The sequence below is a fragment of the Gilliamella sp. X-23 genome, from assembly GCF_057063545.1.
This window is the reverse complement of the sequence record NZ_JBXSQG010000012.1, coordinates 1-57671: the sequence shown is the minus strand read 5'-3', so window position 1 is coordinate 57671 and position 57671 is coordinate 1. Positions and strand designations below refer to the sequence as shown.

Below are 57671 nucleotides of genomic sequence, written 5' to 3'. Positions count from 1 at the left end.
ACCATGGTTGATTACTTTTCCTTTAGGAATTTCTATTGCCATGGAAGAACAAAATGCGACAGATAGTAATTTTGATAAAAGCTCTATTAATGACGTCAAAATAGCGTTAATGGGACCATTAAGTGGTTTAGGTGATTCATTTTTCTGGGGAACACTACGTGTCATAGCGACCGGAATAGGTACTTCTTTAGCACTTGAAGGTAATATTTTAGGTCCTCTTTTGTTTTTATTAATTTTCAATATTCCTGCAATGTTAACACGTTATTTTGGTTTATTAATCGGATATAACATTGGTGCATCGTTTATTGAAAAAGTTCAAAAGACTGGATTAATGGATAAATTATCCTATGGTGCATCAGTTTTGGGACTTTGTGTAGTTGGGGCTATGGTTGCTACCATGGTGACATTAAATATGCCATTAAAATTAGGTTCGGGAATTAATGCTTCATCTTTACAAGATATTTTTGATGGTGTTATACCGCAAATCTTACCTTTACTTTTTACACTATTTATCTTTGTGTTAGTCAAAAAAGGGATTAAAGCCCATTGGATTCTCTTATTTATTGCTGCTATTGGTATTTTGGGAGCTTGGAGTGGGTTATTAGGCTAGTAAGGAGAAAAAAATGAAAAGTATCGCAGATTATGTCGCATTAGAACCTGAATATTATCAAAATATTTTAGATAACTATCAAACATTATTTGGCAATACCATTGATTTAAGTAAAGTTAAACAACTTAACGCAATTGTTATATTTGCAACAGGTTCAAGTGCTAATGCCGCTTATGGTGCAAGGCCTTTAATGAGTAAATTATTAAAGGTGCCCGTCTATATTGAAGATCCATCAATGGCTGCTAACTATTTGTACTATAATGATCCCAATACCTTGTATTTTGCTATTTCACAAGGAGGAGAAAGTTATTCAACCATTTATTTGGTTGAACAGTTTGTTAATAATAATCAAACTATTTACACTCTTACTAGCAATCCGAAAAGTCCATTATATAAGGTAAGCAGCCATGTGTTATCTATGGGTATGCCTGTTGAAGAAATGCCTTATGTCAGTGTTGGTTATAGTGTGACTATCCTTGATTTAATGTTAATTACACTTGTAATTGGCACAAAAACAGAGCGTATAAACCAGAAACAGTTTGACGATTTGTTTGAACAAATGCGCAAAATTACACAATTGCTTCCACAAATTATTAAACAATCACAAGATTGGGTTAATAGATATCAAGATCTTTTTTATCATGCCCAAAGAGTCATTCTCATTGGTTATGGTGCAACTTATGGTGTAGCTAGGGAAGGCGAAACTAAATTTACAGAAACAGTACGAAATACGGCTTTTGGTAAAGAGCTGGAAGAGTATATGCATGGTCCATACCTAGGTCTACATACTGATGACTGTATTATTTTTATCGAACCACATGGGCGATTAGTACAAAGAGCGGAATCTTTAAAAGAATTTTTGAATCAATATGTTCCAAATGTTTTAACTATTTACGCTCAAAGTACAAGTAGCTTAAAAACAACAGATTTTTGCCTAAATATTGAATGTGATGAATTGTTAACTTCATTATTTATGACAGTGCCCATTCACTTGTTAAGTTATCAGGTATCACAGTTAAAAGGTCATAATCTTGAGAAATCAACATACCCAGAATTTGACCAAATAACTAAATCTAAAATTAAGAGGATTATAAAATGAGAAAATTTGATGAACAAAAAGAACTAGACAGCATGAATGGCGCATTAGCTCTACGTCCAAAAATCAATCAATTCATTGATCAAATCCACAAACGTGGTTATAGCAATGTTTGCTGGTTGGGTATTGGTGGTACTTATGCATCTTCAATGCAAGCAGTTGTACACATGAAAGAAAAATCAGCTATTGAAACCTTTATTCAACATGCTGCTGAATATCTAGTAACTGGTAATAAGAGAATTAATAAAGATACATTGGTTATTATTTCATCTGTTACGGGCTCAACCCAAGAGGTAGTTCAAGCTATCGATAAGATTCAAAAAGAAGTCGGTGCTACAGTTTTTGCTTTTTTAGATAAAGCTGATTCTCCATTAGGTAAAATGGCTGATCATGTTATCTCTTACCCAATGAATGAACAATTAAAATTCTTTATGGCTGCTGATCGTTTAATGTTTTTAGCTAATGAGTTTCCTGATTATGACGATTTTTATCAACAAATGGATCAAAATTTTGCAAAAAATATCGTCGCAGTGGCAAAAAAAGCTGATAAATTTGGACAAGAAGTTGCTGAAAAACATCATAATGATGCGATGCATTATTTTGTGGGAGCAGGGAATCAATGGGGGGCGACTTATTCACATGCAATGTGTTATTGGGAAGAACAACACTGGTTACGCTCAAAATCCATTGAATCAGCTGAATTTTTCCATGGTACATTAGAAGTTATCGATCGAGATACTGCAGTTACAGTTTATGTCGGCGAAGATACTCAGCGCCCGTTAAGCGAAAGGGTTGCGAAGTTTCTTCCTCAGATTTGTGGTAATTACACTATCATTGATACTAAAGATTACGAATTGCCAGGTATATCAGACAAATATCGTGGAAACCTTTCTCCATTTGTTTTTCGTGCTATTAATAATCGTATTGATGCATATGTTGAGCATTTAAATCGTCATCCAATGACAATTCGTCGCTACTATCGCTGTTTAGATTATTAATATGGAGAAGGGTGAATGATTTCGGTATTGGTGAGTACTCATGGGTTAACCGCTAAAAGTTTAATTGAAACAACAGAAATGATTTGTGGGAAACAAGCTCAATGTGAGGCAGTGCCTTTTCTAATGGGGCAATCTTTAGATGATTTTCAACAGCAGATTGAGCAGAAGTTAGAAAAGTTAACCCGTGACAGCTCTGATGTTTTATGTTTTGTTGATTTAAAAGGAGGGACACCGTTTAATACGTTGGTTAATTTGGTTTCTAAATATCCTCGATTAGAAGTCATAGCGGGTGTTAATATTCCAATGTTATTGACAACTTTTACATTAAGAACTGATGACGGAAATAAATTGAATGATTTGCTATCAGAAGTAATTGATGTATCGGTAAAAAGTATTGAACGATATAACATTGTTTCAATAATGGATAATAAAAGTCAGGATGAGGATTTCTGATTTCATCCTATATTTTGTGTATTTTCTATTTACAGGTGACAGTTAATTCTGTCACCAAATTCTATAATATGCCCTATAAATAATTTAACTATTAATAATGTTTACATCTTTGTCATATATCCATATGCGCTAAGTTAACAATCATTTGAATTTTATGATTAAGTTATTTATTTGAGTTCTTTTCAAGTTTTTTTATTCTTTTTCTTTCTTGTTTTTTTATTGCTCTTCTGTGTTTTTTATTATGTTCTTTATTATTTAATCGTTTTGTATTTTGTTCATCGTCACAATTATACATTTGATAATTTTCAATAATCATAGAAAATAAAATAATACTGACAAAACCTAAACCCAATAATAGGACGAGTGAAAATCCCGGGAGCTCACCTAATGTCTCTTTAAAAAAAGGAAGTACTATTTTGTATGATAAATAAAAGGGAATAAAACATCCGGCAAAACATATAAAATAGACAACTTTTTTACTTTGTTTGTGCCAACACGCACGAAGAAGTATTCCAACTAAGAAAAGTGTTAGAGACATATAAGCTGTTATAAATAAGTCGGCTAATAACCTGATCATTTGAAAAAATGAAATAGATAAAATTAATCAACATTTTAACATAATAAATAAAATTATTCAGAAAAAGTATTTGGTACAGATGATGATTTGTTTTTTGTTTGTTATTGTCGTTGTTTTGTCTTTCAATATATAACACCACGTTATTATTTACTTTTATGTAAAAATAATTCTTATCTTACTTGTTTTATGGTGATATTTTGTTTTAATAGATAAAAATATTGCTTTATATAACCTCTACTTATTGGAAATAAATTATGAAAAATGTTGGTTTTGTCGGTTGGCGTGGAATGGTGGGCTCTGTGCTTATGCAACGTATGGTTGAAGAGCATGATTTTGATTATATCAATCCTATTTTCTTTTCTACCTCTCAAGCAGGTCAAGCAGCTCCTACTTTTGGCAGTAAAACAGGCACATTACAAAGTGCAGATAATATTGATGCATTAAAAGCTTTAGATATTATTGTTACTTGCCAAGGTGGGGATTATACCTCCGAGATTTATTCAAAACTACGTGCAACGGGCTGGAAAGGTTATTGGATTGATGCGGCATCAACATTACGTATGGAAGATGATGCAATCATTGTGCTCGATCCTGTGAACAAAGCTAACATTCATGCTGCTTTAGATAAAGGTATTAAAACTTTTGTTGGTGGTAACTGTACTGTGAGCTTAATGTTAATGTCTCTTGGTGGTTTATTTGCTGAAAACCTTGTTGATTGGGTTTCGGTTTCAACTTATCAAGCTGCTTCAGGTGGTGGTGCGCGCCATATGCGTGAACTGCTTACTCAAATGGGGATGCTAAATGCTGAGGTTGCCAAAGAGTTACAAAATCCGCATTCTTCTATTTTAGATATTGAGAGAAAAGTGACCCAAAAAATGCGTGATGGTAGCTTACCAACCGATAATTTTGGTGTACCGTTAGCAGGAAGTTTAATTCCTTGGATCGATAAGGCGCTTGATAATGGTCAAAGTAAAGAAGAGTGGAAAGGACAAGCCGAAACCAATAAAATTTTGGGAACAAGTCAGATTATTCCTGTTGATGGACTTTGTGTCCGTATTGGAGCTTTGCGTTGTCATAGTCAATCGTTTACGATTAAATTGAAAAAAGATATTGGTGTGCCAGAAATTGAAAAGCTTCTTGCTGCGCACAATGATTGGGTAAAAGTCGTTCCTAATGATCGCGAAATTTCAATGCGAGAATTAACTCCAGCAGCGGTTACAGGTACGTTAACTACACCTGTTGGGCGTTTACGTAAATTGAATATGGGTAAAGATTATCTTTCTGCTTTTACAGTGGGTGACCAATTATTATGGGGTGCGGCTGAACCATTACGAAGAATGTTACGCATTTTAGCATAAATTTAGCAATAAAATAGCAAAGTCCGATTGATTGGTCGGGCTTTATTTTTTATCACAATAGATTACTGTTGTGTATCATCTAACAATGTCATTAATAATGATCCATTAAATAAAGCTTGCTGTACTAGTGCAAAGGCTCCAATTGCCGATCTATCATTAAGTGATGAACAAGTAATGGTCAGATTTTTTCGTAAACCTTTTAAGCTTTGAGCATTTAATGCACTATTGACTGCATTTAATAGTATTTCTGGTGACTTAGTGATTTCACCTGCTAATACGATTCGTTGTGGATTGAAGATATTAACCATAATTGCAACTGCCCTGCCAAGGTTTTCACCAGCATCTTTGACTAGTTTTATAGCTAGCTCGTCTCCTTGATTAGCATATTGACAGATATGGTTAATATCACAGTGATCTGTTGTTAATTTTGACCTATAGCCTTGCTCAATCATCTGTTTCGCTCGGTTTTCAATGGCTTTATTGACTACGCGGTTTTCTAAACAACCAAAGTTACCACAATGGCAGCGTTCTCCTAATGCATCAACTTGGATGTGTCCAACTTCGCAAGCGCTTTGATTATGATTTGTCAGCAGTTGTTGATTAACAATAACGCCAGATCCTACACCACGGTGTACACGGATTAAAATGGAGTCATCAACATGTTGTGTTGACCCAAAATAACTTTCGGCTAATGCTAAACTTTGAATATCATTGCCTAAGAAAATAGATACATTGAATTGTTCTTGTAAGACTTTGGCTAAAGCCCACTCTTTCACTTGAATGTGTGGCGTATAACGAATAATGCCATTGACAGAATCAATTAAGCCAGGGAGCACAACGGATATTGCAACTAAATTTTTTATTTTTTTTCTATTTTCCTCAATGAATTCTTTAATCAATGTAATTAAATATTCTTGTACTTTTCGTTCGGTAAAATTGGTAAGTGAATATGTTTTTGACACGAGACATTTAGCCCCTAAGTCAAAAAGCTCAGTAGTTACATGAGAACGGCTTAATTGCACAGCAATGGCTTGGTAGTGTCCAAATTTAGCTTCAATTGAAACTGCAGGTCGTCCTCCCGTTGATTGCTGGGCATCGACTTCTTTAATTAATTTTTTTTTAAGAAGTTGGCGAGTTATTTTGGTAATACTTGCAGGCGCTAATTGACTAATTTCGGCCAATTGAATACGAGAAACCGGCGCTTGCTGAACAATCAAACGATAAATCATTGCATAATTTAGCTGTTTGATTAATTCAGCATTGCCAACTAAATTCAGATAATTAAATGTCATATATTACTCAATATTTTTCATTAATTATCTGATATTCTAGCGATTCATTTCTCCATTAACAACCGTTTTAACTACTGTAAAGTCGCGATTAAAGATAACAAGGTTTGCAATTTTACTTTCACTAATACTACCAAGATGTTTATCTACACCAATTGCTTTGGCAGGGTAAAGTGTCGCCATTCTTAACGCTTCATCTAACGCAATGCCTACATATTCAACAGCATTTTTTACTGCATCAATCATAGTTAATGCTGAACCACCAAGTGTGCCTTTTTCGTCCACACAGCGACCATTTTTATAATAAATGGTTTTACCTGCAAATATGCCAGATTCTAAATTAGAGCCAGCAAGCAGCATTGCATCGGTAATTAAGATTAAATGATCTTGTTTAATTTTGTGACTATTGCGAATATTTGCCCAGCTGACATGTTGACCATCAGCAATAATGCCCACATACACTTCAGGTTCATCATAAATTGCACCAACTACACCCGGTTCGCGTCCAGAAATATAAGGCATGGCATTAAATAGGTGCGTTCCTAAACGAATACCATCGTTAAATCCACGGCGACAGTCATCATAATGACCATTGGAATGACCAACTGATACATGAATCCCAGCATTAACCAGCTGTTTGATAAAATGACTGTCGACTCTTTCAGGGGCTAACGTGATAATTTTTATTACATCTGCATTTTCGCAAAGAAAATCAATCATCTCTTGTGAAGGCTGACGAATAATATTTTCGTCATGGATGCCTTTCTTTTCTGGACTAATATAGGGTCCCTCAAGATGCAAACCAAGTGCTTGATTGGTATGCGTGGCTAAATATTCACGCATCACTTTAACCGCCTTGATCATAAATTCATCAGTTGATGTAATTAAAGTTGGTAAATAACTCGTACATCCATAAGTTAGATTTGTTGCTTGCATTGCTTCTAATGTTTCAACACTTAGAGCATCAAGCGTTTCATTAAATTGCACCCCACCACAGCCATTGACTTGAATATCAATAAAGCCAGGTGCGACTATTGCACCTTGTAAATTTTCAATTTTGATATCTGGGGTTAATTCGTCTTGTTTACAGATTTTAGCAATTTTGCCGCCGTTGATAATAATGGCTTGATTTTCAAGAATTTCATAACCTGTATAAATACGACAATTTGTTAATGCGTACATTGATTTATCCTTTATAAAACGGTCACTTTAAGATTATCAGCTTCCATTTGTTTAAAATATTTTAGCGTTTTCACTTTAAGATCATCAGTACTTGGTTCATCACAAACAATGATTGAAGCTGGATGCATTTGTAGTGCGGACACTGTCCAAAGATGATTAACACTACCTTCAACACCAGCTTGTAACGCTAAGCTTTTGTTATGACCACAAACTAATAAAATGACTTCCTGAGCATCCATTAAAGTGGCAACACCTATAGTTAGCGCATGTTTTGGTACTTGATTAACATCATTATCAAAAAAGCGAGAATTGGCAATGCGTGTATCTTCAGTTAATGTTTTGATACGAGTACGAGAGCAAAGAGAAGATCCTGGTTCATTAAATGCAATATGTCCATCTTGACCAACACCACCTACAAAAATGTTGATTTTGCCATAAGCTTTGATCTTCGCTTCATATTGACGACATTCTTCATCAATATCAGGTGCGTTACCATTTAATATATGGATGTTGTTTTTATCAATATCAATATGATTAAAGAAATTTTCGTACATAAATGTGTGATAGCTTTGAGGGTGATCTTCAGGAAGGCCTACATATTCATCCATATTAAAAGTCACGACATTTTTAAAGCTAACATGGCCTGCTTTATACTGCTTAATCAGTTGTTGATACATAACTAACGGCGAGCTTCCTGTTGGTAAGCCTAGTAAAAATGGACGGTCTGCGGTTGGCTTAAATTGATTAATTTTATTAACAATACGTTGTGCTACCCAAGCGCCGACTTCTTGTGCATTTTCTAAAGGAATAAGTCTCATGTAATACCACCTCTTCTGATATAATTAAAATAGTTTCTTTTTTTTTTAAGTAAAATATGTTGACTATATTTTACTATATTAAAGGAATTAATCCAAAAAAATAGTGATAAAAATCACAAAAAATAAACAATTAATTTGCAAAGTAAAATAATATGATATGAAATATGAATAAAGTAGTTACTGGTACCTAAAAGTGTTTTTTATACTTTCTAGGTATAGTTTAATAATATATGAGGTTAACTTATGGGAATTTTAGCTTATTTGCAACGCATTGGGCGCTCACTGATGGTACCTGTGGCGGTATTGCCGGCTGCCGCAATACTTCTAGGGATTGGTCAGTGGGTTAGCCATATAGAGTGGGTTAGTCATGTAAACTTGTTTGGACTTATGGAATGGGATGCTAGTATTGTTGCTAAATTTTTAGTGACATCAGGTAGTGCTATTCTAAGTAATATGCCAATACTTTTTGCTATTGGTGTGGCTTATGGTATGTCTAAAGATAAAGATGGTGCAGCTGCACTTTCTGGTTTAGTGGGCTTTTTAATTATCACTACCTTATTATCACCTGAATCTATTGCATTTTTCCATGGAATAGATATAAAAACTGTTAAAGATTGGCAAAAACTAGTACCGCCAGCATTTAATAGTATCAACAATCAATTTATTGGCATTTTAGTTGGGATTATTTCAGCAGAGTTATACAATCGATTTAGTTCCATTGAGTTACATAAAGCATTAGCCTTTTTCAGCGGTAAACGCTTTGTCCCTATTATTGTCTCAGTTGTGATGTTACTTGTTTCAGTGCTTTTCTATTTTATTTGGCCTGTTGTTTATAGTGGCTTAGAATATTTTGGTCAACTAATCCAAGGATTAGGTTCTGTTGGCGCAGGTATTTATGGATTCTTCAATCGTTTACTTATTCCGGTTGGTTTACACCATGCTTTAAACTCAGTATTCTGGTTTGACGTGGCTGGTATCAACGATATTCCTTATTTCTTGGGCGGACAAAGCTCTATTGATACTGGTAAAGCTGTTGTAGGTATTACCGGTCGGTACCAAGCTGGATTCTTCCCTGTTATGATGTTTGGCCTGCCTGGTGCAGCATTAGCCATGTACCATACGGCTAAAAAAGGCAATAAAGAGAAAACTGCATCAATTATGTTTGCAGCCTCTATTGCTGCATTCTTTACTGGTATTACTGAGCCACTAGAATTTGCTTTTATGTTTGTAGCGCCGGTGCTTTATTTTATCCATGCGGTTTTAACAGGTATCTCATTATTTATTGCTGTGACTATGCAATGGATATGTGGATTTGGTTTTAGCGCAGGCCTAATAGATATGTTGCTTCAGTCAGGAAATCCACTAGCAGTACATTGGTCTATGCTAATTCTTCAGGGCTTAGTATTCTTTGTGGTCTACTATGTGGTATTTCGTTTTGTTATTGTTAAATTTAACCTTAAAACACCAGGTCGTGAAGATGAAGATACCACAGTTTCATCAACTCAACGTACTAATCAAAAACAAACAATTGGTGATATATCTAAACTTGCTGAACAATATTTAGCAGTTGTAGGTGGTAAAGAGAATCTAACCAACATTGACTCTTGTATTACACGATTACGTTTAGGTGTAAATGATTCAGAGTTGGTCAATGAACAAGACGCTAAAGCACTAGGTGCGATGGCAGTCATTAAATTAGGTAAAACTGGTGTGCAAATTATTGTTGGTACTCAGGCCGAAAAAATTGCCGATCAAATGAAGAAATTATTCTAGTTTAATAAAATAAAAACTAAATTAAATGAATTATAATCCACTTTATTTAAGCATAATAAAAATAGAGTGGATTATTTATTGGCTTTAAACTTACGAAATTCCATTAGTCTATCTATCAATGCGAAAATACATCTTTTACGAAAAATTGGTTATTTTTTTAAAAAACAAAAAATAAAAAATCAATAAAATCAATATGTTTTCTGAATTTTTTTTGTTTAAAAATCAAATCTATTGTTGTAGTGTAAGATTTGGTATTTCAATATAAAATTAAAATCGTAATATTACATCTTGAATGGTTAATAATTGAGTTAATAACTGATTATTAGTTAGTTTACTAGGGATATTACGAGGTAGCTGCATTAGGTTTCTTGATTTAAGTGAAGATTCACATATATACACATCATCAATATCATAAAGCTCAAGCATATTGAAAGTTGCAATATAATCGCGCATTAAAATTTGATCTGGTTGTTGATTAGGTAACAAATGAAATACGCCATCATCAACAAAAAAAACAGAAATATGGTTAATAGCTGAGGTGGCTAATGCGATATCAAGTGCTTCGCGACCTTTGGCAGTTCCATGAGGTGGTGAGCTAATAATAATTGCTAATTTTTTCATTTCAGTGATTTAATTCTAAAATTGAATGGTTCGATCTGTTGTCGCAATTGATTCGCTAAGCTCGCCAAGGCCTGTTAATTGAAAATGATCTGCAAGATTTTTTTTGATAACACCGCGTCGCTGTGCTGCTGCAACACAAACAGTTAAACTTAAGGAGTATGTTTTTGCTAATTTCTGCCATGCAGACACTAAATCAAACTCATCGCTGGCTGGATCGGTATAGCTGTTACCATTATAAACTCCATCTGAATAAAAAAAGATGTTTTTAATCGTATGGGGAGTGTTAGACAGTAAAACCTGTGCAAATTGATATGCACAATAAGCAGATTGGGTCCCATAAACAGGACCCATAACAATAAGCGTATAGCTTAATGAATCAAACAAGTGAGTCTGTTGATTATTATTCTGATTGCTCAGGTTTTGACTCTGACGTTGGTTCTTCATTTGTATCATTTTTATTATTATCAATACCAAGTAATTCAACTTCAAAGACTAATGTTGATGCTGGTTGGATTCCTGCCTTACCTTCTTGACCAGGAATGTTTTGATCGCCATAAGCTAGATCTGGTGGTACAACAAGTTTAATTTTACCACCAACACCAACTAGTTGGATGCCTTCAATCCAGCCTTTTATCACACCATTAAGAGGAAATTTAGCTGGTTCACTACGATCATAAGAACTGTCAAATTTACGTCCATCAGTTAAGGTACCTGTATAATGAACGATAACGGTATCATCGGCAGTCGGATGATGGTCTGAACCATTTTCCAAAATTTGATAAAGCAATCCAGATTTAGTTTTTTTAACACCATCTTTTTTAGCAAATTCTTCACGGAATTTGTCACCGGCAGCTGTATTTTCGGTTTTTTGTTTTTCAAAACGCGCTTGGCTTTCTTCTTGAATTCGTTTACCAAACGCTTCTAAGATAGTTTTAACTTCATCTTTACTTAGTTGTGATGCACCACTGAATGTTTCATTAAAACCACCAATTAAATACTTTTGATCTGGTTTAATTTCATTTTGTTCTAAATTTGTTTTCATGTATGTTGCAAATGATGAACCTAATGCATATGCTTCTTTCTGTGCATCTGTTGAAATTGTTATTTTATCTGTTTTTTTATCACAGCCAGCTAATGCCAATACAATTGCGCTACTTACTAAGGTCATTTTAATCAATGATTTCATTCTACTTCTCCAAGTTAGAAATTCTTTTAGATTGTTAATTCGACTATTATATATTATTTAACAAAAGATAATATAGTGTTTACCAATCATTTATTTAATAATTTATATTCTGTGCTGATAATAAAATTGGATAAGTAATATTTTGTACTTTAAATCATCCTTGAGTGAAAGAGGCTTCATCAGTTATAATGTATAAAATTTATAGCAAATAATGTATAAGGATAGCTATTTTGACTACCGAACTTAATGCCCTTGATATTGAAGAAATTATCAGTTTATTACCTCATCGTTATCCATTTTTAATGGTTGATCGCGTACTTAGTTACGAAAAAGGTAAAACATTAAAAGCGATAAAAAATGTTACTGTAAATGAACCATTCTTTCAGGGACACTTCCCTAATAAACCGATTTTCCCTGGTGTATTAATTTTAGAAGCTATGGCACAAGCTACAGGAATTTTGGCATTTAAAAGCATTGAAGAGTTATCTCCAGGGCAACTTTATTACTTCGCTTCAATTGACAAAGCACGTTTTAAACGTCCTGTTGTACCAGGTGATCAACTTGTGTTGGATGTTGAATATATTAAAGAGCGTCGTGGCATTGCGCTATTCCATGGTGTTGCAACCGTTGATGGCAAGTTAGTTTGCGAAGCTGAAATGATGTGTGCTCGTAAATAACATTTGGTATTTTACATATTCCAAATTGTTTTAAGGAAATACTATGGCAACAGAAATACACCCAAGTTCAGTCATTGAAAAAGGTGCTAAAATCGGCGATAACGTCAAAATTGGGCCTTTTTGTTTTATTGGTGCAAATGTTGAAATTGGTGACGGAACATTTTTAAAATCACACGTTGTCGTCAATGGTCACACTAAAATTGGTAAAGATAACCAAATTTATCAATTTGTCTCAATTGGTGAAGTAAACCAAGATTTAAAATATCGTGGAGAGCCAACGCGTACCGAAATTGGCGATCGCAATATGATTCGCGAAAGCGTTACTATTCACCGTGGTACGGTTCAAGGTGGTGAGTTAACTCGTGTCGGTAGTGATAATTTATTGATGATTAATGCCCACGTTGCGCACGATTGTTATATTGGTAATCACTGTATTTTAGCAAATAACGCCACCTTAGGTGGACATGTTCAATTAGACGATTATGTCATTGTTGGTGGCATGACAGCTGTTCATCAATTTTGTGTGATTGGATCGCATGTTATGATTGGCGGTTGTTCTGGCGTTGCGCAAGACGTTCCTCCTTATGTTATTGCCCAAGGTAATCATGCAACTCCTCATGGCGTAAATTATGAAGGCTTAAAGCGCAGAGGCTTTAGCAAAGATGCCTTACAGGCGATTCGCAATAGCTACAAAGTCCTTTATCGAAATGGCTTAACGTTGGACGAAGCTAAATCTGAAATTGCAACCATTGCCGAACAATATCCTGAAGCCCAACTCTTTGTTGACTTTTTTGCCCGTTCAACGCGTGGCATTATCCGTTAATGACCAACAAACCATTAACCATTGCCTTAGTCGCTGGAGAAACTTCTGGTGATATTCTTGGCTCGGGATTGATTCGTGCGCTAAAAAATCATCATCCCAACATTGAATTTGTTGGTATAGCAGGTCCTAAAATGCAAGCTGAAGGTTGTAAGGCTTGGTATGAAATGGATGAATTATCGGTTATGGGCATTGTTGAAGTATTGGGGCGATTACGTCGTATTTTATCTATTCGCCGAGATATCAATAAACGTCTTATTGAACTTAATCCCGATATATTTATTGGTATTGACGCACCTGATTTCAATCTTTCCCTAGAAGGTAAATTAAAACAAGCCGGTATTAAAACGATTCATTACGTTAGCCCCTCCGTTTGGGCTTGGAAGCAAAAACGAGTTTTCAAAATTAAACGTAATACCAATCTTATTTTGGCTTTTTTACCGTTTGAAAAAACTTTTTATGATAAATTTGATGTACCTTGCCGCTTTATTGGTCATAAGATGGCTGATGATATTCCAGTTAATCCAGATAAAATGGCTATTCGTCAACAATTAGATGTGCCACTAAATTGCCGTTGTTTAGCTTTATTACCCGGTAGTCGCCATGCAGAAGTGACATTATTATCGACTCCTTTTTTAGAAGCTGCGCAATTATTACGTCAACGTTATCCTGACTTACATATTGTTGTACCATTAGTGAATGAAAAAAGACGAAAAGAGTTTGAACAGATTAAAGCCGAAGTTGCACCAAAACTAGACATACAATTATTAGATGGCCATGCCCGTGAAGCAATGATTGCTAGCGATGCGGCAATTTTAGCCTCTGGTACTGTGGCTCTAGAATGTATGTTAGCCAAATGTCCTATGGTTGTTGGTTATAAAATGAAACCTTTCACATTTTGGCTCGCTAAAAAATTAATTAAAACTCCTTATGTCTCTTTACCTAACATTTTAGCTGGTAAAGCCCTGGTTCCAGAGTTATTACAGCAAGATTGCACTCCTGAAAATATCGCGAATCACATTATTCCTTTGTTAGAGGGGGATAATACTGAGCTAAAACAGACATTTTTATCTTTGCATAAACAAATCCGTTGTAATGCCGATGAGCAAGCGGCTAAAGCAGTGCTTGATGTATTAGAGGATGCACATTGTTGTTAGAATTTACCTATCCTGATGCCACATTAATTGCTGGTGTCGATGAAGTCGGACGCGGTCCACTTTGTGGTGATGTTGTTACTGCTGCCGTCATTTTAGATCCAAACAAGCCAATTAAAGGCTTAACTGACTCTAAAAAATTGACTGAAAAAAAGCGCGAACAACTGTTTGACATAATCCAACAAGATGCTTTAGCGTGGAATATTGCCCGAGCTTCAGTGGATGAAATCGATAAATTAAATATATTACATGCCACTATGCTAGCAATGCAGCGTGCTGTATCTGGATTAACTATTAAACCTAATTTTGTATTAGTTGATGGTAATCGTTGTCCTGATTTTGGTATTCAAACTCAAGCAGTCATTAAGGGAGATTTATTGGTAGCAGAGATTAGTGCTGCTTCAATTTTGGCTAAAGTTACACGTGATCGTGAGATGGTTGAGCTTGATAAGTTGTATCCACAATATGGCCTTGCTAAGCATAAAGGTTATCCAACTAAAGCGCATTTAGCGGCAATAAAAGAACATGGTATTAATCATTTATATCGTAAAAGTTTTTCACCAGTTAAGAGTTTAGCATTATTTTAATTCACCATTGTTTGTCAACCGTTATCAGCAAGGGGGAATTAAAAATAGAAACTGGTGAAATAACCGTTTCTTGATAAGGAATTTTGTTTCCATAACGTTCTTTTAGTTTTTGCTTCACGGCAGGTGATGAAAGATTAAAATCTTTGATAGTTTGTAATTGACCAATTTTCAATTTAAGTGCTTTATCATAAATTTTCCAGATTAACTCAGAACAATAGATATAATTATTGTCCCAACCAAACCAGATATCATAAGGTTTGCCTTCAAAACTACTTGCGACTCGCTTTAATTTAGCAATTTCGTTATTGGATAAATCGTGATTTTTTAAACGTTTTATGATGTATTTTTTATTTTTACCACGCGCAATCCAACTATTTAGCGGGGTATAAATTACTTTATTAGCAGCTTCAAAAACATATGGTTTGCCATTTTTAATGAAAATAATTCCCATATGACTGTATGGAGAGTTTGTAGCTTGTTCAACTGCCAAGCTTTGTCTTGATTGTGAGGATTGAAAAATAATATCACCATCTTGAGGTTTATAACTAGCAATACTAATAAAGCTAACTAAAGACAGCATAAACAATATAATAAAACGCATTAAATTTACCTTTGCCTGTAAATAATGCTATAAATTATAAAATAAAATAGCTACTTATAAAATAGTGTTTTGTAAGTAGCTATCTAAATGGGAAATTAGTCTTGATGAGTAAAGATAGAAGCAAATTTATTTTTATACATCTCTTTACTAGCTTTAACAAATCGAATTGTTTTGAAAATACCTAATAAGCTTGCTTGATGCATACGATACAACAGGCGATGAATAGTTAAAGCAAAAAATCCTTTAACATTCATTTCTCGTTTGCCTGCAATTTTAACCACACCTTGTGCTGTATCATGTAGAGAAATAATCGTTCCATTATCAGTATAATTAAACGATTTCAATGATTTATTATTCAATATGTTAACAATATTTTCATAACAGATTTTTGCCATCTGATGTGCAGCTTGCGCCGTAGCAGGAGCGGCTCGTCCGCTGTCTTGCATTGCGTAAGCACAATCACCAATAACAAAAATATCATCATCGCGCGTTGTTTGTAGTGTCGGTTTAACTACAAGTTGATTAGAACGGCTTGATTCTAAACCAGCAATGTCTTTTAGATAGTCAGGCGCTTTTACACCCGCAGTCCAGATCATAATATCAGCGTTGATGGTATCGCCTTCTTTTGGATAAAAGCCATCACTTTCCGCTTTAGTTATCATGGTTTTTGTTAACACATTAATACCACGTTTTTGTAATGTTTCGGTAATATCTAATGCTGTTTTTTCAGGTAACGCAGGTAAAATACGATCAGTTGCTTCAATAACCGATACATCTAGCAAATCAGAACACATTTTATTGCGTCCACAAGCACCAAATGTTTCAACCATATGAGGTAATTCTGAGGCTAATTCAACACCAGTTGCGCCACCACCAACAATAGCGATACGAATTTTATCTTCAGTTGTTGCTTCATCTTCATCAATAATAGAACAAAAACTAGAGAATTTTGCAATAAGTGTTTCACGTAAACGAATAGCGGCATTTTGATCATCTAAAAAGATACAATGTTCTTTAACACCTGGCGTACCAAAATCGTTTGAAGTACTGCCTATTGCCATAACTAAAATATCATATGGAATAGAAACAGATTCGTGATTTAAATTTTCAATAATAATTTGTTTTTCTTCACGATTAAGATTAGTAAACGTACCTTGATTAAATTGGAAATTGTGTTGTTGCCCTTGTTTTGCATAGTCAATTCTATCAGCTTGTTCGTTCAAAATACCAGTGGCAACTTCATGTAATAAAGGTTTCCATAGGTGATAACTATTTTTATCAATCAGTGTAATTTCAGCTTGGTTGCCTTTTCCTAGTTTATCGCCAAGGTCTGTAGCTAGTTCTAAACCCCCAGCTCCACCACCAATAATTATTATTTTTTTCATAAATTTCAAACCTTATCGTAATCAACTAAAAATATCATACTAAATAAGTAGGTTTTTATCTATTTCTTTTAACGAATATCATTTATAAACAAAACCTATTAAATTGATGTTTTGTTATTATTAAAATATATTTAAAACTCAAATGGAGTATAGTTGTATTTATTATTGATCGTGTTGATATATTCTTTTTTTTTAATAAAAATTTTTCTTTATTCATTAAAATAAAGCACTTTTCGTATAATTTGTAATACAGTAATCGTTACAATTTATAAATGTGAGATCTATAATGCATACCATCATCCTAATTGTTTAGGCCATATCTAATCATTATCACTCCATGCAAAATTTATGAATAAAAAAATTTTTATTATTATTGTGTTAATTGTTATTTTAATTTCAATGACAATTCTAATTCGATCACATAATAGCCAGCTTATATTACAAGGCGAGGTTGATGCACCTAATGTTAGTATTTCGTCAAAAGCGAAAGGGCGTGTGCAGGTAATACACGTCAATCGCGGTGATGATGTAAAACCAAGCGATATATTAATAACGCTTGATAGTCCAGAGCTATTAGCACAAGTCAAAGCGGCACAAGCGGCTTGCGACCAAGCACGAGCTCAAGTTGCACTTTCTGAACATGGAACACGTGAAGAAAGCATTCGCTATTATGAAGCGTTACTTCAACAAGCTAAAGTTGCTTATGATAATGCATCCAAAGAATATGATCGTAACAAAGTGATTTCGGCCAAAGGTTATGTTTCTCAATCGATTTTAGATAATGCATTAAAAACGCGTGATGCAGCCTTTCAACAAGTTCAGTCAGCACAAGCGAATTTAGATCAAGCCAAAAATGGTGATCGTATTGAACAACGTGAAATTTATGATGCTAAATTAAAAGAGGCTGAAGAGCAGCTTAAACAATTACAAATTCAATACGATGATTTACAAGTAAAAGCCCCTGTTGACGGTGAGGTTGGTTCAATACCAGCCGAAGTTGGCGAGTTATTTAATGCCAATAGTCCATTATTGACTGTAATTCAACTACCAAAAGCGTACTTTATATTTAATCTTCGTGAAAATATTATGCCTAATATTCATAAAGGCGATCATGTTAAGCTTGAAGTCCCAGCTCTTGGTAATAAAGAAGTTGAGGCTGAAGTTCGTTATATTGCACCCATGGGTGATTATGCAACAAAACGTGCAACACGAGCCACTGGTGATTTTGATTTAAAAACCTTTGAAGTTAGACTTTATCCAACAACTCCTATTGCCGGTTTACGTGCAGGTATGAGCACACTATGGAAATTAGACAACTAGTTTGGGATTTTTGGCACCGCTTCAAAGAAGCGTTTAACGCTGAAATACCTGCGATATTTAAGCGGTTTACTTTCCATTGGTTAATGTGGATCTTACCGCTAATTATTTTTATATTAATCAGTAGTATCTTTTATCGTGGTGTACTTTTTGATCTACCTGTTGGCTATATCGATAATGATAAAAGTGTTTTATCGCGTGAAATCGTGCGCGATCTTAATGCTGGAGCACATGCCAATCTGGTCAATTATGATAGCCAGCTTGCTGAGGCTGAACGTGATTTGCAAAAAGCAAAAATTTATGCCATTTTTTATATTCCACCGAATTTTGAAGCAGATGTATTAGCCGGTCGGCAGCCAACCCCAATGCTATATTATAACGCGTTATATTATAGTGCTGGGCTATATTCTATTATGGATTATTCTGGCCTAATTGCGGCATTAAATACCCAATACCGTAGCACAATGGCAACTAGTATTGGGATACCAGTACCTAAGCTTGCAAAAGTAAACTTTAATTATGATGGATTGTTTAATGCCAGTGGTAATTCAATGTACTTTCAACAATTTTCGGCTGTCGTGCATCTACTACAACTGTTTGTTGTCACAACAACGATTCATCTATTAGCACAATTACCAAAGCGGACTCGCCCTAATTATCCATTTGTTTTAGGGAAATTAGCGCCTTATACCATTTGGTTTACTATGTTGCTTATTTTCGAAATTGCGATGCTTGTTCTGTTTTCTCATGCTCGTGTATCCGGTTCGCCTTTTGCCATGGTGACGGTGGTATTTTTCTATGTGATTGCCGCTCAAAGTATTGGTATTTTTCTATACACTTTTACTAAAACCCCTATTGATGCTTATACTTATATAGGTATTTTAGTTGGACTTGCGTTAACTTATTCTGGTGTTGTTGTACCTGAATTATCTATGCCTTGGATTGCAAGGTTTATTTCATCACTAGAACCATTAACTTATGCTCTTAATAAGCTGTTCGATCTGTTTTTACGTCACTCTAGTTATCTTTCAGTGTTAAAAACCTGTGTTATTTTAATGGTCTACCCAATAATTATTACCGTGTTAGTGAGAAAACGTCTAGTAAGACGACTACATTCACAGTAAGAGGAAACACCAAGATGCTTAAAATATTTTGGTCTTCATTTATAAAAATATTTTTGCTTTTATTAGTTAGACCAATGTGGTTGTTGCTACTATTGTCTGTCTCATTGATGAGTTTAGTTTATAGTAATGGCACTATTACCAGTTTGCCGGTTGCGATAATCGATCAAGATCATACGCCAACCAGCCGAAGTTTAATTCGTTCTTTAAATACCAGTTCAAAAATAGAGACCATTATATATGAGAGCTCTCTGCAAGCTTATGATGATATTAATAATCACCGACTTTTTGCGGTATTTACGATTCCAAGAGATTTTGAAAAACGGTTATTAAATGGCGAAGAAGTGACAATACCTGCATATGGCGATGCTTCAAGTCGTTTAGCTAATGGTTTAATACAAGTCGATATAAAAGGGATCTATCAACAGATATTAACTCAATATAATACTCGAATAATGCGTAATAGTGGGTTTTCAGATAAACAGATCAATATTATTTTATCGCCAATAAATGGTCAAACAGAACCACTTTATAATCCAGGTGTCAGTTTTGCCGCTATTACCTTTCCGGGTTTATTAGTAATGTTATTGCAACATTCATTTTTAATTGCCTCAACACGTACTAATATTACATTAAACTCGTTACCGCAAGGTAAACCACCAAAAATTGTCATATTGGGTAGCTTGTGTGGTCTTATACCGGTATGGTTATTTTTATCCATTGTACTGTTTGGTTTGTGGCCTTGGGTACTTGGTTATCGACAGCTTGCAAATATACCTGAAATTCTAATTATGACATTCCCATTGTTACTTGGTGTTTTAGGATTAAGTAAATTACTGACAGAATGTTTACGTAAAACTGAAATGATTTATCTCACACTTGCATTTTTGACAACACCAGTATTTTATTTATCAGGTACAATTTGGCCACTTGATGCCATGCCATTTGGGGTACAAATTGTTTCCAAAATGTTACCATCAACTTGGGCAACCAATATGATTGCAGGTGTAAACCAAATGGGCTTAGGCTTACTTGATAATTTATTCAATGTTTTTATGATTTTATTGTTGGGGATCATATATGGTTCACTTGGTTTTTTTATTGCAGCATTGAGGGAAGGTCGAGTAAGACGATTCTTAAAGAGCTATCGAACGTAAAACTAGAAAAGTAACATAATAAGTAAAACATGATTAACGTTTAAAATGCAAAAATAATATAGTGTCTTATATGTGAAGACTTAATTTTGCCAATCAACTTTATGGCTATATTTGGAAAGTGGTTTATTTATACCAACATTACCACTATTTAACAAACATATTGATTCGGTTTTACAATTTAATTAACACAAAGACGGGATACTTTTTTATTACTATGGTCAAACTTGCTTTATTGACTAATTTACTTTATTGTTTGAGTATTATTTTGAGCTAGCTCACGTTTATTTAAATTTAATATCGTTTTACTCAATGTTAGCGTTATACTAAATTTAATTAAAAATGACAGCAAAAGGAGAGTAGGTGATGGAGTTTGATACTTCAATTCTTTGCGATTATTACCCTGAAGATGTTAACGTAGTTGAACCAATATTTAGTAATTTTGGTGGTGTGACATCATTTTCAGGTCAAGCTGTAACAGTTAAGTGTTTTGAAGATAACGGGTTACTATACGAAATTTTACAATCAGATGGCTCAGGTAAAATTTTAGTGATTGATGGTGGAGGTTCTGTTCGTCGTGCATTAATTGATGCTGAACTGATTGATATCGCAATTCAAAATCAATGGGCAGGCATTATTGTTTATGGTGCAGTTCGCCAAGTTGATTATTTGGCAGAAGCTGACATTGGCATTCAAGCACTTGCAGCCATCCCAGTTGGAGCCGAAGATCAAGGTGTTGGTGAAATCGATATTCGTGTGAATTTTGGTGGGGTGACCTTCTTTTCTGGCGATTTTATCTATGCTGACAACACAGGTATTATCTTATCTGAAATTGCACTTGAAATTGAAGATAAATAAAAATAGGCATACCGCCGATAAGTATCGGCGGATTCTATTGATAAATAAATTATTTTCTAAAATTTTTAACAAAATAAGTCTATTTTTAAAGCGTTCGATTACGAATATAACCACCAGTCACCGTTTTAATTAACCCTTTTAATTCCATATCTAATAATTTGGTCGTCACTTCTGAAATTGACATATTGATTTGCTGAGCAATCATATCAATCGGAATAGGTTGATGATGAATCACTGCAAAAATTTCAGGATATAAAATAGAATTATTTTGTTCTTCTTTTAGTTGATTATACGAGTTATTGGCAACTGATAAATAACTACAATAATGCTCTAAAATATCAGCCGGTTTAGAAACTAAATAGGCGCCTTGTTTAATTAAATAGTGTGTTCCACTACAGTTTTCATTATTAATGTCACCCGGTAAAGCAAATACATCGCGATTTTGCTCAAGTGCATAGCGCGCAGTAATTAACGAGCCGCTTTTTTCTGAAGCTTCAACCACAAAGGTACCTAAACTTAATCCACTAATAATTCGATTTCGACGAGGGAAATAGACTGATCTAGCCTTTTCAAATGGCAAAAATTCGGACACAATTGCACCATTTTGCGCCAAAATATCATTTGCTAAGTTTAAATTTGATCTTGGTGCAATCTTTGCTAAACCACTACCTAACACCGCAATTGTATGACCCGACACCTCAAGTGCACCACGATGACAAATTGCATCTAACCCCAGCGCCAAACCACTGGTTATGGTTAAACCATTAATAGCCAATTCACCTGCGAAATATCGCCCCCATTGAGCTCCATATTCACTAAATTCACGGCTTCCAACCATAGCCAGTTGAGGAGAATGTAATAACTGTCGATTACCTAAAACAAACAGTAACAAAGGCGGAGAGCAGATTTGTTTGAGTAACAACGGATAATCACTATCACAATAGGCAATAAGATGTTTTTGTGAGCTGGGAGAATCTAACCATTCAAGTATTGGTTCAAAATGAAGATATGAAGTTTCATAAAAACGCGCTAATTGAACATCTAATAAGCCCAGCTTATCTAACAAAAAAGGCACATTTTGTATTTTATCAGGTAAATCATTTGCAAAAAGTTGTCCAATTTTTTTAAAAATAGCTTGTTTGCCATGTCCAAGCATTGAAATTCGTAATAAGAACTCATATTTACTCATCATAACTTTTTGCACTCATTTTAAATAATTTAACTATCTTGAATTGATAAGATAAATACTAGCAATAGCCAACAAGGACTATTCATCAGTATGATAAATGTTTACAATGAGCAATTGATTGAATAAACCCGAAATTTGAGGAGTAGATCGAATAATTTATGGCTATTTTACCGGTATTACGTTTTCCTGATGAGCGGCTTCGCAAAGTTGCTAAACCTGTTACCCAGTTCACCCCTGAGTTACAAACGATCATTGATAATATGATCGAAACCATGTACGACGAAAACGGTATTGGGCTTGCTGCAACCCAAGTGGATGTGCATGAGCAAATTATTGTGATTGATGTATCAGAAGATAAAAGTCAAGTTTATGTGATTATCAATCCAGAAGTCATTAGTCAAGAAGGTGAAACCGGTATAGAAGAAGGTTGCCTATCAGTACCTGATTGTCGAGGTTTTGTACCGAGGGCTGAAAAAATCAAAATCAAAGCGCTTGATCGTCATGGTAATCCTTATGAAATTGACGCCGACGAGCTATTAGCTATCTGTATTCAGCACGAAATGGATCACTTAAAAGGTAAACTCTTTGTTGATTATCTTTCACCATTAAAACGTCAACGAATCGAGCAAAAAATGAAAAAGCTTACCCGCGAAGAGCAACGGAATAAATAAACTTAACCGCCAAAGTGGTTGGCGGTTACCTGATTTAAACTAAATTATTTAGCAACAATGACCATCGCAGGACGAATTAAACGACCATTTAAGGTATAACCTTTTTGAATCGTATTAACAATTTGGCCTGATTGATGTTCTGGTGATTCAACCATGCTTATCGCTTGATGTACATCGGGATTTAATTGTGAATCTTCGGTATTAATCACTTCAATACCAAATTTTTTGACCGTATCTAAGAATGATTTTAATGTCAATTCTAACCCTTCAACAGTGGCTTTATGTTCAGGATTAGCTTTGTCTGTTGATTCTAAAGCGCGTTCTAGATTATCGATAACCGGTAATAATTCATTAGAGAATTTTTCTAGTGCAAATTTTCGTGCTTTATCAACATCTTGCTCAACACGTTTACGAACATTATCAATTTCAGCCCGTGCACGAATCATAGCTTCGCTTTCATTTTTTTTCGCCAATTGTAAGGCTTGCTCAAGCTCTGCAATGCGTGCATCTTTTGCGCTTAATTGTTCTTCAAGATTTGGCTGTGACGCTACTTCTTGTTCGATGGTATCTTCTGCTGGTGTGTCAATGCTAGTTTCATTTTCTGACGTATTTTTATCTTGTTCTGTCATAAGGTACTCCAAATAATGTAGTCGAAAACTTAGTGAATAACGGTTATTATGGGGACAATTTTTATGATTACAAGCTTATCAGTACATTGATATGTAATTTTTTGACCTGTCACGAAAAAATACATAGTGTTTATATAACAAATTACAAGGATATTTTATGCAAACACCATTTAAATGCATTGGTCTAATTGGACTTCCGCGTAAGTTAGAAGCAATTGAAACCCATCAAGTGCTTTATGATTGGCTTGTTAATCTTGGTATTCGTGTGTTAGTGGAAGATCGCTTGGCGGAGCACATCCAATTCCCCGTTAGCCATTACGCCTCGTTAGAAACAATTGGCCAGCAAGCTGACCTAGCCATTGTTGTAGGCGGGGATGGCAATATGTTACGTTCCGCGCGTTATTTATCACCATATAAAATCAAAGTGATCGGTGTTAATCGTGGCAATTTAGGTTTTTTAACCGACATATCACACGAACAAGTGATTGAACAATTAAGCCCTGTGATTGCCGGCAAATATGACGATGACCCTCGTTTTTTACTCGAAGTTTCTATTTATGACAAAGGCAATTTAATTAATTCGAGTTTTGCCGTAAACGAAATTGTTGTGACCCCAAATACGGTTGCCCACATGATTGACTATGATGTGTACATTAATGAACGCAATGCGTTTTCACAGCGAGCTGATGGGCTGATTATTGCAACACCGACAGGCTCTACCGCTTATTCACTATCGGCGGGTGGGCCAATTTTAGCACCTCATTTAGACGCATTAATTATTACACCAATGTTTCCGCATTCATTAGCTGTCAGACCATTGGTCATCAAGGGCGATGTGCCTATTCATCTTAAATTTCCAACGACAGCACTTGATTTAAATATCGCTTGTGATAGCCAAATTATTTTACCGGTCAAACCAACACAAGATGTGATTATTCGTCGATCTTCGTATGAATTTAATTTGATTCATACCAAAGATTATGATTACTTTAATAATCTTTCAACCAAATTAGGTTGGTCACAAAAGATGTTTTAGTTTTTTGTCGAAACTTTCAGGAAAGTATTCGTTTTAGTATAAAATTTCATTTTAAATAATCAATGTTGTGGCATAAACGGTGAATGATGAAAAGATAGCTGCAATCACATCATCTACCATAATGCCAAATCCACCGGGTACACGTTTATCAAACCAGCGAATTGGCCAAGGTTTTGCCATGTCAAACACTCTAAATGCCACGAAAGCTATGGCAACCCAACTAACTGAAAGTTGCGGAATAAAAAATAGGGTGATCCACATGCCGACAAATTCATCCCAAACGATATGCCCTGAATCGTGAGTATGTGTATCATCCGAGGTTTTTTGACAAATAAAACAACCAAAAATAAAAGTCACTAAAATAAATATCCAGTATAAAGCTGGCTGTAAACCATAAAACAAAAGCCATAAGGGGATAGCCATTAATGAACCCATGGTACCCGGCATAATCGGTGACATGCCGCTACCTAATCCAACTGCTAAAAAATGAATGGGATTAGTCAGTTTTAGGTATTTTTTAAAATCTGTATTGCGCTCTTGTTTGGTCATGATTCAATATTCTTTTAGATAAAATTATGCCGACATTACGTCGGCAAAAAGAAAGGTGCTTATTTTAACAAAACACCTTTGTATTGATTATGACAATATTATTCGTCTTTGGTTAATGTTGCAACCATTACCGCTTTAATGGTATGTAACCTGTTTTCAGCTTCGTCAAATACAATACTATGCTCAGACTCAAATACGCTATCTGTTACCTCAAGCCCATTGGTTAAGCCATATTGTGCTGCCATTTGTTTACCCATTGTCGTATTCATATCATGAAAAGCTGGCAAGCAGTGCATAAATTTGACATTTGGATTATTGGTAAGTTTGATTACATTGTCATTCACTTGATAAGGCGTTAATAATTTAACTCGCTCATCCCAAACTTCCTTAGGCTCACCCATTGATACCCATACATCAGTATATAAAAAGTCGACGTCTTTAACGCCCAAAATCACATCTTCAGTTAAGATAATTTTTGCACCTGTTATTTTGGCAATATCTTGGCACTTTTGCACAAGTTCGGCTTCCGGCTGACAAGCTTTTGGTGCAACTAATCGAATTTCCATCCCCATTAAAGCTGCACCTTCCATTAATGAATTTCCCATATTATTCCGAGCATCGCCTAAATAGGCAAATTTAATTCTGCTTAATGGGCGATCTCCTATATGCTCTTTCATTGTCATAAAATCGGCTAATATTTGGGTTGGATGTGCTTCGGTCGTTAAGCCATTCCAGACTGGCACACCTGCATATTTTGCTAACGTTTCAACAATTTCTTGACCATAACCACGATATTCAATTCCATCATACATTCGACCTAGCACGCGCGCGGTATCTGCAATTGATTCTTTATGTCCAATTTGGCTACCACTAGGTCCTAAATAAGTGACATTCGCACCTTGATCAAATGCACCAACCTCGAAAGCACAACGAGTACGGGTAGAGTCTTTCTCAAAAATTAACGCGATATTTTTACCTATCAAATGTTGTTGTTCTTGCCCTTGTTGTTTGGCTTGTTTTAATTCAATGGCAAGATTAATTAATTGATTGATTTCGGTAGGGGTAAAATCGAGTAATCGTAAAAAATGGCGCTGATAAAAACCGTGCATAATATTGCTCCTAATAACCGTAATTATTCAAAAGATTCTATTTGAATAATTATGCAAATTCAAGCTAAACATTATAATAATCCCAATATTTTAGCTTATGTTGAGAAATGTCTAAAAAATTAGACTTGTTTATTAAGATAATTTTTATAATATTGCTTCTTTTGTACAAAAAAGTGTAATAAAATGACCAATTATTGTATCCTTACAGATAAGTAAATTTGAATTTATATTCAAAAATAACGACAATTTATTCAAAAGGTCTTTTTTATCATGCAAACTTATGCCCTCCTTATGTTACAAGATGGTTCGCAATTTATCGGAAAATCGATTGGTGCTGATGGACACACTGTTGGGGAAGTAGTATTTAACACCTCCATGACCGGCTATCAAGAAATCCTTACTGATCCTTCTTACTGTGAACAATTGGTTACATTGACTTACCCTCATATTGGTAATGTCGGGACAAATGATGATGATGCCGAATCCAGCCAAGTTTATGCAAAAGGGTTGATTATTCGTGATTTGCCATTATTAGCCAGTAACTATCGAAGCGAACTCGATCTTTCCAGCTATTTAAAAAAGCATAATGTTATTGCCATTGCCGATATTGATACGCGGCGCTTAACGCGTATCTTGCGTGAAAAAGGATCCCAGCATGGTGTTATAATAACATCAACGGATAAAAAGACTTTACTTGAAAAAGCCGAAATAGCCAAACAACAGGCAATAAATTTTAAAGGATTAAGTGGGCTTGATTTAGCTAAAGAAGTGACGTGTTCAACAAGTTATATTTGGACTCAAGGCATATGGACAAGACTGCCGTCTAATCCAATGCCAGAAAACCAATTACCATACCATGTTGTTGCTTATGATTTTGGCGTAAAACGCAATATCCTGCGCATGTTAGTTGAGCGTGGTTGTAAATTAACTGTCGTACCAGCCAAAACGACAGCAGAAGCAGTCCTTGCATTAAAGCCCGATGGCATATTCTTATCTAATGGCCCAGGTGATCCAGCTCCTTGCCGTTATGCAATTGAGGCTATTAAGCAGTTTTTAAATACTGACATTCCTATCTTTGGCATCTGCTTAGGCCATCAACTTTTAGCGCTGGCATGTGGGGCAAAAACAATTAAAATGAAGTTTGGTCATCATGGCGGAAATCACCCCGTTAAAGATCTTGAAAATAATCGGGTGATGATCACCGCCCAAAATCATGGTTTTGCGGTAGATGAAACAAGTTTACCTGCTTATCTAAGAGCCACTCATAAATCACTATTTGATGGTTCACTGCAAGGTATTCATCACAATTACAAACCAGCTTTTAGTTTCCAAGGTCACCCAGAAGCCAGTCCAGGGCCACATGATGCCGCACCTCTTTTTGATCACTTTATTGAGTTAATTAAAATTTATAAGCAGGAGCAATAATTATGGCTAAGCGAACAGATATCAACAGTATATTAATTATTGGCGCAGGCCCAATTGTTATTGGTCAAGCATGTGAATTTGATTATTCGGGTGCACAAGCATGTAAGGCGCTACGTGAAGAAGGCTATCGCGTTATTTTAGTTAACTCCAATCCTGCTACTATCATGACGGATCCTGAAATGGCCGATGCAACTTATATCGAGCCAATTCATTGGACATCCGTTCGCAAGATTATTGAACAAGAAAGACCCGATGCTATTTTACCGACTATGGGTGGGCAAACAGCGCTAAATTGTGCATTAGAGCTCGAAAAGCAAGGCGTATTAAAAGAATTTAATGTCGAAATGATTGGTGCAACAGCCGATGCTATAGATAAAGCCGAAGATCGCAAACGGTTTGATGAAGCCATGAAAAAAATTGGCCTTGATACCGCACGATCAGGTATTGCGCATTCGCTTAAAGAAGCTTATGCCGTTCTTGAGCAGGTTGGTTTTCCCTGTATTATTCGCCCGTCCTTTACCATGGGAGGAACGGGGGGCGGAATTGCGTATAACACAGAAGAATTTGAAGAAATCTGTACCCGTGGGCTCGATCTTTCACCGACTAATGAACTGCTCATCGATGAATCATTGATAGGCTGGAAAGAGTACGAAATGGAAGTGGTGAGAGACAAAAATGACAATTGTATTATTGTTTGCTCAATTGAAAACTTCGATCCAATGGGCATTCACACTGGTGATTCAATTACCGTTGCGCCAGCACAAACATTGACGGACAAAGAGTATCAAATCATGCGTAATGCATCAATTGCCGTACTGCGTGAAATTGGCGTTGAAACTGGTGGCTCCAATGTACAATTCTCGGTTGATCCTAAAACCGGGCGATTAATTGTTATTGAGATGAATCCGCGAGTATCACGTTCATCAGCGTTAGCTTCTAAAGCTACTGGCTTTCCAATTGCTAAAATCGCTGCTAAGTTGGCAGTTGGCTATACTCTTGATGAATTATCGAATGATATTACAGGCGGTAAAACACCTGCCTCATTTGAACCGTCGATTGATTATGTGGTCACTAAAATCCCACGCTTTAATTTTGAAAAGTTTGCTGGTTGTAACGATCGTTTAACCACGCAAATGAAATCGGTTGGTGAAGTCATGGCTATTGGGCGTACTTTTCAAGAATCATTACAAAAAGCATTGCGAGGGCTTGAGGTTGGCGCTTCAGGATTTGATCCTAAAATTGACGATTATACCGATGAAAAAAATATCACCAAAATTCGTTATGAACTCCAAGAAGCGGGCGCCGATCGTATATGGTATATTGCCGATGCCTTTAGGGCTGGATTGAGTTTAGATGAGATTTTTACATTAACCAATATAGATCCTTGGTTTTTAGTGCAAATTGAAGAGCTGGTTAGTTTTGAAAACAAGCTAAAAGAGCAGTCACTTGCACAGCTTGATCCAGAAACATTATGGCAATTAAAACGTAAAGGTTTTTCAGATTTACGCATTGCCAAACTACTTAATACCACTGAGCAATCGGTTCGCAATTTACGTTATCAATATCATATTCATCCCGTTTATAAGCGGGTAGATACCTGTGCGGCTGAATTTGCAACGGATACTGCTTACCTTTATTCAACCTATGAGCAAGAGTGTGAAGCCAATCCTCAATTTAACCGTAAAAAAATTATGATCCTAGGTGGTGGTCCTAATCGAATTGGTCAAGGTATCGAGTTTGATTATTGCTGTGTGCATGCGGCATTAGCTCTGCGTGAGGATGGTTATGAAACCATTATGGTTAACTGCAACCCAGAAACTGTGTCAACCGATTATGATACTTCTGATCGCCTCTATTTTGAGCCAGTCACGCTTGAAGATGTGCTTGAGATTGCGCATGTTGAAAAGCCAAATGGTGTTATTGTGCAATATGGTGGACAAACACCACTAAAACTCGCCCGCGCACTTGAAGTCGCAGGTCTACCTATTATTGGTACCTCACCAGATGCTATCGATAAAGCCGAAGATCGTCAACGCTTTCAAGAAGTTGTCGATAAACTGAAATTAAAACAACCTGTCAACGCAACAGTGACTGATATTAATGAGGCAGTCATCAAAGCAGAAAAAATAGGTTATCCATTAGTGGTTAGACCTTCTTATGTATTAGGGGGGCGCGCAATGGAAATTGTTTATAATGAACAAGATTTACGCCGTTATTTTAAAACAGCCGTAAGCGAATCAAATAATGCGCCTGTTTTACTCGATCACTTTTTAGATGATGCCATTGAAGTTGATATCGATGTGATTGCTGATGGCGAACAAATTGTGATTGGTGGCATTATGGAACATATTGAACAAGCAGGCATTCACTCTGGTGATTCCGCTTGCTCACTGCCAACCCACACCTTAACTGTAGAGATTTTAGATAAACTACGACAGCAGGCCAAACAATTGGCACTTGAACTTAATGTAAAAGGCTTAATGAATGGACAATTTGCTATTAAAGATAACCAAATTTATTTGATTGAAATTAATCCTCGTGCAGCACGTACCGTACCGTTTGTCTCAAAAGCAACAGGTTTACCACTGGCTAAAATTGCCGCTCGCGTGATGACAGGGCAATCGCTTGCCAAGCAAAATGTGACTAAAGAGGTGATTCCAGCTTATTATTCGGTAAAAGAAGTGGTATTGCCATTTAATAAATTCAGTGGTGTTGATCCAATCTTAGGTCCAGAAATGCGCTCAACGGGGGAAGTGATGGGAATCGGTAAAACTTTTGCTGAAGCCTTTGCTAAAGCGCAACTTGGTAGCTTATCCAATATGAAAAAATCAGGAAAAGCATTATTATCGGTTCGTGATCAGGATAAAACAAGGCTGTTAGAAGTCGCTAAGCGATTAATTGCCCATGGATTTAGTATTGACGCAACTATCGGCACGGCAAAAGTGTTACAACAAGCAAATATACCATGCCAAATTGTAAAAAAAGAAAACGAAGGGCGACCGAATATCCATGATCACATAAAAAATGGCGAGTACAGCTATATTCTTAATACCACCTCTGGACGAGCAGCCATTGAAGCGTCAAAAATATTGCGTCGAAGTGCTATTCAATATAAGGTACATTACGACACCACCATGAATGCTGCCTATGCCACAACGGCAGCACTTAATTACGATCCGGCACAAACTGTAACGCCATTACAGCAACTTTATTGATAAACAAAAAGACCAAGACGAGCAATGCTCGTCTTTAAAAATCCTTGCCATGATATAATAACTTTGCAATCACTCAATTGCTCGTAATAGATAATAAAATGCTCGTTTTTAATATAAAATAATGTTAGTTTATTTGCTATATTTCAATTAATTTAATCAGTTATCATCATGGATATGATTCATTCTTCTGATCTAAAAACGATCATGCATTCCAAGCGAGCCAATATTTATTATTTAGAGCATTGTCGTGTTTTGGTTAATGGTGGACGAGTTGAGTATGTGACTGAGCAAGGTCAACAGTCGTTATATTGGAATATTCCAATAGCAAATACCACCTGTATTTTATTAGGTACGGGTACATCATTGACGCAAGCGGCAGTCCGAGAGCTTTCACGGGCAGGTGTCATGATTGGCTTTTGTGGCGGAGGCGGAACGCCCCTTTTTTCATCTACTGAATCTGAATTTGCCTGCCAGTTTTTCTCGCCACAAAGTGAATATCGTCCGACAGAATACCTACAAAGCTGGTGTCAATTTTGGTTTGATGACAAACGTCGATTACAAGCGGCTAAATTATTACAACAAACACGGCTTAATATTATTAGTGAGTGTTGGCCGCAATTTGATTGGGATGTTGATACAACGCAGTTAGCGCATATTCTTACTGATGCAACACAACAATTTACCGATGTTGATAATAGCCAAGCACTTTTAGCTGCAGAAGGGCGAATTAGCAAACGTCTTTATGGCATGGCAAATCAATTAACCTTACAAGATGACAAATTTAAACGAGAACAAGGCACACGAGGCAAAAGTCATGATCCCGCTAATCAGTTTTTAGATCATGGTAACTATTTAGCCTATGGCCTTGGCGCAACGGCTTGTTGGGTGTTAGGTCTCCCTCATGGGCTGGCTATTTTACACGGAAAAACTCGCCGAGGTGGCTTAGTGTTTGATGCGGCAGATATTATTAAAGATGGCATTGTGTTACCTCAAGCCTTTTTATCAGCCAAACAAGGGGACAGTGAAAAAGAATTTCGTATGGCATGTATTGCGCAATTTGCTCAATTAGGTGCACTTGATAGGATTATTGATACTTTAAAACAGATAGCAGATAAAATATGAATATTTTACTTGTCAGCCAATGCAAAAAGAATGCATTAACTGAAACGCGTCGCATTATTGATCAGTTCGCTGAGCGTTGTGGTGAACGAACATGGCAAAGCCCAATGACCGAAGCAGGGCTACAAACGCTTTATAAATTATTACGCAAAACTGCACGAAAAAATACTGCTGTTGCATGTTATTGGACACATGGTAAAAATTTAACTGACCTTTTATGGATTGTGGGCGATCGCAGTCAGTTTAATCAAGAGGGACGAGTCCCAACTAATCGTACTAAACGTAATATTTTACGCAGTGACAGCGAAAATTGTTGGCAATATGCAACCGCTATTCAATTAATTACAACCATAGCGGCACTACTTCATGATTTAGGTAAAGCAACAATTGGTTTTCAATCTAAATTACGAGCAGTAACGGCTGTGGCGGCTGATCCTTATCGACATGAATGGATTTCGTTGCAATTATTTTTATTAATGATTCAAGACTGCACCACCAACGAAGCCTTATTTAATCGATTAGCGCATTTTACTGAATATCAACAACAGTATCCTAATTGGTACAAGCAGCTTACCAAAGTTGAAAAAAATGATCTTACGCAGTTACCATTATTGGCACAATGGATTGAGTGGCTCATTGTGTCGCATCATAGAATGCCGTTTTTACCGGATTCATTAACGGGGGATATTAAAAATTTACAGAAAATAGATTTTGATATATCTGGTTTAACTATCCGAAGTTTTTATAAAACATTTAAGGCAATTGATAAATGGGTTAAAAATAGTCATAGTCAACACACTTCACCCAACGATTTTTGGCAGCTTAAAAGCGATATTACCTTAAGTCAGCCTTGGCTGAAAAAACTAAGCCGTTATGCAGCCAAAGCCTTAAATCATGTTCCCTTAATGCAATTGTCTAATATTGACGAGTTTTTATTGCATATTTCGCGTTTAAGCTTAATGGTGGCTGATCATAACTACTCAAGTTTATCTTTAGCAAATGAAGAAGCCGAAAAAAATAAAGCAATCTTAATTGCCAATACCAATTACCTGAAAAAAGCGAAGCAACGTTTAGATGATCATTTAATCGGTGTTGCTAATTTTTCAGCCCGCTTTGCTCGTTTATTACCTAAAATAATCACGGAATTACCCGCAATCAATCAACATAAACCTTTTACCAAACGAACAACTATAAAACGATTCCAATGGCAAAATCATGCTTTTGATTTAGCAAAAAGTTATCAACCAATATCTGATGAATGTGGCTTTTTTGGCGTGAATATGGCATCGACTGGCTGCGGTAAAACTTTAGCCAATGGGCGAATAATGTATGCGCTTTCTAATCCTAAACGGGGCGTGCGTTTTACCATTGCATTGGGATTACGTGTTTTAACGTTGCAAACAGGTAAAGCATTAAGAGAAAGATTACACTTAAGTGATGAACATCTGGCGATTTTAGTGGGTGGGCGAGCTACAAAAACCTTGTTTGAGCTAAGTAATGAAGACATTGAACAAAACGATTCTCCAAAAAGTTCAGAAAGCCAAGGTAGTGAATCTATCGAATCGTTACTTGATGAATATATTGATGTAGCAGAAAGTGGTATTGCTGATTGTGAACTAGGCACCATTATCGAAAACAGTAAAGCAAGACAATTGCTTTATGCCCCTATTGTGACATGTACAATTGACCATATTATTCAAGCTAGCGAATGTAGCCGAGGCGGTAAATATATTGCACCAACGTTAAGATTGTTAACCTCAGATTTGATTTTAGATGAACCCGATGATTTTGATCAACACGACTTGCCAGCGCTGGCGCGTTTAGTGCATTTAACTGGGTTGTTTGGTAGCAAAGTACTACTGTCATCGGCGACCTTAACGCCAGATTTAATTGCTGGATTATTTGACGCTTACCAAGCAGGGCGAAAAATTTGGAATCAAAATAACCAATATGCCGATAATACCATTGTATGTGGTTGGTTTGATGAATATGAACAGTCGATATCACAAATTGCTGATACCAAAACGTTTAGTGATCACCATCAACAATTTGTAGCAATGCGCATTCATCAATTAGCACAAAGTGCAATCCGCCGTAAAGGGCATATTTTGGATCTACTAAATTACCAAGAAAATAAAACAGAGAATCAAAAATTCAATTATGGTGTGCTAGCTAAACAATTATTAGATCAAGCTTATCAATTTCACCAAGATCATCATCAAATTGATAAAAAATCACAAAAAAAGGTAAGTATCGGTTTAATGCGTTTTGCCCATACAGAAGATGTTATTTTACTCACAGAACAAATTTATGCACAAACGAAGTTACCTAATGATACCGCTTTTCATATCGTGGTTTATCATGCTCGGCAACTGCTGTTATTACGTAGTCAATTAGAAGAAAAGCTCGATAGAATTTTAAATCGCAGTGATGAACAAGCACTATTTAGCCAACCCGAAATTCTCAAAGCGATAAAAGGTAGCAAGAAAGAAAACCATATTTTTATTGTAATAGGTACGCCAGTCACCGAAGTTGGGCGCGATCACGATTATGATTGGGCAATTGTAGAACCATCATCCATGCGATCTATTATTCAGTTAGTTGGACGAGTATGGCGTCACCGACCACAAAAAATTGCACAAAAGGCCAATGTGGCCATATTAGGATCGAATTTAAAAGCAATTGAATTTAATTATCGTACTGATCAAGCCTGTTTTACTAAACCAGGTTTTGAAGAAAAGCCATTATTCTTGCTGAAAACCCATAAAACAAATGAACTAATTCCTGATCATCAGTTAGTAAATATTGATGCTATTCCACGTATTAATTCTTGCCCTGAAGATGGGCTGACTCTCGCCGAATTAGAACATAAGGTCATGGCAGATCTGTTTGCGATTAATGCCCGTAAAAGTAATTATGTGACCAGCTATTGGCAACAAGGTTTAGCTCATCACCATTGTGTGCATTTACAGGCGATTTCACCATTTAGAGGAAATGATGAGACGCAAGATGAATATATTTGCCAACTTGACGACGATGGCGATTATCAATTTAGCTATGCAGATATCGCATGGCAAACACCAGATGAGCGCTGCGAAGATACACAAAATAGTATAATTGAATATAAAAACTGGTCATTTGCTAATCCTAACATTCAACCTTGGTTGGTTAATAGTGTCGAGCAAGCCATAGCAAAAATAACCGAATATTTCCCAAATAAAACGCCATATCGCTTAGCAAATGAATTTTGTAGCGTAAGCTTATATCGCAATTGCAGTTGGTGTTTTCATCCTTATTTAGGATTTTATGAAAAGAAAGGATAAAAGAATATCAGTTTTTATACTGAAACACATAGTTACCTGAAACTTTTTGACAAAATATCGTCAGGTGAATAATGGTTGCTAGTAAAAGGTAGGGAATTCTTTTATACTTGATGGCACTGCTGTGTAAGCAGTTTAGAAACATTAAATTTTTGTTTTAATTTAATAGTTCCACCGCCGCATAGGCGGTTTTTATTTGCCAATAACGCTTAATTTATAAAAATAACATTCCCATTATATTTTACTTTTAATTTATTATTGATCTATTCGCTTTTTTCGTATATATTTGTTTCGTGATTTACTCACAAATATTAAGAAGCTCTTATCCGATGTTTACGTCATTTGATAAGAGCATATTTCAACCTAGGCATAAATGAAGGAGAAATACTATGTCTAATAATAAATATTTTGTTATACCTCGTCAAATTTCTTTTGATAAAGAATTACTAAATCAAGTGCAAAAATTTGTTATTGATTCGCCTGCTGCTAATGATGAATTAATTGTTGGATTACCTACGCAATCTAAATATTATTCAATTCGAGATCTAATGAAAATTCTAAATATTTCGACAATTAAAGAAATTAAATATTTGGTTAAGAAATTAAAGCTTGAACAAGATAATTATAGATATCTTAATTCCAATAAAGAATGGGTGTATAACAGTAATGCTTTAAATATATTGAATTTATACTTAAAATTTAAAGCAGCATAGCATTAAATTAAAGGCTTATATTTAATGATATAAGCCTTTTTAATTTCGAAAAAATATAAGGAGGGCCAATGAACAATATTTCTTGGCAAGATATAAGAAAGGTAATTTTAGACTTTCTACAACAACGGCTTGCCAATAATAGTAATTATAAAAGTGAAACCGCTAAGCTAGAAAAAGCAAAAGAAGCGGGTGATTTAGTTGCAGTTAATGAAGCTCAGCAAAAGTTAGATGAGTTAGCCAAGCGATTTGATTTTGAAACGTGGATGGAAGATGCAGCTATTCGTCGTATTTCATGGCTTCTTATTGCTACCCATATAGCTAAAGGAGTTCACCCGAGCTCGAAGGCTTGTAACGCAAATTACAATACACAGATAAAGCCTAATAATCTGAATAATTTAGTATCATCTGCTACAGTGAACACTTTGCCTTTTGATGCCAGTGGCGCTGCGGCTTTAGATATATTTGGGCTTTTAAACCAAGTTGTTAAAAATGATATAACAATTTTACAGCTTATTATTAATAATCACCCTGCTGTTCAAAAAGCTTTATCTGATGATAAAAGTAAGTCTGCTCTTTATTTGGAAAATTTTAAGCAGTTACTTAAAGATAATTGGAGTGATGCGCAGGCTTCGGAACTTAATAAGCAAATTTTCTGGCCGAATAGTGAAGAAACTTATTTGTCACAGCATGAAAATAATTACCGCTTATTGATTCCACTACATCCTAGTGCTTTGTGCCATTTGGTTTATCAGAAGGTGCAAACCCGATTTTCGGAAGAAAATAAAAATGCACGAGAATTACGTAAAAAAAAGGATGTTGAGTATCAATCTTATTTTTCTTTTCATGATTTAGCCGTTGTTAAACTGGGTGGCAGTAATGCTCAAAATGCAAGCCAACTTATTGGTAGTCAAATGGGGCGTAATTTTTTGTTACCTTCCATGCCACCTAAATTTCAAAAACCTCAGTTTCCATCAATTACAAATTTTCAAGAAACCATTTTTAATAGTTCATTTCAATATTATTGTCGATATGGTTTTAAGTTATTATTTGATACTGTTGAAGCAAAAAAAAATATTTTTGTTGTGAGAAACAATAGAAAAGAGGCTTTTTTTGTCATCTTAACATTAATTCTTAAGTTCGTTGCGCATATCCAAATGACCAAAAGGGCTGGTTGGAGTAGGGAATCCTCACTAAATCTAACTCAACAACTTTGGCTTGATCCAAAACGAGTCATGTTGGATGGCGAAACCGATTTTAAAATAAGATATGAACAAAGCGATTGGCAACAAGAATTAGAAAAGCAATTTGCTTTTTGGATTCAAACTATTTTAAAAGAAAAATTTAAAAATTTTAAACAGCAATTTGCTGATCCTGAATTTAGCGAATGGCGCCGTGAATTTAATGCAGCGGTAAAAGCAAGTCAACGTAAAAGGGAGGGGATATTTTAATGGCATCATTACGTTATTATTTATTATTTGATCATGTCAAAATCCATAATGCCAATGCGATTTCTAGCCCATTAACGTATGGATTCCCAGCTATTTCGGGGTTTCTAGGCGCTATTCATGCTTTAAGTCGTAAAATTGAATCAGAAAATCCTATTTACTTAGATGGCGTGTTAATTGCATGTCATGAATGTGATGTACAAGTTTATCGACCAAACAACTATGCCGATTATACGTTTCGATTAACACGCAATCCACTAGCTAAAAATGGTAGTACTCGTTCAATTATTGAAGAAGGGCGAGTTCATCTAGATGTTTCATTACTTGTTGAGGTAAAAATTGAAGATCGTGAAACATTAGATGATGCAGATGAGCAGCAAGCATTCATCCAACAGATGAAACAAAAACTTTACCAGCAACGTGTTGCTGGTGGGCACGTTGTCGATATTGAATCAGTCGCACTATATTCTGCATCAGAATCAAATAAAAACTTAATCAATGCACTATTACCCGCATTTGTTTTAGTTGAAGCACCACAAGATTTGCAAGATATCACCGCTGAACTACAGCAACAAGATCCTAATGCTACAGAGCTTGAGGCCTTGATTGAAACTGCAATGTTACATCATCATCCTCAAGAAAAAGATCATTGGCAAACCACATCGGTTAAACAAGGTCGCGGTTGGCTTGTGCCTTTACATTTGGGCTATCAAGCTATTTCACCGTTATTTTCAGCGGGTAAGGTTGAACATGCGCGCAGTAATGAGCATGCCACGCAATTTGTGGAGTGTATTTATGGGCTTGGTAAATGGGTCTTTCCTTTACGCTTAAAAGAGAATTTATCACAGGCTTTTTGGCGTTATAAATGTAGTGAATTGCAATCTAATGATGCAGAAATTTATATTATCAATCAAGAAACCAATTAAGTAAATTTAGAAAATTATAGAATAAGGAATACATTATGAGTAAAGATAAAATCACCACCGCCAGCGTACTTGCTTTTGAACGTAGTTTTGATATTTCTGATGCGATTTTTGCACAGCAAGATAATGCAGATGCCACTAAATTATCTCCTGTTGTAGTCACTGAAAAATCAGTCCGAGGCACTATTTCAAATCGTCTTAAAAATGCAGTTGCAAACGATCCAACCAAATTAGATGCTGAAATACAAAAGCCAAATTTACAAACAGTTGATGTTGCTGCGTTAGATGCTGATAAAGATACTTTGGTTGTGACATGGAGCTGCAAAGTGTTGCCATTTTTAGGTAAACCTTCCGTGTGTAATGATATCGAATATCAAAAAGAACTAGAAAAAACAACGCAGGATTATATTCAAACGCAAGGAATGCTTAACTTGGCTAAGCGTTATGCCATTAATATCTTAAATGGTCGTTGGTTATGGCGTAATCGTATGGCCGCGGAGCACATTAGCCTTTCAGTTACTCGAAAAAATGATAAAAAACCATTCATTGAAGTCAGCGATGTTAAACAATACCAGCTTAATGCATTTGATTATGATGATAAATCGGTGAATGATCTTGCTAAACTGATTGAAGCAGGATTATCCGGTAAAGAGTTTGTGATTTTTAACGTTGAAGCCAAACTGAAAATGGGCTTAGGTCAAGAAGTCTATCCGTCACAAGAATTAATCCTAGATACGGGTAAAACAAAAAGTAAAGTATTGTATGAGAAGAACAAACAAGCCGCCATGCATTCACAAAAAGTCAGTAATGCTATCCGAACCATCGATACTTGGTATGAAGATAATGCACAATTTCCAATAGCGATAGAACCGTATGGCTCGGTTACTTCAATGGGGCATGCTTTCCGCCAACCAAAACAGAAATTAGATTTTTATACCTTATTTGATAATTGGATTTTAAAAGGTGAAAAACCATCGCTTGATCAGCAACATTATGTAATTGCGGTATTAATTCGTGGTGGTGTCTTTGGTGCCAGCGGTAAGGAGTAAATAAGATGCACTCACATTATTTAGAGTTGCGAGCGATTTCGCAAATTGAGATAACCGAAGTGGATGTGATGAATCAAGTGATGCAATCACTACACCAAATTTTGGTCAATCACCAAGGAAATATCGCAATTAGCTTTCCTTGTTACCATGTGCACCGAACATTAGGCGGAGTGATTCGCCTATTGGGCACCGAGCAGGAACTGCAAAACCTTAAAGCAGATATACAGCAAAAATCATCAATTAGCGATTATGCTTTATTGATGCCTATTACTACAGTACCAACGACGATAAAAGGCTATTTACGTTTTAGCCGTGTCAATCCGAAAGGTCAGAGTGCGTTAAGGCGTGCCGAAAAACGATTAACAGCACAAGGTAAATGGACGCCTGAAGTGAAAAATAAAATGATTGAAAAGTGGGGAAGCGTTCATTTGCAATATCCACATTTTCATTTGAATAGTAAAAGTACAGGGCAAAAATTTATTTTGTGGATAAAACAAGAACAATGCCCAGAGCCAGTACAAGGGACATTTAATAGCTATGGATTAAGCCAAACCGCAACGGTTCCTGATTTTTAAATTTCAAACCCTTTTTTTGATGATGATTTTAACATATTGATTATTATTAATATTAAAATTGACTCAAAAAAAGGGTAAAAATTGGGTAAAGTACAATATGCTCTTTTCCAATAAGGAACTATTGAGCACCAATTTGCGTGCTAACTTTTATCTCTCGATTATCGGTAATTTCTAAATTCGATAGCACGGCTAATTGAGGAAAGCTCGGTCTTAAAAATTGCGATAACATCGGTCTTAATGCATGATTCACTAGTAATACTGGTGGAGCACCGATGGCATCTTGTTGATTAATGGCTTGTCTAATTTGTTCAATAATGTGTTCGGCAAGTCCTGGTTCAAAATTATTGGTATTTTGTAGTGCTTGTAATAACAAACGTTCTAAATTGATATTTAACCCTATGACATTAATTGGAGCATATCCCGGGAACCATTGCTGTGTAATTACTCTGCCTAATGCTATTCTAACTATACTTAGTAATTGATAAGCGTCATTTTGGGTTGGTGCATGCTCGCAGATTGTTTCAATGATAGTTCGCATATCTCTAATTGATACTTTTTCGGCGATCAGGTTTTGTAAAATTTTATGAAAAGTGGTTAATGTCACAACGCCAGGAATAAAGTCTTCCACTAATTTAGGAATATCTTGTTTTATTCTGTCGAGAAGTTCTTGGGTTTCTAAGCGCCCTAACAAATCGCCAGCAAATTGTTGTAGTAAATGATTAAAATGAGTAGCGATCATAGTACTTGTATCTACAACGGTATATCCCAATATTTGAGCATTTTCTTTATCGTTTTCATCTATCCAAATTGCAGGCAATCCAAAAGCGGGTTCAGTCGTTGCAATACCCTCAATGGTTTCTGTTACATTACCCGGATTAATGGCTAACCATTTGTTATTAACAATTTCCCCGTTGCCTATTTCGCCACCTTTGATAAATATTTTATATTGATAAGGCGCTAACGAAAGATTGTCTCTTATATGCACCTGAGGGGGTAAAAAACCCAATGTTTGCGCAAATTTTTTGCGTAAACTACGAATTCGCCCTAACAACTCACCGTTTTGAGTTTGATCGACCATTGGAATTAATCCATAACCCACTTCCATTGCTAATATATCTTCAATATTAACATCAGACCATGTCGCTTCTATATTGGCCGGCGTGGTTGCTTGCACATTAGCTTGTTTGGGTGTGGTTGTCTGTTCTGTTTTTTTCTGTTTAGTTAGCCACCAAGCAATAATAGATAAAAAAGCTGTGAACAGTAAAAATACTAAATTTGGCATGCCGGGAATTAGCCCAAGTAAACCAATTACAACAGCGGTTAAAATCAAAACTTGTGGATTATTAAATAACTGCTTGAGCATCTGCTCACTGACATTGTCTTGTGATGTGACTCGAGTCACAATAACTCCTGCTGCCGTTGAAATAATCAGTGATGGTATTTGTGCAACTAATCCATCGCCAATAGTCAGCAACACATAGGTTTTACTCGCATCAGAAAGAGCCATATCATGTTGCATAACTCCTACCAATAAACCGCCAATAATGGTAATTGCCATGATAAGTAATCCGGCAATTGCATCTCCACGTACAAATTTACTGGCACCATCCATTGAACCATAAAAGTCAGCTTCTTGAGTGACTTCTGTACGACGAGCTTTGGCCTCATCTTCACCAATTAAACCTGCATTAAGATCGGCATCGATTGCCATTTGTTTACCTGGCATGCCATCTAATGCAAAGCGTGCTCCTACTTCGGCTATCCTGCCTGCACCTTTGGTGATGACCATAAAGTTAATAATGACCAAAATAATAAATACCACAATACCAATAGCAAAATTACCGCCAACTAAAAAGTGCCCAAAAGCTTCAATAACCCGTCCAGCAGCAGCGCTACCTGTGTGCCCTTTTAATAAAACGACTCGTGTAGAGGCAACGTTTAAAGATAACCTTAATAAAGTTGCAAATAATAAAACGGTTGGAAATGCTGCAAAATCAAGCACTCGTTTAGTAAATAATGCCACAATTAATATAATAATTGATAAAGCAATATTAAACGTAAAAAACAGATCCAAAATAAATGCTGGCAAAGGTAATACCATCATTGAAAGAATCAATAAAATGAGCATTGGTCCAGCTAATATCTGATAGTGACCATTTTTTAATGTATTAATTGATAATAAATTAAGTAGTTTAGATTTAATCATAAGATTAGTTATTGCCTTTATTTATTTACGGATAGTGACTCTGGTACGGGTAAATTATTAGGTTTTACTGGTTTATTCCCACCATATTTATGCCAATGTTTTAATTGATATACCCAAGCTAAGATTTGAGCAACAGCGGCATATAGTTCGGTTGGAATTGTTTCACCTATTTCGCCGTGGCGATATAAAGCTCGTGCAAGCGGAGGTGCTTCTAATTGGGGAATGTCATGTTCACTAGCTATTTCTTTAATGCGCAGTGCAAGTTTGTCAGTACCTTTTGCCAATAACTTTGGTGCCATCATTGTTTTTTCATCATATTGCAAAGCAACGGCATAATGAGTTGGATTAGTAACAATAACATTGGCTTTAGTAACATCTTTCATCATTCTTCGTCTAGCGATCGCTTGTTGCATTTGGCGAATTCGCCCTTTAATTTGCGGGTTTCCCTCTTGCTCTTTAAACTCATCTTTGATCTCTTGTTTTGACATTTTTAATTTTTTTAAATTACTCCAAATTTGATAAAAAATATCAAATCCCACCATGGGTATTAACGATATAACGCTTAGCATTCCACAAAGAATGACTAACTGTATTGCTTTAGCTAAAGCATTATTAAAATACGTATGTGGTAACGAAAGCATATTAGGGAAATGGTGCATTAAAAACCATGTTGAAGTCATAGCAATTAACATCACTTTAAGTATACTTTTTAACAATTCAGAAAAAACTTTAGTACTAAATATTCTGCCAAATCCAGATATTGGATTTAGTTTTTTAAAATTTGGCTTAATTGATTGAAAGCTAAATAGTAAACCACCTACACAAAGTGGCGCGAATATAGCAACAATAACCAAACCAAAAAAAATTGGGACTATTGACCAAAAACCCTTGGTTAACAAGTCAACTAAATTAAAGACGAGTAATTTATCATCACTTGTTTTATACGAAACTGTTATTGCTGTTCTTATGACTGCGATTAACTGGTTAACTAAGTGTGAGCCCAAAAACTCAAATAAAGTGATACCTATTAACAAGATTAACAACGAAGTTAATTCGCGAGATCGAGGGATCTGCCCCTTTTCTTTAGCCTTTTTTATTTTGCTATCGGTGGGATGTTCGCTTTTATCTAGATCATTATCGTCAGCCATGATGAAATTAAATAAAACTGCATAGTTTGATTAATATTTACAATGCTAACAGTATGAACTAATTACTAACGAGTTATTGGCTTAATAAGAGGGCATTTTTGGGGTATTTATCAGCTTTACCGAAAACAAATATCAATTCTCTTTAAACTTTAGCTCGTTTTGACGAGATAACGTCGGTTTTTTGATAGCCATTATTGGTATAAACAGTAGGACTATTTATACCTTTAAGGTAATTGATCGATTGCTGGGTTATATTCATACGATTTTGAATAATTAATCCGTTATCACGATTTATTTTTGATAGTAGTTTTGTTGTATCAGTGATTGATAGCCAATGTGCTGCAATTGTTGGATTGTCTTTATAAGGTGGTTGAACATTAAATTGTTTACTTAACTTTATGCGGTTTTCATCCAGTAACTTTAATTGAATTAGTAACTGACTTTTTTTATTAATAATTTCACTTAACTGATTTGTTAGGCTATTTTCAATTAATATTTTTTGCTCTGTTTGCAGAATTTCTGAAAGTGTTTGTAACATTTCTGTTATTTTGTTTAGGATGTTATTGAGTTCTAACATTTTTGTATTCCTGTAATTCTGACTTATCTTCAAATATGTTGTAGCAATTGTTTAATTAATTTATCTGCAATTTTATTGGTATCAATAGCCAATGTACCGTTGGTAATGGCTTGTTTTATTTTTTCAATTTTTTCCACATCAATATCTTTGTCAGTTGAATGTAAAAGATCCATTGAATTTTGAGTTATTCTCACGTTAGTACTGATATTGGCACTGTTTTGGAGGGGTACAGATGCAGTCGGATTTTTTTGTTGTTCATTGACTACATCACAGTTAAGTAGTCTTGATATGGTTCTAACGGATTTTGTTGCATCTATACTCATAAAATACCTTTAATCAAATTTACGATTTAAGTGATTTGTTTAGTCTTATTATCGGCAATAATAAAAAAATCATTAATATTATTTATTGAAAATTATGACTCCTTGGTGAGTCAACGTACCTTCAACAATTTTGTTAGAATTTAGTTTAACTCTAATCTTCTCGTTTAATGCGGCATTGCCAAGTGTTTTTCCAGTAGTCGCTACCTCATAACCCCCACCACGAATTATTACTTTAATTATTTGTCCTGCTTTTACCAGCCAACTGTTTTGGAGCATTGTTGTTTTTATTGGTTCACCAGGATTGATATTTCGTAAAGCGATATGATTAAGGGCATCAACTTCATTGACAATAACCGCAGAAGATATTTTATCTAGCCGACCGGATTGAATACGTATGTTATCTTTGCTAATTACTGTTCCTGTATGTATTGTTTGCTTAGCTACAATATAGTTACCTATAACAGCAACATGAATTTGGATAAATTTTTTCTTATTATCACATTGAGCACTAATCGTCATGTTGCCCCACTGCTTTTTTTTATTCAATAACGCAAGCACTGGTGTATCGCAATCTAATTTAGGTTTAGCGGTAGGATAAGTAATTACAATATTATCGACTTCATAGTTAAATTGTTGAGATATTAAATTATTTATCTGCTTATCAAGTGGATTAGCTAAACCTGTATTCCAGCTAAAAAGCATAAAAATGGCCAGTATTAATTTTACAGTTTTAATCATGTCTACTTATTTGGAATTATTCATAAACTGATTTTACTTTATGATTACATGAAATGAATCTTGAAATAAGGGCAATTTTTATCGTTATTTTCTCAATGACTTTTTTTTGATTCGCTTAAAATCCTAATTATCAAAAAAAAGTGAGACGATTTTATGTTTGATAAATTGGATACATGGGTTAATTTTCACCAGCAAGCATTAAATATACGTGAAATGCGACAAAATATATTAGCGGCAAATATTGCAAACAGCGATACGCCTAATTATCAGGCTCGAGATATTGATTTTAATGCTGAGTTAAGTAAAGCGCTTAATAATCAGGCTAGCATTAATCATGTTAGATTGAATACTACCTCAAATCGCCATATCCAGATAAAAGCACCAATCGCACCTAATCAAAATATACTTTATCGTATTCCTTATCAAGCATCGGCTGATGGTAATACAGTCGAAATGGATCAAGAACGTACCTCATTTATTGATAATAGTATTCATTACCAAAGCAATTTAACCTTTTTAGGTGAGCAATTTAAAAATTTAATATCGGTGTTACAGCAAGGATAATAATAATGAGTTTTTCTATTTTAGCCATTTCGGGGTCCGCGTTAATGGCGCAAACCCAACGCATGAATGTCAGTGCCAGTAATTTAGCCAATGCGGATAGTATCACAAGCACTTCAGGTGAGGCTTATCGTGCTAAGCAAGTGGTTTTTCAGGTTGATGATAATGGGTATTCAAATCAAGTGGCTAGCGTTAAAGTTTCGCAAGTGATTGAAGATCCCGCACCAATGAATTTAGTTTATGAACCTAATCACCCTTTGGCCGATGCAAAAGGCTATATTCAAAAGCCTAATGTCGATGTAGTTGCTGAAATGGTGAACACCATTTCAGCATCACGTAGTTATCAAGCAAATGTCGAAGTGATTAACACGGCAAAAAATTTAATGTTAAAAACTCTCACATTAGGGCAATAAAAAGGGATAACTTATGGGTATAGCTAATGTTGCTGTTTCACAATCATCTGGAGTAAAAAGTGCGCAAGCAATTCAAAAAAGCTCATCGGATGGCAATTCGAGCAAAGAGTTACAAGATAACTTCTTAACACTACTTATCGCCCAGATGAAAAATCAAGACCCGACTAACCCAATGGATAATAGCCAGTTAACATCACAACTAGCACAAATTAATACTTTAGCTGGTATAGAGCGACTTAATACCACGTTAGGAATGGTTTCAGGACAGATCGATGACAGCTTATCGGTTAATGCCAGCAACATGATTGGTAAAGGGGTCATGGTACCAGGTAACAAAATTTTAGTGGCAACTACAGAGCACGATGGGGCAGATACTGAAAAAGAAACCATCACAACCCCTTTTGGATTCGAATTAGTTCGTGATGCGGATTCAGTGATTATCACTATCCAAGACAAAAATGGCAATGTGGTCCGCGAAGTTGATTTAGGCGCGATCCCAGCAGGGGTAAGTTCTTTCACATGGGACGGCATGCTCACAGATGGCACACTCGCACCAGACGGCAGCTATACTTTTTCAGTTAATGCCAGTTACGACGGGCAAAAAGTATCATCAACATCATTATCTTATTCAGTGGTATATGGTGTTATCAATAGCAAAGTTAATAATAAAGTATTACTAGATTTAGGAATACTCGGTTCAATTAGTATTGACGAAGTGCGTCAAATTCTTTAGAGGAGATAAAGTTCACATGGGATTTTCTCAAGCAGTAAGTGGCATGAATGCGGCATCAAAACAATTAGATGTCATTGGTAATAATATCGCTAATTCCGCAACCGTTGGGTTTAAAAGCGCGAGTATCTCATTTGCTGATATGTATGCTGGTTCAAAAGTAGGCATGGGCGTAAAAGTCGCTAGCGTAATGCAAAATTTCAATGATGGTATAACCACCACAACTAACAACAGTTTAGATGTTGCAATTTCTGGTAATGGTTTTTTCCGTTTAGTAGATAGCAGTGGACAAATTTACTATACTCGCAATGGACAATTTCAGTTAGACGCTGAACGAAATATTATTTCGGCAGATGGACTGCAATTGACAGGATACCTTGCAACAGGTACACCACCCCAAGTACAACAAGGTGCAGCTCCAGGGCCACTAAAAATTTCACAAGAAATGTTGAATGCTTCAGCAACAACAAAAGCGACTTTGCAAACCAATTTAAATTCAAATAGCAAAGTACCAACAAAACAACCCGTCAATGCCCTTGATGCAGACACATTTAATTATTCTACAACGATTACAACTTATGACTCCTTAGGTAACCAACGTAATGTTCAGCTTTTTTATGTAAAAACGGCTGATAACCAATGGGATGTCCATTGTCTTGATAGTAGTGATCCTAATGGCAGTTTACAAACAATTGGTCAAATGGAGTTTGACGCATCAGGAAAATTAATTAGTGATCCTGAAATGACTATTAACATTAATGGGTTAAATGGATCTGCAAATAACACCTTCACTTTATCCTTGGCAAACAGCTCTCAACAAAATATGGGTAAAGAAATGGGCAGTATTAAAACACCAATAGTTGATGGTTATGCACCGGGTGATTTAATTGGTTACAGCATTAATGACGACGGCTCAATTTATGGTGTTTATTCAAATCAACAAACCATGTTATTAGGTCAAATTGCTATGGCGGATTTTGCCAATGTTAACGGATTAGAATCAGCAGGTAACAACAATTGGCGATCAACCATCAAATCGGGCGGTGAAGTCTTGGGGGTTGCGAATTCAGGTACATTTGGTTCATTAGCCAGTGGTGCGCTTGAATCGTCAAATGTTGATATGAGTCAAGAATTAGTAAATATGATTGTTGCTCAGCGTAATTACCAATCTAATTCACAAACAATCAAAACACAGGATCAGATCCTAAATACGTTAGTTAATTTGCGTTAATTTAAGGGTTATTTATGGATAGGGTTATTTATACGGCTATGTCGGCTGCGAGGCAAACGCTCAATCAGCAATCGATAACAACACATAATTTAGCTAATGTATCGACTTCGGGATTTCGAGCACAGTTAACTGCAATGAAAGCGGTACCGATTGTTGGCAATGGTATGGCGACACGAACGATGGTTGCTGCAACAACCCCAACTTTTGATTCGACTATGGGGGCATTTAATTATACTGGACGGAATATGGATGTCGCTTTAGAAGAAGATCATTGGCTAGCGGTACAATTAGCCGACGGCAGTGAAGCTTATACTCGCAATGGTGCAATCCAGATTGATGCAAACGGTGGACTCAATGTGCAAGGTTATCCATTAATTGGTGACAATGGTATTTTAACGGTTCCTCAACAATCTAAAGTGAGTGTAAGTAGTGATGGTACTCTCTCAGCGTTGGGAGCAGGTGATAAACCAACCACTATTGCTCAAGTGGGAAAAATCAAAAAAGTACATCTTGAGCGTCATGAAGTAATACGTGGAGATAACGGTTTTTTTCAATTAACTGAAGAAGCTCGTAATGCACGAGGTGCAACATTAGAAGATAACCCAAAAGCAAAACTCATGTCGGGTGTATTAGAGGGCAGTAATGTTAACCCCGTTACAGCGATGGTGGATTTAATTAGCCATTCTCGTCAATTTGAAATGCAGATGAAACAAATTATCACTGCTGACGAAAATGCACAAAAAGCGAATCAAATTTTATCACTTTCATAAAAAGGAATAACAATGATTAAATCATTATGGATTGCCAAAACGGGATTAACGGCACAACAAATGAATATGGATATCATCTCTAATAATTTAGCTAATGTCAGCACCAGCGGTTTTAAACGACAACGAGCAGTATTTGAAGACTTATTATATCAAACCATTCGCCAACCCGGCGCTCAGTCTTCAGAACAAACAACATTACCGTCTGGATTACAAATTGGTACTGGCGTGCGTCCTGTTGCAACAGAGCGGGTTCACAGCCAAGGGAATTTAGAATTAACCGATAACAGCAGTGATATAGCTATTAATGGACAAGGTTTTTTCCAAGTGCTACTACCCGATGGCACGCAAGCTTATACTCGTAGTGGTGCATTTCAGGTTAATCAAAATGGTCAACTTGTTACCGCATCTGGATATGAAATACAGCCAACAATCAATATTCCAGCCAATGCTATCAAAATGACGGTTGCGCGTGATGGTATCGTTAATGTAACCCTAGCCAACCAATCAGCTCAAGTACAAGTTGGTCAATTAACATTACATACTTTCATTAATGAAACAGGTCTTGAAAGCATGGGCGAAAATCTTTATTTAGAAACTGAAAGCTCAGGCTCACCAACCGAAAACACTCCGGGGTTAAATGGAGCAGGTTTGTTATATCAAGGCTATACCGAAACCTCTAATGTTAATGTTGCTGAAGAGTTGGTAAATATGATTCAAGTACAACGTGCTTACGAAATTAACAGCAAAGCGATCTCAGCATCCGATCAAATGCTACAACGCTTAAATCAACTCTAAAGTTAACAACATGATAAGCATATTGAAATATTTTTATATTCTCATTGCATTGTGCCTAATTGGTTGTGCTCAATTACCCAAAAAAGCATTGGTTGATGGGCAAACGAGTATTGTTCCGCAAATGCCTGAAATTGTGAACACTAGCGGATCAATTTATCAGGCTGCTCGGCCCACGAGTTTTGGCTATCAGCCAATGTTTGAAGATCGCCGCCCGCGTAATATTGGTGATGTATTAACTATCGTTTTACAAGAAAACGTCAGCGCAAGTAAAAGCTCATCGGTTAATGCAGGACGAAATGGTTCGGTCAATTTAGGTGTAAAAACAGTGCCTAAATTTTTAGATGGCTTAGTCGGAAGGGGCAAAGCTAATACCGAAATGTCTGGCGGCAATGACTTTAAAGGGGCTGGAGGTGCTAATGCAAAAAACACCTTTAATGGCACCATCACCGTCACCGTTCAAGATGTCATGATCAACGGCAATTTAAAGGTTATTGGTGAAAAGCAGATAGCAATTAATCAAGGCACCGAATTTATTCGCTTTTCTGGTATTGTTAATCCAAGAACCATTAACGGCAATAATACTGTTATCTCGACTCAAGTTGCTGATGCACGTATTGAATATGTTGGTAATGGGTATATCGATGAAGCACAAACGATGGGCTGGCTACAACGCCTATTTTTAAATCTGTCCCCTTTTTAATGAGTATCATTATGCTAAAAAAGTTGCGTATTTTTGTTTGTTTTATCTTTATGATGATATTAATCGTCCCAGCAAGCTATGCTGAACGCATTCGTGATTTAGTTACCATTCAAGGCGTAAGGGAAAACGCGCTAGTCGGTTACGGTATTGTTGTCGGACTAGATGGTACTGGTGATCAAACATCACAGACTCCTTTTACTATTCAAAGTATCACTAACATGCTATCTCAATTAGGTATTACCGTACCATCGGGCAGCAACATGCAATTAAAAAATGTTGCAGCGGTCATGGTCACGGCAAAATTGCCGTCTTATTCACGAGTTGGACAACAAATTGATGTTGTAGTGTCTTCGCTCGGTAATGCTAAAAGTCTGCGTGGTGGCACATTAATCATGACACCACTAAAAGGCGCCGACAATCAAGTATATGCCATTGCCCAAGGCAACCTTTTTGTAGGGGGAATGGGGGCAAGTAGCAAAGGAAGCAGTGTCAGTGTTAACCAAACAGCAGGCGCAACTATACCTAATGGTGCAACGATTGAACGTGAATTAGTCACTCGTTTAGATGAGCAAGATACTATTCACCTACATCTTAACCAATTTGACTTTACCCGAGCTCTAAAAATAACAGATGCAATTAACCGATTACAAAAAAATAGCGCAGTCGCCCTAGATGGCACCACAGTGTCTATAAAAATGCCCAAAGAAAGCCAAGCACGCGTACAGTTTTTATCTAAAATACAAAATTTAGAAATAGGTAGCACACCTATTTCTGCCAAAGTAGTTATCAATACGCGAACAGGCGTTGTTGTCATGAATCAAAAAGTACAGCTTGATAACTGTTCGGTAGCCCATGGCAACTTATCTGTTGTAGTGAATAACAAACTCAACGTAAGCCAACCTAACACCCCACTTGCGGGTGGTGCAACTGTGGTAACACCTGAAACAGAAATCGGCATTGAGCAAAGTGGTGGTGCATTACACAATTTGGCGGCAGGAACAGACTTAAATCATGTCATTAATTCACTCAACTTATTAGGTGCAAACCCGACCGAATTAATGTCGATTCTTGAAGCACTGAAATCGGCAGGTTGTTTACACGCAACGCTTGAAACAATTTAAAGAATATGGCTTATGAATAATACAATTGGTCAATCAATTAACCGTTTTGCTTATGATTTATCTGGGCTAAACCAACTAAAACGCAGTGCAATAAATGGTTCATCAGAAAGTGTTAAACAAGTGGCTAAGCAATTTGAATCACTGTTTATCAACATGATGATGCAATCCATGCGTAAAGCAGTGCCTGAAAGCGGCTTATTTAGCCAATCTGCCACACAGCTGTTTACTTCCATGTTTGATCAACAAATTGCCCAACAAGCTGCGGGAAAAGGATTTGGATTAGCCGACATCATTACCAAACAATTAACTCATAATACATCGCCATCGACAAAGGTGAATTTACAATCGAATGCAAGTAACACTCAGCAACATCTTCGTTTAGCGCAATCTTTATTTAGTGATAACGCATCGAACATTACCCCCCAAGCGTTGGGGCAAATGCTTTATCGTAGTCATAAAGAAACTCAAACTACCAAGCAAACTAGCTCTACGCATGAATTATCATTACAAACACCAATAAAAGGTGATAAGGAAGAACACATTGTTAAATTTGTAAAAGACTGGCTAGAGCCCGCCAAACAGGCGGCAAAAAATTCTGGCATTCCTTATGAAGTCATTATTGCACAAGCCGCATTAGAAACTGGCTGGGGGCAAAAACAGATCAAAACCGCAAATAACCAATCAAGCCATAACTATTTTGGTATCAAAGCAACCGCATCATGGAGTGGGGATTCTACACGGTTAATCACGCAAGAATTTTTGAATAATAAAATGATTAAAATCGAAGATGATTTTAGAGTCTATAATAGCAAACAACATGCACTGACTGACTATATCCATTTATTAACCCAAAGCCCTCGTTATCGTGCTGTCGTCAATGCGCCAGATGCCAGAACGGCAGCTAAAGCTCTACAAGCGGCACATTATGCCACTGATCCAAATTATGGCGACAAACTAATTCAAATCATCAGCCGCATTGAACAAATCGCCGAAACTAATCCGCCAACAAAGGTGATGGGCTTTAAGCAAATTGCGTTTAATTAACAGTAGTTTGCTAGGTTTAAAAATAACCAAATAAAAACTTGAATAAAATAAATGGTTTTTCTGACATTTTTTATTGAGTATTGAGTTTGGGGATAGTGATTTTGGGCATTTTTGATTTAGCTATTCAAAATAGCTACAGCCAACCTATTCCATCCGCCAAAACAAAAAAGACATTATTTTCCATCAAAAATCGGTCAGGAAAAATATTGATTTTATTCAAGTTTTTATTTGGTGGTTTTTAACCAAAACCTCTGCCAAAAACGTTTCCAAGACACCATGCCATTAACAAAACTTTACAAAAATAAACAAAAAAGGGCTGTTTCTTTATTTTGTGGCAGAATACAATCTTTCATCCGGACAAAAGTCCTTATTGTTGAGTAACAATCCTGAAATTCCCATAAAAAATTTATTTAAAAGGTAGGTTGTTATGTATTGTAATTACTCGGTGTATCTTTTGGGGTATCAAAGTAGCAGTTATCGAGATCCCTCAGGCGCTTTATTAATACCGCTGAATTTAGCGAAATTCTTATTTTTTTCACTAAGGTCGATATTTTTATCAAAATCGCCATTGGCCTTTTCACCCTTACTATTACTTTTTTCATTTAATGCGCAGGCGTTATCGGTTTATACATCAAAAGCTATTGAGGGGAGTGCACCATATATCACGTTTGATGGGGGGCGAACCAAAGCAACAACGACTGACACATTATTGGCTATTGAGTTACCGGATGGGAGTACCCTTACGCCATCGACGAATACCTCAAGTTCGACAAATCCGATAAGGTTAATCAATGGCAATACCTTTAATGATATACACATGGCGGTGCCGTCGGGGGCAAATTCAGTGAGTTTAAATGACTTAGTTACTCGAGGTAATTGGGGGGATGATGATGGGGATGGACAGGGTGTTAATGGCATTAATGCGACGGGGAGTATATCGGTAAGTTTTAGTGATAAGGATGGTAATGCAGTAAGTCGTCGTGATACATTAAGTGTATGTGGTGCTCCTTATAAGGTAACATTAAGTAGTACAGGAGGGTTTTTACAAACACAGTACGGAGTTCCTAATACCACTAATTTTAGTAGTAGTACAGTGACGTATTATATCAATCCGTATGACAGTGGGACTGGTGTTTGTTACTTTGCGAAGTTCGCAAGGCCGAATCTGAAGTTTGGCGCAGGTAATTACGCAGGCCCAACTAGCATATGGAATCCTGATAAGGGTTTTTTAACTAAGTCAATAAGTTTGTCATCTTACGATCTTAATTTTCCCACAACGGGTTCTGATGGTTTATTTTTTGATTTACTCATAGATGGGGTTGATGCGAGTCAGTTGATTTGGCCCCCGGTCACGCGTGGTGGAATAACAGCTACCGTGATAAATGTAACAGCTAATGAATCATGGATTCCTAGTGCTGATAGTGGAAAAGTTGTCGCACGTGTTCTGTTAACGGGTCCTATGGCGGATAGAACTCAGATGGAGTCAGATAATCCTAGCGCACTAATTGCACCATCTTTGCCGCAGACCTTTGAGTTGGTGGGTAGGGATGGTAGTGGTAATGAGGCGAGGTATGGATTTGTGTTGAGGCAGTGGTTCGTCACTCGGGGTAATAAACGAGATACTCAGTCTAACCATATATCTTGGTGTAGTCGTTTGGGCTATCGTATTGCTAAGATTAGGGATTTGACTAACGCGAAATGTGGTGTAGATCCTGATGGTTATTTCCAATGTATAAATGGCATAGATGGCGCCACGCCTAGTTCATCTGTTAATCGTTACATGCGTCACATAGGTGCAGGGCTTTTCACGGAGTGGGGCTACATGTACAGTTACGGCTATGGACATTTCACCAACTATGACTATTGGACGGGTGACTCAGCAGGTAGCGATGGCTTCGTTGTCGACACTGACAATGGCCTCGTCAGAAACCTCAGTGCTAGCGTCACCCGTTACGGCCTTTGCACCGTACCTTGGTTTTTATTTCTTAGTTCTTAATCCTTAGGCTGTGGGAGCGCCTTATTGAAGTTGAGCTGTTGTAGTTTAAATTGGTGTTCTATTTTAGCGCGGCAAGGTTTCGGACGTTTTGACTTTGGGTGAATAAAATAGCTACAGTGACTACGTCCGAGCAAAGGGAATTAAAGCGAATTCCCTTTGCAATCCCACGCTTTAGCTACAGAATGTGGCCTACGGCACTACTCGTATCATCCTGATACTCGCCTCTACGAGGCCATCTTCGCTGTGCTCAGATGTTCAAATTTGTTCCAGACAAATTTGTCCGACGCCGCTCGGTCTTAACGCACCGTTTGTGATGCGTTCCCGACGCAGCACAAACTCGCCAAACATTCTTGTTTGGCGTGCTAACCTCACTCTGTTGTCGGCACATTCTGACGCCGGAATAAGACAGACAACATAATCTTAGGTGTTTTTGGTGAATTGTTTTTGTTAAAAAACAATGTAATTGCATCCAAAAAGCGGTCAGGAAAGGTATTGATTTTATTGAAGTTTTTATTTTTGTATTTTCAAGGAAAATCAACCGCTTACATAACCTAAGCAAAGCGCCGACATACAACAAATCAACAAAACCACGAATAGCGCCCTAATAACAGCAATCTAACCGCGCCAAACCCTTTTTTTAACGATAATTTAAAATTAAATAAAATCAATAAATTATAAAATACCTCAAAAAAAGGGTTTTCAAAGATGAAATTGTTGTTTATCTTTATACAGCAAGATTTATCAAATCTTAAGTTCTCCTTAACGCCGTGTAGGCGGTTTAGAAAAACACATCAGATTAGGAATAACAATACCCGTTTCTTAACGCCTTATAGGCGTTTAATCAAAATAAAATCAAAGGTATAATTATAAAAACACAACAATCTTTCCAAAAAAGATGGTTATATTGTTTGTTTTATTCCGGCGGTCAGAATGTGCCGACAATAGAGTGAGGTTAGGGATGTTTGACGAGTTTGTGCTGCGTCGGGAACGCATCACAAACGGTGCGTTAAGACCGAACGACGGCGTCGGGGTAACCGCAAGGCCACATTCTGACGCTAAAGCGTGGGTTGTCAGGGAATTCGCTTTAATTCCCTGACTCGGACGTGGTCACTGTAGCTATTTTGTACATCAAAGGTTAAAACGTCCGAAACCACCACACCCAATCCATCCTATTCACCAAAACAAAAAAGGCCTGATTTTCCGCTCAAAAATCAGTCAGGAAAGGTATTGATTTTATTGAATTTTTTGCGTTGTTTTTTATAAAAAACAACAACATTTCCCTTTTATCATCAAATCGCCCCAACAATACGATGCGGTATATACGGCTCTTCTAAATAAGCAATATCATCTTCCGATAACGAAACCTTAATAGCTCCAACTGCATCATCAAGATATTTAGTTTTAGTCGCTCCAATAATTGGTGCAGTCACCCCTTTAGCAAATTGCCACGCTAGTGCTATTTGTGTCATGGTTACCCCATATTTTTCGGCAAGTTCATTAACCCTTTGTACAATGCTGGTATCGGCTTTTTGCGTGCTGTCATATTTAGACTTGGCGACTTGGTCGGTTTGGCTGCGTAAGGTGTCGGCTTGCCACTCTAAACGAGCAAGTCTGCCTGCGGCTAAAGGGCTATAGGGTGTTAAAGAGACATTAAATTGTTGGCAGATAGGAATAAGCTCACGTTCGTCTTCACGATATAGTAAATTGTAGTGATTTTGCATCGAAACAAAAGGTGTCCAGCCATTTTGTTTGGCGACAAGTTGCATGTTATGAAATTGGTACCCATACATAGCCGATGCTCCTAACGCACGGACTTTTCCTGCTTTAACTAGGTTGTGTAGTGCTTGCATTGTTTCTTCAATTGGTGTTGTGTAGTCAAAGCGGTGGATAATGTATAAATCGACATAGTCCGTGCTAAGTCGTTTAAGCGACCCATTGATTTCCCTTTCAATTGCGGTTTTTGATAGGTGTCCTTCGTTAAAATAGACTTTTGTTGCTAAGACGACTTTGTCACGGGCGATATTTTTTTTGATGGCTCGACCTAAATATTCTTCGCTAGTTCCTGCTGAATAAGTATTTGCGGTATCAATAAAATTAATGCCTAAATCGAGTGCATGTTTAATGATGGCTTCGCTTTCATCAGCATTAAGGGTCCATGCGTGCATTTTGCTAGCTGGATCACCAAAACTCATACAGCCTAAACAAAAACGAGATACTTGAATATCAGAATTACCAAGTTGTACATATTCCATAAAACCCTCTCTTTTTTAGAAATTGGTTGAGTAAATGCAACACTTTCATTGTAATACACACTATTTATAGCACTATTTTAATTGTTGTATTATTTAAGATAAATACGGTATTGCTTTATAGTATCATGAATTAAATTCACAAATAATAAACTTATGCCTAGTTTTAGGGATAAAAGGAAAATATTAAATGATGATTATGTCGATAATGGTTATCGTTAAAGCAGATTTTTTGTGACAGATATGTTTTGAGTAATAAAATAAAAAAAGGTGCATAAAAGCACCTTTTTTATTGTGGCAAGTCGATTACTTAATAACTTTAGCAACCACACCAGCACCAACAGTACGACCACCTTCACGAATCGCAAAACGTAAGCCGTCTGCCATCGCGATTGGGTGAATTAATGATACTGTCATTTTGATGTTATCACCAGGCATTACCATTTCTACGCCTTCTGGTAATTCGA

At 36.2% G+C, this 57671-nt stretch carries 55 protein-coding genes (1 of these 55 running past the window's edge); 35 read left to right on the top strand and 20 right to left on the bottom strand.

Annotated elements, in window-relative coordinates; genetic code table 11:
- The 4 genes in view from ACYH9I_RS08835 to ACYH9I_RS08820 are tightly spaced (at most 15 nt apart) and all read left to right on the top strand, a layout consistent with a single transcriptional unit that may run on beyond the window.
- A protein-coding gene (locus ACYH9I_RS08835) for a PTS system mannose/fructose/sorbose family transporter subunit IID (protein WP_483560395.1) crosses the window boundary here: on the top strand, positions 1 to 610 show its 3' portion. 212 nt of this gene lie to the left of the window's left edge; the window shows 610 of its 822 coding nt (coding positions 213–822); the start codon falls outside the window, past its left edge; it ends in the stop codon at positions 608 to 610.
- A gap of 13 nt (positions 611 to 623) precedes the next feature.
- Entirely contained in the window at positions 624 to 1709 is a 1086-nt protein-coding gene (locus ACYH9I_RS08830) for an SIS domain-containing protein (RefSeq protein ID WP_483560394.1), read from the top strand.
- Positions 1706 to 2704, top strand: a complete 999-nt coding sequence (locus ACYH9I_RS08825; RefSeq protein ID WP_483560393.1) for an SIS domain-containing protein — start codon at positions 1706 to 1708, stop codon at positions 2702 to 2704. Before ACYH9I_RS08830 ends, ACYH9I_RS08825 begins: the two co-directional genes overlap by 4 nt.
- Before the next feature lie 15 nt (positions 2705 to 2719).
- Positions 2720 to 3157 (top strand): PTS sugar transporter subunit IIA, encoded by a 438-nt coding sequence (locus tag ACYH9I_RS08820; protein ID WP_483560392.1) that lies wholly within the window; start codon positions 2720 to 2722, stop codon positions 3155 to 3157.
- 163 nt (positions 3158 to 3320) lie between these two features.
- Here the strand turns inward: ACYH9I_RS08820 and ACYH9I_RS08815 are convergent, their stop codons facing one another.
- Complete coding sequence (locus ACYH9I_RS08815; protein ID WP_483560391.1) at positions 3321 to 3695, bottom strand: hypothetical protein; 375 nt, start codon at positions 3693 to 3695, stop codon at positions 3321 to 3323.
- A gap of 293 nt (positions 3696 to 3988) precedes the next feature.
- Here ACYH9I_RS08815 and asd point away from each other — a divergent pair, with 293 nt between their 5' ends.
- The gene (asd, locus tag ACYH9I_RS08810) at positions 3989 to 5092 is read left to right on the top strand and encodes an aspartate-semialdehyde dehydrogenase (protein ID WP_483560390.1); all 1104 of its coding nucleotides are present in this window, start codon (positions 3989 to 3991) and stop codon (positions 5090 to 5092) included.
- Between the two features lie 62 nt (positions 5093 to 5154).
- Here asd and ACYH9I_RS08805 read toward each other — a convergent pair whose 3' ends face one another.
- The 3 genes from ACYH9I_RS08805 to nagB are packed head-to-tail and all read right to left on the bottom strand — an operon-like array spanning position 5155 to position 8381.
- Positions 5155 to 6384, bottom strand: a complete 1230-nt coding sequence (locus ACYH9I_RS08805; RefSeq protein ID WP_483560389.1) for an ROK family protein — start codon at positions 6382 to 6384, stop codon at positions 5155 to 5157.
- Positions 6385 to 6420: 36 nt separating this feature from the next.
- Positions 6421 to 7563: an N-acetylglucosamine-6-phosphate deacetylase gene (gene nagA / locus ACYH9I_RS08800; protein WP_483560388.1), complete on the bottom strand. Its 1143-nt coding sequence runs from the start codon at positions 7561 to 7563 to the stop codon at positions 6421 to 6423.
- Between the two features lie 11 nt (positions 7564 to 7574).
- Positions 7575 to 8381 carry a glucosamine-6-phosphate deaminase gene (gene nagB, locus ACYH9I_RS08795; protein WP_483560387.1) on the bottom strand — a complete coding sequence of 269 codons (807 nt, stop codon included), beginning with the start codon at positions 8379 to 8381 and terminating at the stop codon, positions 7575 to 7577.
- A 243-nt stretch (positions 8382 to 8624) separates the two neighbouring features.
- Between nagB and nagE the strand changes: the two genes are divergently transcribed.
- A complete protein-coding gene (gene nagE, locus ACYH9I_RS08790; protein WP_483560386.1) occupies positions 8625 to 10154 on the top strand; it encodes an N-acetylglucosamine-specific PTS transporter subunit IIBC in 1530 nt (509 codons plus the stop codon).
- 267 nt (positions 10155 to 10421) lie between these two features.
- Here the strand turns inward: nagE and tusC are convergent, their stop codons facing one another.
- The 3 genes from tusC to fkpA are packed head-to-tail and all read right to left on the bottom strand — an operon-like array spanning position 10422 to position 11961.
- A complete protein-coding gene (tusC, locus tag ACYH9I_RS08785; protein WP_483560385.1) occupies positions 10422 to 10775 on the bottom strand; it encodes a sulfurtransferase complex subunit TusC in 354 nt (117 codons plus the stop codon).
- 15 nt (positions 10776 to 10790) lie between these two features.
- On the bottom strand, positions 10791 to 11159 hold the full coding sequence (gene tusD / locus ACYH9I_RS08780) for a sulfurtransferase complex subunit TusD (RefSeq protein ID WP_483560384.1): 369 nt from the start codon (positions 11157 to 11159) through the stop codon (positions 10791 to 10793).
- A gap of 16 nt (positions 11160 to 11175) precedes the next feature.
- Positions 11176 to 11961 (bottom strand): FKBP-type peptidyl-prolyl cis-trans isomerase, encoded by a 786-nt coding sequence (fkpA, locus tag ACYH9I_RS08775; RefSeq protein ID WP_483560383.1) that lies wholly within the window; start codon positions 11959 to 11961, stop codon positions 11176 to 11178.
- A gap of 230 nt (positions 11962 to 12191) precedes the next feature.
- On the opposite strand from fkpA, the gene fabZ reads away from it, so the two are divergent.
- Genes fabZ through rnhB form a run of 4 tightly spaced genes read left to right on the top strand, consistent with a single transcriptional unit; the run spans position 12192 to position 15199 of the window.
- Positions 12192 to 12638, top strand: a complete 447-nt coding sequence (gene fabZ, locus ACYH9I_RS08770) for a 3-hydroxyacyl-ACP dehydratase FabZ (protein ID WP_091348040.1) — start codon at positions 12192 to 12194, stop codon at positions 12636 to 12638.
- A 43-nt stretch (positions 12639 to 12681) separates the two neighbouring features.
- On the top strand, positions 12682 to 13461 hold the full coding sequence (lpxA, locus tag ACYH9I_RS08765) for an acyl-ACP--UDP-N-acetylglucosamine O-acyltransferase (protein WP_091348037.1): 780 nt from the start codon (positions 12682 to 12684) through the stop codon (positions 13459 to 13461).
- On the top strand, positions 13461 to 14615 hold the full coding sequence (gene lpxB, locus ACYH9I_RS08760) for a lipid-A-disaccharide synthase (RefSeq protein WP_483560382.1): 1155 nt from the start codon (positions 13461 to 13463) through the stop codon (positions 14613 to 14615). Before lpxA ends, lpxB begins: the two co-directional genes overlap by 1 nt.
- Positions 14609 to 15199 (top strand): ribonuclease HII, encoded by a 591-nt coding sequence (rnhB, locus tag ACYH9I_RS08755; protein ID WP_483560425.1) that lies wholly within the window; start codon positions 14609 to 14611, stop codon positions 15197 to 15199. The genes lpxB and rnhB overlap by 7 nt, the downstream gene beginning before the upstream one ends.
- Position 15200: 1 nt before the next feature.
- On the opposite strand, the gene ACYH9I_RS08750 is transcribed toward rnhB, so the two are convergent.
- Both ACYH9I_RS08750 and ACYH9I_RS08745 read right to left on the bottom strand, forming a co-directional pair.
- Positions 15201 to 15800 (bottom strand): YiiX family permuted papain-like enzyme, encoded by a 600-nt coding sequence (locus ACYH9I_RS08750; protein WP_483560381.1) that lies wholly within the window; start codon positions 15798 to 15800, stop codon positions 15201 to 15203.
- A gap of 95 nt (positions 15801 to 15895) precedes the next feature.
- Complete coding sequence (locus ACYH9I_RS08745) at positions 15896 to 17185, bottom strand: NAD(P)/FAD-dependent oxidoreductase (protein ID WP_483560380.1); 1290 nt, start codon at positions 17183 to 17185, stop codon at positions 15896 to 15898.
- Between the two features lie 348 nt (positions 17186 to 17533).
- Here ACYH9I_RS08745 and ACYH9I_RS08740 point away from each other — a divergent pair, with 348 nt between their 5' ends.
- The 4 genes from ACYH9I_RS08740 to rraA all read left to right on the top strand — a co-directional run bounded on the left by ACYH9I_RS08740 (position 17534) and on the right by rraA (position 21635).
- A complete protein-coding gene (locus tag ACYH9I_RS08740) occupies positions 17534 to 18505 on the top strand; it encodes an HlyD family secretion protein (protein ID WP_483560379.1) in 972 nt (323 codons plus the stop codon).
- Complete coding sequence (locus tag ACYH9I_RS08735; protein ID WP_483560378.1) at positions 18487 to 19626, top strand: ABC transporter permease; 1140 nt, start codon at positions 18487 to 18489, stop codon at positions 19624 to 19626. The genes ACYH9I_RS08740 and ACYH9I_RS08735 overlap by 19 nt, the downstream gene beginning before the upstream one ends.
- Before the next feature lie 14 nt (positions 19627 to 19640).
- Complete coding sequence (locus ACYH9I_RS08730) at positions 19641 to 20780, top strand: ABC transporter permease (protein WP_483560377.1); 1140 nt, start codon at positions 19641 to 19643, stop codon at positions 20778 to 20780.
- A 363-nt stretch (positions 20781 to 21143) separates the two neighbouring features.
- A complete protein-coding gene (rraA, locus tag ACYH9I_RS08725) occupies positions 21144 to 21635 on the top strand; it encodes a ribonuclease E activity regulator RraA (protein ID WP_483560424.1) in 492 nt (163 codons plus the stop codon).
- 85 nt (positions 21636 to 21720) lie between these two features.
- Here rraA and dprA read toward each other — a convergent pair whose 3' ends face one another.
- Positions 21721 to 22827: a DNA-processing protein DprA gene (gene dprA / locus ACYH9I_RS08720; RefSeq protein ID WP_483560376.1), complete on the bottom strand. Its 1107-nt coding sequence runs from the start codon at positions 22825 to 22827 to the stop codon at positions 21721 to 21723.
- Positions 22828 to 22982: 155 nt separating this feature from the next.
- Here dprA and def point away from each other — a divergent pair, with 155 nt between their 5' ends.
- Entirely contained in the window at positions 22983 to 23495 is a 513-nt protein-coding gene (def, locus tag ACYH9I_RS08715; protein ID WP_174796488.1) for a peptide deformylase, read from the top strand.
- Positions 23496 to 23539: 44 nt separating this feature from the next.
- Here the strand turns inward: def and grpE are convergent, their stop codons facing one another.
- The gene (gene grpE / locus ACYH9I_RS08710) at positions 23540 to 24124 is read right to left on the bottom strand and encodes a nucleotide exchange factor GrpE (protein ID WP_483560375.1); all 585 of its coding nucleotides are present in this window, start codon (positions 24122 to 24124) and stop codon (positions 23540 to 23542) included.
- Positions 24125 to 24281: 157 nt separating this feature from the next.
- Here grpE and nadK point away from each other — a divergent pair, with 157 nt between their 5' ends.
- Positions 24282 to 25160: an NAD(+) kinase gene (gene nadK / locus ACYH9I_RS08705; RefSeq protein ID WP_483560374.1), complete on the top strand. Its 879-nt coding sequence runs from the start codon at positions 24282 to 24284 to the stop codon at positions 25158 to 25160.
- A 51-nt stretch (positions 25161 to 25211) separates the two neighbouring features.
- Here nadK and ACYH9I_RS08700 read toward each other — a convergent pair whose 3' ends face one another.
- Together ACYH9I_RS08700 and argF are read right to left on the bottom strand one after the other, a co-directional pair.
- Positions 25212 to 25709, bottom strand: a complete 498-nt coding sequence (locus tag ACYH9I_RS08700; protein WP_483560373.1) for a phosphatidylglycerophosphatase A family protein — start codon at positions 25707 to 25709, stop codon at positions 25212 to 25214.
- A 98-nt stretch (positions 25710 to 25807) separates the two neighbouring features.
- A complete protein-coding gene (argF, locus tag ACYH9I_RS08695; protein WP_483560372.1) occupies positions 25808 to 26818 on the bottom strand; it encodes an ornithine carbamoyltransferase in 1011 nt (336 codons plus the stop codon).
- Between the two features lie 270 nt (positions 26819 to 27088).
- Between argF and carA the strand changes: the two genes are divergently transcribed.
- The 9 genes from carA to cas6f all read left to right on the top strand — a co-directional run bounded on the left by carA (position 27089) and on the right by cas6f (position 40602).
- Complete coding sequence (gene carA, locus ACYH9I_RS08690) at positions 27089 to 28243, top strand: glutamine-hydrolyzing carbamoyl-phosphate synthase small subunit (RefSeq protein ID WP_483560371.1); 1155 nt, start codon at positions 27089 to 27091, stop codon at positions 28241 to 28243.
- 2 nt (positions 28244 to 28245) lie between these two features.
- The gene (gene carB, locus ACYH9I_RS08685) at positions 28246 to 31458 is read left to right on the top strand and encodes a carbamoyl-phosphate synthase large subunit (protein WP_483560370.1); all 3213 of its coding nucleotides are present in this window, start codon (positions 28246 to 28248) and stop codon (positions 31456 to 31458) included.
- A gap of 168 nt (positions 31459 to 31626) precedes the next feature.
- Complete coding sequence (gene cas1f, locus ACYH9I_RS08680; protein WP_483560369.1) at positions 31627 to 32580, top strand: type I-F CRISPR-associated endonuclease Cas1f; 954 nt, start codon at positions 31627 to 31629, stop codon at positions 32578 to 32580.
- Positions 32577 to 35900, top strand: a complete 3324-nt coding sequence (cas3f, locus tag ACYH9I_RS08675) for a type I-F CRISPR-associated helicase Cas3f (RefSeq protein ID WP_483560368.1) — start codon at positions 32577 to 32579, stop codon at positions 35898 to 35900. The genes cas1f and cas3f overlap by 4 nt, the downstream gene beginning before the upstream one ends.
- A 386-nt stretch (positions 35901 to 36286) precedes the next feature.
- Positions 36287 to 36610: a hypothetical protein gene (locus ACYH9I_RS08670; protein WP_174787115.1), complete on the top strand. Its 324-nt coding sequence runs from the start codon at positions 36287 to 36289 to the stop codon at positions 36608 to 36610.
- Positions 36611 to 36678: 68 nt separating this feature from the next.
- Positions 36679 to 38058 (top strand): type I-F CRISPR-associated protein Csy1, encoded by a 1380-nt coding sequence (gene csy1, locus ACYH9I_RS08665; RefSeq protein ID WP_483560367.1) that lies wholly within the window; start codon positions 36679 to 36681, stop codon positions 38056 to 38058.
- Complete coding sequence (csy2, locus tag ACYH9I_RS08660; RefSeq protein WP_483560366.1) at positions 38058 to 38981, top strand: type I-F CRISPR-associated protein Csy2; 924 nt, start codon at positions 38058 to 38060, stop codon at positions 38979 to 38981. The genes csy1 and csy2 overlap by 1 nt, the downstream gene beginning before the upstream one ends.
- Before the next feature lie 35 nt (positions 38982 to 39016).
- Positions 39017 to 40027, top strand: a complete 1011-nt coding sequence (gene csy3, locus ACYH9I_RS08655; protein ID WP_483560365.1) for a type I-F CRISPR-associated protein Csy3 — start codon at positions 39017 to 39019, stop codon at positions 40025 to 40027.
- A 5-nt stretch (positions 40028 to 40032) separates the two neighbouring features.
- Positions 40033 to 40602 (top strand): type I-F CRISPR-associated endoribonuclease Cas6/Csy4, encoded by a 570-nt coding sequence (cas6f, locus tag ACYH9I_RS08650; protein WP_483560364.1) that lies wholly within the window; start codon positions 40033 to 40035, stop codon positions 40600 to 40602.
- Between the two features lie 118 nt (positions 40603 to 40720).
- Here the strand turns inward: cas6f and flhA are convergent, their stop codons facing one another.
- The 5 genes from flhA to flgA all read right to left on the bottom strand — a co-directional run bounded on the left by flhA (position 40721) and on the right by flgA (position 45594).
- Positions 40721 to 42808 carry a flagellar biosynthesis protein FlhA gene (gene flhA, locus ACYH9I_RS08645; protein WP_483560363.1) on the bottom strand — a complete coding sequence of 696 codons (2088 nt, stop codon included), beginning with the start codon at positions 42806 to 42808 and terminating at the stop codon, positions 40721 to 40723.
- 17 nt (positions 42809 to 42825) lie between these two features.
- A complete protein-coding gene (gene flhB / locus ACYH9I_RS08640; protein ID WP_483560362.1) occupies positions 42826 to 43956 on the bottom strand; it encodes a flagellar biosynthesis protein FlhB in 1131 nt (376 codons plus the stop codon).
- Positions 43957 to 44098: 142 nt separating this feature from the next.
- Positions 44099 to 44533, bottom strand: a complete 435-nt coding sequence (locus ACYH9I_RS08635; RefSeq protein ID WP_174787109.1) for a flagella synthesis protein FlgN — start codon at positions 44531 to 44533, stop codon at positions 44099 to 44101.
- Positions 44534 to 44562: 29 nt separating this feature from the next.
- Positions 44563 to 44856 carry a flagellar biosynthesis anti-sigma factor FlgM gene (flgM, locus tag ACYH9I_RS08630; protein WP_483560361.1) on the bottom strand — a complete coding sequence of 98 codons (294 nt, stop codon included), beginning with the start codon at positions 44854 to 44856 and terminating at the stop codon, positions 44563 to 44565.
- A gap of 78 nt (positions 44857 to 44934) precedes the next feature.
- Complete coding sequence (gene flgA / locus ACYH9I_RS08625; RefSeq protein WP_483560360.1) at positions 44935 to 45594, bottom strand: flagellar basal body P-ring formation chaperone FlgA; 660 nt, start codon at positions 45592 to 45594, stop codon at positions 44935 to 44937.
- Between the two features lie 153 nt (positions 45595 to 45747).
- Between flgA and flgB the strand changes: the two genes are divergently transcribed.
- From flgB to ACYH9I_RS08575, 10 genes are all read left to right on the top strand, one after another.
- A complete protein-coding gene (gene flgB / locus ACYH9I_RS08620; protein ID WP_483560359.1) occupies positions 45748 to 46158 on the top strand; it encodes a flagellar basal body rod protein FlgB in 411 nt (136 codons plus the stop codon).
- Positions 46159 to 46160: 2 nt separating this feature from the next.
- Positions 46161 to 46568, top strand: a complete 408-nt coding sequence (gene flgC / locus ACYH9I_RS08615; RefSeq protein WP_483560423.1) for a flagellar basal body rod protein FlgC — start codon at positions 46161 to 46163, stop codon at positions 46566 to 46568.
- A gap of 13 nt (positions 46569 to 46581) precedes the next feature.
- Positions 46582 to 47301: a flagellar hook assembly protein FlgD gene (flgD, locus tag ACYH9I_RS08610; protein WP_483560358.1), complete on the top strand. Its 720-nt coding sequence runs from the start codon at positions 46582 to 46584 to the stop codon at positions 47299 to 47301.
- Between the two features lie 16 nt (positions 47302 to 47317).
- On the top strand, positions 47318 to 48529 hold the full coding sequence (flgE, locus tag ACYH9I_RS08605; protein ID WP_483560357.1) for a flagellar hook protein FlgE: 1212 nt from the start codon (positions 47318 to 47320) through the stop codon (positions 48527 to 48529).
- Positions 48530 to 48543: 14 nt separating this feature from the next.
- On the top strand, positions 48544 to 49299 hold the full coding sequence (locus ACYH9I_RS08600; RefSeq protein WP_160402143.1) for a flagellar basal body rod protein FlgF: 756 nt from the start codon (positions 48544 to 48546) through the stop codon (positions 49297 to 49299).
- 12 nt (positions 49300 to 49311) lie between these two features.
- Positions 49312 to 50094, top strand: coding sequence for a flagellar basal-body rod protein FlgG (flgG, locus tag ACYH9I_RS08595; RefSeq protein ID WP_091347929.1), 783 nt, complete (start codon positions 49312 to 49314; stop codon positions 50092 to 50094).
- Positions 50095 to 50104: 10 nt separating this feature from the next.
- A complete protein-coding gene (locus ACYH9I_RS08590; protein ID WP_483560356.1) occupies positions 50105 to 50794 on the top strand; it encodes a flagellar basal body L-ring protein FlgH in 690 nt (229 codons plus the stop codon).
- A gap of 50 nt (positions 50795 to 50844) precedes the next feature.
- Positions 50845 to 51915 (top strand): flagellar basal body P-ring protein FlgI, encoded by a 1071-nt coding sequence (locus tag ACYH9I_RS08585; RefSeq protein ID WP_483560422.1) that lies wholly within the window; start codon positions 50845 to 50847, stop codon positions 51913 to 51915.
- Positions 51916 to 51927: 12 nt separating this feature from the next.
- Complete coding sequence (gene flgJ / locus ACYH9I_RS08580) at positions 51928 to 52959, top strand: flagellar assembly peptidoglycan hydrolase FlgJ (RefSeq protein ID WP_483560355.1); 1032 nt, start codon at positions 51928 to 51930, stop codon at positions 52957 to 52959.
- Between the two features lie 427 nt (positions 52960 to 53386).
- Positions 53387 to 54955 (top strand): hypothetical protein, encoded by a 1569-nt coding sequence (locus ACYH9I_RS08575; protein WP_483560354.1) that lies wholly within the window; start codon positions 53387 to 53389, stop codon positions 54953 to 54955.
- A gap of 1289 nt (positions 54956 to 56244) precedes the next feature.
- Here the strand turns inward: ACYH9I_RS08575 and ACYH9I_RS08570 are convergent.
- Positions 56245 to 57207, bottom strand: a complete 963-nt coding sequence (locus ACYH9I_RS08570) for an aldo/keto reductase (RefSeq protein ID WP_483560353.1) — start codon at positions 57205 to 57207, stop codon at positions 56245 to 56247.
- Between the two features lie 303 nt (positions 57208 to 57510).
- Positions 57511 to 57671 (bottom strand): EF-Tu C-terminal domain-related protein (locus ACYH9I_RS08565; protein ID WP_483560351.1); only part of this gene is annotated, 161 nt, incomplete at its 5' end.

Coding starts and splice junctions, on each gene's coding strand:
- carB (WP_483560370.1), top strand. CDS start 28,246: ATGGCTAAGCGAACAGATATCAACAGTATATTAATTATTGGCGCAGGC.
- csy1 (WP_483560367.1), top strand. CDS start 36,679: ATGAACAATATTTCTTGGCAAGATATAAGAAAGGTAATTTTAGACTTT.
- ACYH9I_RS08745 (WP_483560380.1), bottom strand. CDS start 17,185: ATGAAAAAAATAATAATTATTGGTGGTGGAGCTGGGGGTTTAGAACTA.
- nadK (WP_483560374.1), top strand. CDS start 24,282: ATGCAAACACCATTTAAATGCATTGGTCTAATTGGACTTCCGCGTAAG.
- ACYH9I_RS08730 (WP_483560377.1), top strand. CDS start 19,641: ATGCTTAAAATATTTTGGTCTTCATTTATAAAAATATTTTTGCTTTTA.
- flgJ (WP_483560355.1), top strand. CDS start 51,928: ATGAATAATACAATTGGTCAATCAATTAACCGTTTTGCTTATGATTTA.
- flgB (WP_483560359.1), top strand. CDS start 45,748: ATGTTTGATAAATTGGATACATGGGTTAATTTTCACCAGCAAGCATTA.
- ACYH9I_RS08700 (WP_483560373.1), bottom strand. CDS start 25,709: ATGACCAAACAAGAGCGCAATACAGATTTTAAAAAATACCTAAAACTG.
- csy2 (WP_483560366.1), top strand. CDS start 38,058: ATGGCATCATTACGTTATTATTTATTATTTGATCATGTCAAAATCCAT.
- ACYH9I_RS08825 (WP_483560393.1), top strand. CDS start 1,706: ATGAGAAAATTTGATGAACAAAAAGAACTAGACAGCATGAATGGCGCA.
- flgA (WP_483560360.1), bottom strand. CDS start 45,594: ATGATTAAAACTGTAAAATTAATACTGGCCATTTTTATGCTTTTTAGC.
- flgE (WP_483560357.1), top strand. CDS start 47,318: ATGGGATTTTCTCAAGCAGTAAGTGGCATGAATGCGGCATCAAAACAA.
- grpE (WP_483560375.1), bottom strand. CDS start 24,124: ATGACAGAACAAGATAAAAATACGTCAGAAAATGAAACTAGCATTGAC.
- cas1f (WP_483560369.1), top strand. CDS start 31,627: ATGGATATGATTCATTCTTCTGATCTAAAAACGATCATGCATTCCAAG.
- nagB (WP_483560387.1), bottom strand. CDS start 8,381: ATGAGACTTATTCCTTTAGAAAATGCACAAGAAGTCGGCGCTTGGGTA.
- ACYH9I_RS08740 (WP_483560379.1), top strand. CDS start 17,534: ATGAATAAAAAAATTTTTATTATTATTGTGTTAATTGTTATTTTAATT.
- lpxA (WP_091348037.1), top strand. CDS start 12,682: ATGGCAACAGAAATACACCCAAGTTCAGTCATTGAAAAAGGTGCTAAA.
- ACYH9I_RS08805 (WP_483560389.1), bottom strand. CDS start 6,384: ATGACATTTAATTATCTGAATTTAGTTGGCAATGCTGAATTAATCAAA.
- fkpA (WP_483560383.1), bottom strand. CDS start 11,961: ATGAAATCATTGATTAAAATGACCTTAGTAAGTAGCGCAATTGTATTG.
- ACYH9I_RS08820 (WP_483560392.1), top strand. CDS start 2,720: ATGATTTCGGTATTGGTGAGTACTCATGGGTTAACCGCTAAAAGTTTA.
- nagE (WP_483560386.1), top strand. CDS start 8,625: ATGGGAATTTTAGCTTATTTGCAACGCATTGGGCGCTCACTGATGGTA.
- flgM (WP_483560361.1), bottom strand. CDS start 44,856: ATGAGTATAGATGCAACAAAATCCGTTAGAACCATATCAAGACTACTT.
- carA (WP_483560371.1), top strand. CDS start 27,089: ATGCAAACTTATGCCCTCCTTATGTTACAAGATGGTTCGCAATTTATC.
- flgG (WP_091347929.1), top strand. CDS start 49,312: ATGATTAAATCATTATGGATTGCCAAAACGGGATTAACGGCACAACAA.
- dprA (WP_483560376.1), bottom strand. CDS start 22,827: ATGATGAGTAAATATGAGTTCTTATTACGAATTTCAATGCTTGGACAT.
- ACYH9I_RS08575 (WP_483560354.1), top strand. CDS start 53,387: ATGTATTGTAATTACTCGGTGTATCTTTTGGGGTATCAAAGTAGCAGT.
- cas3f (WP_483560368.1), top strand. CDS start 32,577: ATGAATATTTTACTTGTCAGCCAATGCAAAAAGAATGCATTAACTGAA.
- ACYH9I_RS08735 (WP_483560378.1), top strand. CDS start 18,487: ATGGAAATTAGACAACTAGTTTGGGATTTTTGGCACCGCTTCAAAGAA.
- ACYH9I_RS08570 (WP_483560353.1), bottom strand. CDS start 57,207: ATGGAATATGTACAACTTGGTAATTCTGATATTCAAGTATCTCGTTTT.
- flhB (WP_483560362.1), bottom strand. CDS start 43,956: ATGGCTGACGATAATGATCTAGATAAAAGCGAACATCCCACCGATAGC.
- rraA (WP_483560424.1), top strand. CDS start 21,144: ATGGAGTTTGATACTTCAATTCTTTGCGATTATTACCCTGAAGATGTT.
- ACYH9I_RS08815 (WP_483560391.1), bottom strand. CDS start 3,695: ATGTCTCTAACACTTTTCTTAGTTGGAATACTTCTTCGTGCGTGTTGG.
- ACYH9I_RS08750 (WP_483560381.1), bottom strand. CDS start 15,800: ATGCGTTTTATTATATTGTTTATGCTGTCTTTAGTTAGCTTTATTAGT.
- ACYH9I_RS08830 (WP_483560394.1), top strand. CDS start 624: ATGAAAAGTATCGCAGATTATGTCGCATTAGAACCTGAATATTATCAA.
- nagA (WP_483560388.1), bottom strand. CDS start 7,563: ATGTACGCATTAACAAATTGTCGTATTTATACAGGTTATGAAATTCTT.
- def (WP_174796488.1), top strand. CDS start 22,983: ATGGCTATTTTACCGGTATTACGTTTTCCTGATGAGCGGCTTCGCAAA.
- flgD (WP_483560358.1), top strand. CDS start 46,582: ATGGGTATAGCTAATGTTGCTGTTTCACAATCATCTGGAGTAAAAAGT.
- csy3 (WP_483560365.1), top strand. CDS start 39,017: ATGAGTAAAGATAAAATCACCACCGCCAGCGTACTTGCTTTTGAACGT.
- ACYH9I_RS08600 (WP_160402143.1), top strand. CDS start 48,544: ATGGATAGGGTTATTTATACGGCTATGTCGGCTGCGAGGCAAACGCTC.
- tusC (WP_483560385.1), bottom strand. CDS start 10,775: ATGAAAAAATTAGCAATTATTATTAGCTCACCACCTCATGGAACTGCC.
- asd (WP_483560390.1), top strand. CDS start 3,989: ATGAAAAATGTTGGTTTTGTCGGTTGGCGTGGAATGGTGGGCTCTGTG.
- cas6f (WP_483560364.1), top strand. CDS start 40,033: ATGCACTCACATTATTTAGAGTTGCGAGCGATTTCGCAAATTGAGATA.
- ACYH9I_RS08670 (WP_174787115.1), top strand. CDS start 36,287: ATGTCTAATAATAAATATTTTGTTATACCTCGTCAAATTTCTTTTGAT.
- lpxB (WP_483560382.1), top strand. CDS start 13,461: ATGACCAACAAACCATTAACCATTGCCTTAGTCGCTGGAGAAACTTCT.
- flhA (WP_483560363.1), bottom strand. CDS start 42,808: ATGATTAAATCTAAACTACTTAATTTATTATCAATTAATACATTAAAA.
- argF (WP_483560372.1), bottom strand. CDS start 26,818: ATGCACGGTTTTTATCAGCGCCATTTTTTACGATTACTCGATTTTACC.
- ACYH9I_RS08585 (WP_483560422.1), top strand. CDS start 50,845: ATGATGATATTAATCGTCCCAGCAAGCTATGCTGAACGCATTCGTGAT.
- ACYH9I_RS08635 (WP_174787109.1), bottom strand. CDS start 44,533: ATGTTAGAACTCAATAACATCCTAAACAAAATAACAGAAATGTTACAA.
- ACYH9I_RS08590 (WP_483560356.1), top strand. CDS start 50,105: ATGATAAGCATATTGAAATATTTTTATATTCTCATTGCATTGTGCCTA.